This is a genomic window from Mycobacterium sp. NGS22, from assembly GCF_059813095.1.
This window is the reverse complement of the sequence record NZ_JCALDY010000024.1, coordinates 1-57,671: the sequence shown is the minus strand read 5'-3', so window position 1 is coordinate 57,671 and position 57,671 is coordinate 1. Positions and strand designations below refer to the sequence as shown.

General features: G+C 67.3%; 51 protein-coding genes (1 of these 51 running past the window's edge). 29 read left to right on the top strand and 22 right to left on the bottom strand.

The genetic code is table 11. From position 1 onward, the window contains the following. A protein-coding gene (locus AC5Y47_RS20170) for a LuxR C-terminal-related transcriptional regulator (protein ID WP_499946020.1) crosses the window boundary here: on the bottom strand, window positions 1–2,258 show its 5' portion. Its footprint begins 1,039 nt before the window's first position; the window shows 2,258 of its 3,297 coding nt (coding positions 1–2,258); it begins with the start codon at window positions 2,256–2,258; the stop codon falls past the left edge of the window. 113 nt (window positions 2,259–2,371) lie between these two features. Here AC5Y47_RS20170 and AC5Y47_RS20165 point away from each other — a divergent pair, with 113 nt between their 5' ends. The 3 genes from AC5Y47_RS20165 to pth all read left to right on the top strand — a co-directional run bounded on the left by AC5Y47_RS20165 (window position 2,372) and on the right by pth (window position 4,722). Continuing rightward, a complete protein-coding gene (locus AC5Y47_RS20165) occupies window positions 2,372–3,241 on the top strand; it encodes an oxidoreductase (protein WP_499946019.1) in 870 nt (289 codons plus the stop codon). 233 nt (window positions 3,242–3,474) lie between these two features. Then, window positions 3,475–4,137 carry a 50S ribosomal protein L25/general stress protein Ctc gene (locus tag AC5Y47_RS20160; protein WP_499946018.1) on the top strand — a complete coding sequence of 221 codons (663 nt, stop codon included), beginning with the start codon at window positions 3,475–3,477 and terminating at the stop codon, window positions 4,135–4,137. Between the two features lie 6 nt (window positions 4,138–4,143). After that, entirely contained in the window at window positions 4,144–4,722 is a 579-nt protein-coding gene (gene pth / locus AC5Y47_RS20155; RefSeq protein WP_499946017.1) for an aminoacyl-tRNA hydrolase, read from the top strand. A gap of 69 nt (window positions 4,723–4,791) precedes the next feature. On the opposite strand, the gene AC5Y47_RS20150 is transcribed toward pth, so the two are convergent. The 5 genes from AC5Y47_RS20150 to AC5Y47_RS20130 form a co-directional block, all read right to left on the bottom strand. Then, on the bottom strand, window positions 4,792–6,426 hold the full coding sequence (locus AC5Y47_RS20150; RefSeq protein ID WP_499946016.1) for a fatty acyl-AMP ligase: 1,635 nt from the start codon (window positions 6,424–6,426) through the stop codon (window positions 4,792–4,794). 233 nt (window positions 6,427–6,659) lie between these two features. Further along, entirely contained in the window at window positions 6,660–7,616 is a 957-nt protein-coding gene (locus AC5Y47_RS20145) for a 4-(cytidine 5'-diphospho)-2-C-methyl-D-erythritol kinase (RefSeq protein WP_499946015.1), read from the bottom strand. 9 nt (window positions 7,617–7,625) lie between these two features. Then, window positions 7,626–8,540, bottom strand: a complete 915-nt coding sequence (gene rsmA / locus AC5Y47_RS20140) for a 16S rRNA (adenine(1518)-N(6)/adenine(1519)-N(6))-dimethyltransferase RsmA (protein WP_499946037.1) — start codon at window positions 8,538–8,540, stop codon at window positions 7,626–7,628. Then, on the bottom strand, window positions 8,513–9,640 hold the full coding sequence (locus AC5Y47_RS20135; protein WP_499946014.1) for a resuscitation-promoting factor: 1,128 nt from the start codon (window positions 9,638–9,640) through the stop codon (window positions 8,513–8,515). The genes rsmA and AC5Y47_RS20135 overlap by 28 nt, the downstream gene beginning before the upstream one ends. Window positions 9,641–9,839: 199 nt before the next feature. Continuing rightward, window positions 9,840–10,691: a TatD family hydrolase gene (locus AC5Y47_RS20130; protein ID WP_499946013.1), complete on the bottom strand. Its 852-nt coding sequence runs from the start codon at window positions 10,689–10,691 to the stop codon at window positions 9,840–9,842. Between the two features lie 18 nt (window positions 10,692–10,709). Here AC5Y47_RS20130 and metG point away from each other — a divergent pair, with 18 nt between their 5' ends. The 3 genes from metG (at window position 10,710) to AC5Y47_RS20115 (ending at window position 13,453) form a co-directional block, all read left to right on the top strand. Beyond that, window positions 10,710–12,263 (top strand): methionine--tRNA ligase, encoded by a 1,554-nt coding sequence (gene metG, locus AC5Y47_RS20125; RefSeq protein ID WP_499946012.1) that lies wholly within the window; start codon window positions 10,710–10,712, stop codon window positions 12,261–12,263. 72 nt (window positions 12,264–12,335) lie between these two features. Beyond that, window positions 12,336–12,701 carry a PAS domain S-box protein gene (locus tag AC5Y47_RS20120; protein ID WP_499946011.1) on the top strand — a complete coding sequence of 122 codons (366 nt, stop codon included), beginning with the start codon at window positions 12,336–12,338 and terminating at the stop codon, window positions 12,699–12,701. A gap of 191 nt (window positions 12,702–12,892) precedes the next feature. After that, on the top strand, window positions 12,893–13,453 hold the full coding sequence (locus AC5Y47_RS20115; protein ID WP_499946010.1) for a serine acetyltransferase: 561 nt from the start codon (window positions 12,893–12,895) through the stop codon (window positions 13,451–13,453). On the opposite strand, the gene AC5Y47_RS20110 is transcribed toward AC5Y47_RS20115, so the two are convergent. Both AC5Y47_RS20110 and AC5Y47_RS20105 read right to left on the bottom strand, forming a co-directional pair. Next, the gene (locus AC5Y47_RS20110; RefSeq protein ID WP_499946009.1) at window positions 13,450–14,160 is read right to left on the bottom strand and encodes a TetR family transcriptional regulator; all 711 of its coding nucleotides are present in this window, start codon (window positions 14,158–14,160) and stop codon (window positions 13,450–13,452) included. The two genes, AC5Y47_RS20115 and AC5Y47_RS20110, sit on opposite strands and share 4 nt — an antisense overlap. A gap of 131 nt (window positions 14,161–14,291) precedes the next feature. After that, complete coding sequence (locus AC5Y47_RS20105; RefSeq protein ID WP_499946008.1) at window positions 14,292–14,969, bottom strand: TetR family transcriptional regulator; 678 nt, start codon at window positions 14,967–14,969, stop codon at window positions 14,292–14,294. A gap of 356 nt (window positions 14,970–15,325) precedes the next feature. Between AC5Y47_RS20105 and AC5Y47_RS20100 the strand changes: the two genes are divergently transcribed. The 12 genes from AC5Y47_RS20100 (at window position 15,326) to AC5Y47_RS20045 (ending at window position 28,543) form a co-directional block, all read left to right on the top strand. Next, on the top strand, window positions 15,326–15,625 hold the full coding sequence (locus AC5Y47_RS20100) for a PE family protein (protein WP_499946007.1): 300 nt from the start codon (window positions 15,326–15,328) through the stop codon (window positions 15,623–15,625). A 27-nt stretch (window positions 15,626–15,652) separates the two neighbouring features. After that, the gene (locus tag AC5Y47_RS20095; protein WP_499946006.1) at window positions 15,653–16,810 is read left to right on the top strand and encodes a PPE family protein; all 1,158 of its coding nucleotides are present in this window, start codon (window positions 15,653–15,655) and stop codon (window positions 16,808–16,810) included. A gap of 292 nt (window positions 16,811–17,102) precedes the next feature. Further along, window positions 17,103–17,876 (top strand): glycosyltransferase family protein, encoded by a 774-nt coding sequence (locus AC5Y47_RS20090; protein WP_499946005.1) that lies wholly within the window; start codon window positions 17,103–17,105, stop codon window positions 17,874–17,876. Continuing rightward, complete coding sequence (locus tag AC5Y47_RS20085; protein WP_499946004.1) at window positions 17,873–18,544, top strand: PIG-L deacetylase family protein; 672 nt, start codon at window positions 17,873–17,875, stop codon at window positions 18,542–18,544. The genes AC5Y47_RS20090 and AC5Y47_RS20085 overlap by 4 nt, the downstream gene beginning before the upstream one ends. Window positions 18,545–18,600: 56 nt before the next feature. Next, window positions 18,601–19,161 carry a dTDP-4-dehydrorhamnose 3,5-epimerase gene (gene rfbC / locus AC5Y47_RS20080; RefSeq protein WP_499946003.1) on the top strand — a complete coding sequence of 187 codons (561 nt, stop codon included), beginning with the start codon at window positions 18,601–18,603 and terminating at the stop codon, window positions 19,159–19,161. A 36-nt stretch (window positions 19,162–19,197) separates the two neighbouring features. Next, entirely contained in the window at window positions 19,198–20,049 is an 852-nt protein-coding gene (locus AC5Y47_RS20075) for a WecB/TagA/CpsF family glycosyltransferase (protein WP_499946002.1), read from the top strand. A gap of 17 nt (window positions 20,050–20,066) precedes the next feature. Next, complete coding sequence (locus AC5Y47_RS20070) at window positions 20,067–21,566, top strand: sugar transferase (protein WP_499946001.1); 1,500 nt, start codon at window positions 20,067–20,069, stop codon at window positions 21,564–21,566. A gap of 53 nt (window positions 21,567–21,619) precedes the next feature. Continuing rightward, entirely contained in the window at window positions 21,620–23,077 is a 1,458-nt protein-coding gene (locus tag AC5Y47_RS20065; protein WP_499946036.1) for a flippase, read from the top strand. Next, a complete protein-coding gene (locus tag AC5Y47_RS20060) occupies window positions 23,074–25,119 on the top strand; it encodes a glycosyltransferase (RefSeq protein ID WP_499946000.1) in 2,046 nt (681 codons plus the stop codon). The genes AC5Y47_RS20065 and AC5Y47_RS20060 overlap by 4 nt, the downstream gene beginning before the upstream one ends. Continuing rightward, on the top strand, window positions 25,120–26,373 hold the full coding sequence (locus AC5Y47_RS20055; RefSeq protein ID WP_499945999.1) for a methyltransferase domain-containing protein: 1,254 nt from the start codon (window positions 25,120–25,122) through the stop codon (window positions 26,371–26,373). Then, window positions 26,370–27,458, top strand: coding sequence for a class I SAM-dependent methyltransferase (locus AC5Y47_RS20050; RefSeq protein ID WP_499945998.1), 1,089 nt, complete (start codon window positions 26,370–26,372; stop codon window positions 27,456–27,458). The genes AC5Y47_RS20055 and AC5Y47_RS20050 overlap by 4 nt, the downstream gene beginning before the upstream one ends. A gap of 20 nt (window positions 27,459–27,478) precedes the next feature. Beyond that, on the top strand, window positions 27,479–28,543 hold the full coding sequence (locus AC5Y47_RS20045) for a glycosyltransferase family 4 protein (RefSeq protein ID WP_499946035.1): 1,065 nt from the start codon (window positions 27,479–27,481) through the stop codon (window positions 28,541–28,543). A 1-nt stretch (window position 28,544) separates the two neighbouring features. Here the strand turns inward: AC5Y47_RS20045 and AC5Y47_RS20040 are convergent, their stop codons facing one another. The 6 genes from AC5Y47_RS20040 to AC5Y47_RS20015 form a co-directional block, all read right to left on the bottom strand. Continuing rightward, window positions 28,545–29,927 carry an HNH endonuclease signature motif containing protein gene (locus AC5Y47_RS20040; RefSeq protein ID WP_499945997.1) on the bottom strand — a complete coding sequence of 461 codons (1,383 nt, stop codon included), beginning with the start codon at window positions 29,925–29,927 and terminating at the stop codon, window positions 28,545–28,547. A gap of 84 nt (window positions 29,928–30,011) precedes the next feature. After that, on the bottom strand, window positions 30,012–31,973 hold the full coding sequence (locus tag AC5Y47_RS20035; protein WP_499945996.1) for an FkbM family methyltransferase: 1,962 nt from the start codon (window positions 31,971–31,973) through the stop codon (window positions 30,012–30,014). Further along, window positions 31,970–33,397: an O-antigen ligase family protein gene (locus AC5Y47_RS20030; protein ID WP_499946034.1), complete on the bottom strand. Its 1,428-nt coding sequence runs from the start codon at window positions 33,395–33,397 to the stop codon at window positions 31,970–31,972. Before AC5Y47_RS20030 ends, AC5Y47_RS20035 begins: the two co-directional genes overlap by 4 nt. A 44-nt stretch (window positions 33,398–33,441) precedes the next feature. Next, a complete protein-coding gene (locus tag AC5Y47_RS20025; protein WP_499945995.1) occupies window positions 33,442–34,944 on the bottom strand; it encodes a tyrosine-protein kinase domain-containing protein in 1,503 nt (500 codons plus the stop codon). 98 nt (window positions 34,945–35,042) lie between these two features. After that, window positions 35,043–36,617 carry a copper resistance CopC family protein gene (locus AC5Y47_RS20020; RefSeq protein ID WP_499946033.1) on the bottom strand — a complete coding sequence of 525 codons (1,575 nt, stop codon included), beginning with the start codon at window positions 36,615–36,617 and terminating at the stop codon, window positions 35,043–35,045. A 133-nt stretch (window positions 36,618–36,750) separates the two neighbouring features. After that, window positions 36,751–38,616 carry a putative bifunctional diguanylate cyclase/phosphodiesterase gene (locus tag AC5Y47_RS20015; RefSeq protein ID WP_499945994.1) on the bottom strand — a complete coding sequence of 622 codons (1,866 nt, stop codon included), beginning with the start codon at window positions 38,614–38,616 and terminating at the stop codon, window positions 36,751–36,753. Window positions 38,617–38,876: 260 nt separating this feature from the next. On the opposite strand from AC5Y47_RS20015, the gene AC5Y47_RS20010 reads away from it, so the two are divergent. From AC5Y47_RS20010 to AC5Y47_RS19990, 5 genes are all read left to right on the top strand, one after another. After that, window positions 38,877–39,671, top strand: a complete 795-nt coding sequence (locus AC5Y47_RS20010) for an FkbM family methyltransferase (RefSeq protein WP_499945993.1) — start codon at window positions 38,877–38,879, stop codon at window positions 39,669–39,671. Window positions 39,672–39,795: 124 nt separating this feature from the next. Beyond that, on the top strand, window positions 39,796–40,983 hold the full coding sequence (locus AC5Y47_RS20005; RefSeq protein ID WP_499946032.1) for an NAD(P)/FAD-dependent oxidoreductase: 1,188 nt from the start codon (window positions 39,796–39,798) through the stop codon (window positions 40,981–40,983). Further along, window positions 40,980–41,891 carry an RNA polymerase sigma-70 factor gene (locus AC5Y47_RS20000; protein WP_499945992.1) on the top strand — a complete coding sequence of 304 codons (912 nt, stop codon included), beginning with the start codon at window positions 40,980–40,982 and terminating at the stop codon, window positions 41,889–41,891. Before AC5Y47_RS20005 ends, AC5Y47_RS20000 begins: the two co-directional genes overlap by 4 nt. 46 nt (window positions 41,892–41,937) lie before the next feature. After that, on the top strand, window positions 41,938–43,203 hold the full coding sequence (locus AC5Y47_RS19995) for an aminodeoxychorismate synthase component I (RefSeq protein WP_499945991.1): 1,266 nt from the start codon (window positions 41,938–41,940) through the stop codon (window positions 43,201–43,203). 138 nt (window positions 43,204–43,341) lie between these two features. Then, the gene (locus tag AC5Y47_RS19990; protein WP_499945990.1) at window positions 43,342–44,736 is read left to right on the top strand and encodes a hypothetical protein; all 1,395 of its coding nucleotides are present in this window, start codon (window positions 43,342–43,344) and stop codon (window positions 44,734–44,736) included. A gap of 10 nt (window positions 44,737–44,746) precedes the next feature. On the opposite strand, the gene rsmI is transcribed toward AC5Y47_RS19990, so the two are convergent. Further along, a complete protein-coding gene (rsmI, locus tag AC5Y47_RS19985; RefSeq protein ID WP_499945989.1) occupies window positions 44,747–45,613 on the bottom strand; it encodes a 16S rRNA (cytidine(1402)-2'-O)-methyltransferase in 867 nt (288 codons plus the stop codon). 24 nt (window positions 45,614–45,637) lie between these two features. On the opposite strand from rsmI, the gene AC5Y47_RS19980 reads away from it, so the two are divergent. Beyond that, entirely contained in the window at window positions 45,638–47,206 is a 1,569-nt protein-coding gene (locus AC5Y47_RS19980) for a dolichyl-phosphate-mannose--protein mannosyltransferase (RefSeq protein ID WP_499945988.1), read from the top strand. A 92-nt stretch (window positions 47,207–47,298) separates the two neighbouring features. Here the strand turns inward: AC5Y47_RS19980 and arcA are convergent, their stop codons facing one another. Continuing rightward, window positions 47,299–48,507 carry an arginine deiminase gene (gene arcA, locus AC5Y47_RS19975; protein ID WP_499945987.1) on the bottom strand — a complete coding sequence of 403 codons (1,209 nt, stop codon included), beginning with the start codon at window positions 48,505–48,507 and terminating at the stop codon, window positions 47,299–47,301. Window positions 48,508–48,576: 69 nt separating this feature from the next. On the opposite strand from arcA, the gene AC5Y47_RS19970 reads away from it, so the two are divergent. After that, window positions 48,577–49,173 (top strand): alpha-ketoglutarate-dependent dioxygenase AlkB family protein, encoded by a 597-nt coding sequence (locus AC5Y47_RS19970; protein WP_499945986.1) that lies wholly within the window; start codon window positions 48,577–48,579, stop codon window positions 49,171–49,173. Here AC5Y47_RS19970 and AC5Y47_RS19965 read toward each other — a convergent pair. Beyond that, window positions 49,170–49,829 (bottom strand): DUF5642 family protein, encoded by a 660-nt coding sequence (locus AC5Y47_RS19965; protein ID WP_499945985.1) that lies wholly within the window; start codon window positions 49,827–49,829, stop codon window positions 49,170–49,172. The two genes, AC5Y47_RS19970 and AC5Y47_RS19965, sit on opposite strands and share 4 nt — an antisense overlap. 28 nt (window positions 49,830–49,857) lie before the next feature. Next, entirely contained in the window at window positions 49,858–50,532 is a 675-nt protein-coding gene (locus AC5Y47_RS19960; RefSeq protein ID WP_499946031.1) for a DUF5642 family protein, read from the bottom strand. 38 nt (window positions 50,533–50,570) lie between these two features. On the opposite strand from AC5Y47_RS19960, the gene AC5Y47_RS19955 reads away from it, so the two are divergent. After that, on the top strand, window positions 50,571–51,542 hold the full coding sequence (locus AC5Y47_RS19955) for a linear amide C-N hydrolase (RefSeq protein WP_499945984.1): 972 nt from the start codon (window positions 50,571–50,573) through the stop codon (window positions 51,540–51,542). A gap of 1 nt (window position 51,543) precedes the next feature. On the opposite strand, the gene pat is transcribed toward AC5Y47_RS19955, so the two are convergent. Then, complete coding sequence (gene pat / locus AC5Y47_RS19950; protein WP_499945983.1) at window positions 51,544–52,530, bottom strand: acetyltransferase Pat; 987 nt, start codon at window positions 52,528–52,530, stop codon at window positions 51,544–51,546. 103 nt (window positions 52,531–52,633) lie between these two features. Here pat and AC5Y47_RS19945 point away from each other — a divergent pair, with 103 nt between their 5' ends. After that, a complete protein-coding gene (locus AC5Y47_RS19945) occupies window positions 52,634–53,380 on the top strand; it encodes a class I SAM-dependent methyltransferase (protein ID WP_499945982.1) in 747 nt (248 codons plus the stop codon). A 64-nt stretch (window positions 53,381–53,444) separates the two neighbouring features. Continuing rightward, window positions 53,445–53,975, top strand: coding sequence for a hypothetical protein (locus AC5Y47_RS19940; protein ID WP_499945981.1), 531 nt, complete (start codon window positions 53,445–53,447; stop codon window positions 53,973–53,975). A 1-nt stretch (window position 53,976) separates the two neighbouring features. On the opposite strand, the gene AC5Y47_RS19935 is transcribed toward AC5Y47_RS19940, so the two are convergent. Both AC5Y47_RS19935 and AC5Y47_RS19930 read right to left on the bottom strand, forming a co-directional pair. Continuing rightward, complete coding sequence (locus AC5Y47_RS19935; RefSeq protein WP_499945980.1) at window positions 53,977–54,927, bottom strand: helix-turn-helix transcriptional regulator; 951 nt, start codon at window positions 54,925–54,927, stop codon at window positions 53,977–53,979. A gap of 184 nt (window positions 54,928–55,111) precedes the next feature. Beyond that, entirely contained in the window at window positions 55,112–55,672 is a 561-nt protein-coding gene (locus tag AC5Y47_RS19930; RefSeq protein WP_499945979.1) for a TetR/AcrR family transcriptional regulator, read from the bottom strand. A gap of 102 nt (window positions 55,673–55,774) precedes the next feature. On the opposite strand from AC5Y47_RS19930, the gene AC5Y47_RS19925 reads away from it, so the two are divergent. Then, the gene (locus AC5Y47_RS19925; protein ID WP_499945978.1) at window positions 55,775–56,689 is read left to right on the top strand and encodes an alpha/beta hydrolase; all 915 of its coding nucleotides are present in this window, start codon (window positions 55,775–55,777) and stop codon (window positions 56,687–56,689) included. A gap of 47 nt (window positions 56,690–56,736) precedes the next feature. Here AC5Y47_RS19925 and AC5Y47_RS19920 read toward each other — a convergent pair whose 3' ends face one another. Beyond that, window positions 56,737–57,558 (bottom strand): helix-turn-helix transcriptional regulator, encoded by an 822-nt coding sequence (locus AC5Y47_RS19920; RefSeq protein ID WP_499945977.1) that lies wholly within the window; start codon window positions 57,556–57,558, stop codon window positions 56,737–56,739. Window positions 57,559–57,671 lie beyond the last annotated feature (113 nt).

Here is a 57,671-nt window from a genome sequence, read left to right as displayed (position 1 = left end):
CGGCAGTTGCACGAGATGAACCGGTCGCCCAGCTCATCGGCGATGGCTTGCCCTTCTTCCGCGGCCGCCCGCGCTGCGACCGGTTCGCCGGCGTACACGCCCGCGGTGGCCTGGTAGCTGAGGATCTGGCTCAGATTCCACCGATCACCGCCGGCGCGGGCCAGTTCGATTGCTTCGGCGAGATAGGGCTGACCACCGTCGGCGGTGTAGAGCGTGATCATTCCGCATGCGATCAGGGCATGGGTGATCAGCGCCGGATCCTCCAGCCGGCGGGCCTGGGCCAGCGCCTCCTGCGCCTGGTCCAGATCAGCGGGTACCGAAACCCACGCCGCGGCGGCAGCCCGGTCCGCCACCGCACGTACCCAGACCGCGGGCGCGACCTGCCCCCGGCCCTGTCCTGGCGCCACGTCGGGCAATACGGCGTCGAAATCAGCCAGACCCTCGCGCACATGCCCTTTTCGCAACCAGAACTGCCGCAGCGCCGAGAGTAAGCGCAGTGCGGACTCGTTGTCGTGATGCTCGCGGCTCCAGGCGAAAGCGGCCCGCAGATTGTCGATGTCGGTCTGCGCCCAGGTGAGCAGTCGCTCGTCACCGGGTCGGGCCGTCAAGTCCAAATGTATTGCGGTGGTTGTGTAGTAGTCGCGGTGGCGGGTGCGTACCTCGTCGGCTTCCCCGGACTCGCCGAGTTTCTCCTGCGCGTACTGGCGCACTGTCTCCAACAGCCGGTAGCGCATTCCGGTCGGGTTGTCGTCGGCCACCACCAGTGACTTGTCCACCAACAGGCTGAGTTGGTCCAACAGCTGGTATGCCTCCACTTCGCTACTGGCGCCGACGGTTTGGACGGCGTCGAGGTCGAAGCCGCCGACGAAAACCGCCAGTCGGCGAAACAGCACCCGCTCCGGCTCGGTCAACAACGCGTGCGACCAGTCCACCGACGCGCGCAGTGTCTGCTGGCGCCGCACCGCAGTGCGAGCCCCGCCGGTCAACAACCGGAACCGGTCCTGCAGACTGCTCACGATCTGCGACAACGACAGCGCCCGAACCCGCGCCGCGGCAAGCTCGATCGCCAACGGCATCCCGTCCAGACGAGTGCAGATGTCCTGCACCAACTTCGCACTGTCCCGGTCGACGACGAAATCCGGACGCGCCCGTCGGGCCCGGTCGGCGAACAACTCGACGGCTTCGTCGGCGATCGCCAAAGACGGTATGCGCCAGCTCAACTCACCGGGCACCCCCAGCGGCTCGCGGCTGGTGGCCAGGATCGTCAACTGCGGGCAGGCCGCCATCAGCTCGACCACCATGTCCCCGCATGCATCCAGCAGGTGTTCGCAATTGTCGAGCACCAGCAGCATCGACTTCGCGCCGAAGAAGCGCACCAACAGATCGGTGGTGGAACGGCCCGGCTGATCGGGCAGCGCCAAGGTACGGGCGACGGTCACCGGCACCATGGCGGCATCGGTGATCGGTGCCAGATCGATGTACCACAACCCGTCGGAGAACTCGGAATTCAGTTGGGTAGCGACTTCGATGGCCAACCGGGTCTTGCCCGCGCCACCGGCTCCGGTCATCGTCACCAGCCGGCTGTCCGCGACGAGACTCCGCAGCTCGGCCGACTGTGCTTGGCGCCCAACGAAACTCGTCAACTGCACCGGGAGATTGTGCGATGCGACGCCGGTCTGCACCCGTAACGGCGGGAACTGACTACCCAACTCGGGATGGCACAGCTGCACCACCCGCTCGGGGCGGGAGACACCTTTGAGCGTGTAGTTGCCCAAGTCCGTCAACCAAACTCCGTCGGGCAACCGGTCGATAACCAGCGACTCGGTCACTCCCGAAAGCACAGTCTGCCCACCGTGTGCCAGGTCGCGCAGCCGCGCGGCGCGGTTGATCGTCGGACCCGCGTAGTTGCTCTCGTCGCGCAGCTGGATCTCACCGGTGTGCAGGCCGATACGCAACTTGATCGGGGCCAGCGTCGCCCGCTGCAACGTCAATGCGCAGGCCACCGCGTCCGACGCCCGCGCGAAGGCCGAGACGAAACTGTCGCCCTCACCCTGCTCCACCGGACGCACCCCGTCGTAGGCCGCGATCGTCTCGTTCACCGCGACATTCAGCGCGGCCAGCGCCGCCGTCATCCGCTCGGGCTGCGTCTCCCACAACCGTGTCGACCCCTCGACATCGGCCAGTAGCAAGGTCACCGTCCCAGTCGGCAGCAACTCGCTCACACCCATTTCGGTCGGCATCTCCGCGTGTTGGCTCATGGTAGCCAGCCGGGCCGCCGCAACCCATGGGAAAGCCCCGGTCCATCAGCGCGGAATGGCGCGAACCGACCCCGTCGCGAACCCGTCGGGCTCGGCATCGGAAACTGAGCGGTATGACCCAATGGACGGCCGCAGATTTACCACCTTTCACCGGGCGCACCGTGATCATCACGGGAGCCAACAGCGGCCTGGGCGAGGTGACTGCCCGCGAACTGGCCGGGCGGGGCGCCCGCATCGTGATGGCGGTCCGCAACACCGACAAAGGTCAGGCCGCGGCCCAGCGGATCGACGGAGATGTCGAAGTACGCACGCTTGACCTGCAGGATCTGTCGTCGGTGCGTCGGTTCGCCGACGGAGTGGACGCGGCCGACATCCTGATCAACAACGCCGGCATCATGGCCGCGCCGTACGCCACCACCAGCGACGGTTTCGAGAGCCAGATCGGCACCAACCACCTGGGCCACTTCGCGCTGGCCAACCCGCTGTTGCCCAAACTGCGCGACCGGGTGGTGACGGTGTCGTCCATGGCGCACTGGCCGGGCCGGATCAACCTGGCCGACCTGAACTGGCAGCAACGGCGCTACTCGGCGTGGCTGGCCTACAGCCAGTCCAAGCTGGCCAACCTGCTGTTCACCAGCGAACTGCAGCGCCGACTCGACGCGGCCGGTTCGCCGCTGCGCGCGCTGGCCGCCCATCCCGGCTACTCGCACACCAATTTGCAGGGGGCGTCCGGACGCAGGCTCAGCGACGCGGTGGTGTCGGCGGCGACGCGCGTGGTCGCCACCAACGCCGACTTCGGCGCCCGCCAGACGCTGTACGCGGCGTCCCAGGACCTGCCGGGCGGCAGTTACGTCGGGCCGCGGTTCGGCTACCTGGGCAGAACCCAAACGGTCGGGCGGAGTCCGGCCGCCAAGGACGAGGCGATGGCCACCGCGCTCTGGGAGCTGTCCGAGCGCCTTACCGGCGTCGAGTTTGCGCTCTGAGCTGACCCGCCCGGGCGCTGGCTCTGCGCTGGTGGCGGCGTTTTCCGGCAGGATTGCAACCTGGACGACGACCCCGCCCGCGGCCCGCTCTGATTTCCGCCGCGCACCACGAATGCGCTAACCTGACCGGGCGTCACGGCGAGGGTGCACGAGCTAGACCAGCACCGTTATCGACGGAGACCGACATCCTGTCGCGATCCCTGGCCGTGCCCTCACACACAGGAGCGACACACATGGCCAAGTCCGCAGTCAACCAGCTCAGCGCCTCGGTGCGCACCGACACCGGCAAGGGCGCCTCCCGCCGCGCCCGGCGCGAAGGCAGGATTCCCGCCGTGCTCTACGGGCACGGCAGCGACCCGCAGCACTTGGAGCTGCCCGGCCACGACTTCGCGGCCGTGTTGCGCCACTCGGGTACCAACGCGGTGCTCACCCTGGACATCGCCGGCAAGGAACAGCTCGCGCTGACCAAGTCGATCGACATCCACCCGATCCGACGCACCATCCAGCACGCCGACCTGCTGGTAGTGCGCCGCGGCGAGAAGGTCACCGTCGAGGTGACCGTCATCGTCGAGGGCGAAGCCGGCCCCGACACGCTGGTCACGCAGGACGCCAACGCCATCGAGATCGAGGCCGAAGCGCTGTCGATTCCCGAGCAGTTGACGGTGTCCGTGGAGGGCGCCGAAGCGGGCACCCAGTTCACCGCCAGCCAGATCGAGCTGCCCAACGGCGTCACCCTGGTCTCCGACCCGGACCTGCTGGTGGTCAACGTGGTCCAGGCGCCGACCGCCGAGGACCTGGCCGAGGAAGGTGCGGGCGACACGGGCGAGGCCGAGGAATCGGGCGCAGCCGCAGACGAAGAGGGCGGCGAGACCGAGGCCGCCGACGCTTCCGAGTAGGCGACGATGGCCGAACCCCATCTCGTGGTCGGCCTGGGCAACCCGGGGGACAACTACGCCCGGACCCGCCACAATCTCGGCTTCGTGGTTGCCGATCTGCTCGCCGCCCGGATGGGCGCGAAATTCAAGGCGCACAAGCGTTCCGGCGCCGAAGTCAGCACCGGCCGGTTGGCTGGACGGCCGGTGGTGCTGGCCAAGCCACGCTGTTACATGAACGAGTCCGGTCGGCAGGTGGGGCCGCTGGCCAAGTTCTACTCGGTGCCGCCGGGCGACGTCATCGTCATCCACGACGAACTCGACCTCGAGTTCGGTCGTATCCGCCTCAAGTTGGGCGGCGGTGAGGGCGGCCACAACGGACTGCGTTCGGTGGCTTCGGCGTTGGGCAGCAAGGACTTTCAGCGCGTGCGGATCGGGATCGGCCGTCCGCCCGGGCGCAAGGATCCCGCCGCGTTCGTGCTGGAACCATTCAATTCCGCCGAACGACCGGAGATCCCGACCATCTGCGAGCAGGCCGCCGACGCCACCGAGTTGCTGATCGAATTGGGTCTCGAGCCCGCGCAGAACCGCGTGCACGCCTGGCCATAGGCGCGCGAGCAGACGCAAAAGCCCCTTATTTCGGCACGAAATGGGGGCTTTTGCGTCTGCTCGGCGAACTTAGGTGACCAGCGTGACCGAGTTGGCGCGGCGCAGCTTGCCCGACGGCGTCTTCGGAATCGTCCCGGGACCCAGCACGACGACATTGCGGGGCCGCACGTCGACCTCTTTGACGACCTCGTGAGCCACGTCATGCTCGATACGGCGCACTTGGACCGGGTCCTCGAACGCGTTCGACTCGACCGCGACCGCGAAGGACTCACGGGAGTGCCCGGCGTCCAGGCGCACCGCCACCGCACAACCGGGCCGGACCCCGTCGACCCGCCCGGCCGCCCGCTCGATGTCGGTCGGGTAGATGTTGCGCCCGGCCATGATGATGACGTCCTTGACGCGGCCGCACACCACGACGTGGCCGTCGTCGGTGAGGTAGCCCAGGTCGCCGGTGTCGTACCAGCCGTGCTCGTCCTGAGCCGGGATGAAGCCACCCATGGTGATGTAGCCGGGCGTGAGGCACTCCCCGCGCAGCTCGATGACACCGACTCCGCGCGACGGCATCACATTGCCGTCCTCGTCGACGATGCGGGCTTCCAGATCCTGCAGCAGCGGTCCCAGCGTGGCCAGCCGGCGGGTGTTGCCCTTGGTGGCGGGGACGGCGCGGCGCAGCGCGGCCAGCAGGTCGGCGTCGACCTCGTCGACGACCAGACCGGAGTTGCACTTGGAGAAGGACACCGCCAGCGTCGTCTCGGCCATCCCGTAGGCCGGCAGGATCGCCGACGGTCGCAACCCGAACGGCCGTCCCGCGTCCAGCAGGTCCTCCACGTCGGCGGGTTCGACGGGCTCGGCGCCGGACAGCGCGAAACGCAGGGTGGACAGGTCGAACTGGCCCGGCTTGGCCTGGCGGCGCAACCGCTTGGCCAACAGCGCGTAGGCGAAGTTCGGGGCCGCGGTCATGGTGCCCTTGTACTTGTCGATCAACTTCGCCCACAGCAGCGTGTCACGCAGGAAGTCCATCGGCGTGACCTTGACCAACTCCGCGCCGAAGAACATCGGAATGGTGAGGAATCCGACCATGCCCATGTCGTGGAAGCAGGGCAGCCAGCTGACCATCACGTCTTTGTCGACGTCGTACTCGGCGCCGACGAACATCGCTTCGGCGTTGGAGTAGATGTTGCGGTGGGTGATCTGGACCGCTTTGGGAGATCCCGTCGACCCGGACGTCAGCTGCATCAGCGCCAGGTCGTCCTCGCCGACCTCGATCGGGTCGATCGGGTCCGACGCGAGCAGGTCGGCGACGGTCAGGACCTTGATGCCTTTTTCTTCGAGCACCGGGATGGCCACGGTGAACGGCTCGGAGACGATGACGGCCTTGGCCTCGATCATGCCGATGACGGTCATGGTGTCGTCGGCCCACACCGCCAGGTCGGTGCGCGGGGTGGGCTGGTGCAGCATCGTCAGGCTGGCACCGCGCATCCACAACCCCTGCGCGGTCGGGGCGATCTCCACCGGGAAGCCGGCCAGCACCCCGACGGCGTCGCCGAGACCGATGCCCGCAGCGGCCAGCCCGCCGGCGATAGAGCGGGCACGTTCGTGCACCTCGCCCCAGGTGTGACGGACGGGTTCGTGCGGTTCACCGGTGACCATGCCCGTCGTGGAGGTGCGGGCACTGCGGAACATCTTCTCGGTAAACCTGCTCACCCAAACCTCCTCGGTTCCAACGCATCCCTCAAGGTCCGAACTTCCATGTTCCACCCGCCAGATCTCGCTTCGAGGCAGGCGCGCGCACATATTGGGGAGCGGTTAGGTCTCGATTTGGTGATGAAGCGCGGCCATGCGCCGTGCTACCGCGACTCGTCACCGCGGATTATCTTAAGCAACTCTTAAGTAACTGCAAAACCCTGACACGATATGAGTTCGATGTCACATCGGAGTCAAAGACCACCGTCGGTGGGCGCGGGCACCACGCGAGCCCCCGGCACCGGACCGGTGGCCACCCGGACGGTGCGGCAGACACCCGCCCCCGACAGCTGCGTGCCGACGTCCACCGCCGCGTCCGCCGAGGCGCACAGGAACGCGCACGTCGGTCCCGAGCCGGACACGATCCCGGCCAGCGCGCCCGCCTCCACACCCGCACGCAGCGCCCGGCGCAACGCCGGATCCAGACTCACCGCGGCCGCCTGCATCTCGTTGCCCAGCAGCGGGGCGAGTTGCTGCGGGTCACCGGCGGCCAGCGCGGCCAGTACCGGCCCGGCCTCGTCGAGCCGCGGCGGATCGCCGACCTCGCGCAGCCGGTCCAGTTCGCCGTAGACCTTCGGGGTCGACAACCCGCTGTCGGCGAACGCCAGCACCCAGTGAAATGTGTTGCGGGACAACACGGTGGCCAGCTCCTCGCCACGACCCGTCCCCAGCGCGGTGCCGCCGTGCAGCGCGAACGGCACGTCGCTGCCCAGCCGCGAGGCCAGCAGGCGCAGGTCACGGCGCGGCAAGTTGAGTTCCCACAGCGAGTTCATCGCCACCAGCACCGCGGCCGCGTCGGCGCTGCCGCCGGCCATGCCGCCGGCGACCGGGATGGACTTGTCGATCAGGACCGACACGTCGGGCGCCCGGCCGACGTGGTCGGCCAACAGCTCCGCGGCGCGCCAGGCCAGGTTGCGCTCGTCGGTGGGCAGCTTGTCGGCGCCCTCCCCCACCAGCTCGAGCGAGAGCACGTCGGCGTTGCGCACCGTCACCTCGTCGAACAGCGACACGGCGTGGAACACCGTCGTCAACTCGTGATAGCCGTCGTCGCGCCGGTCACCCACGGCCAGGTACAGATTGACTTTCCCCGGCACCCGAACGGTGACCGACCCGGTGGGCACCCACAACTCTGCGGTGTTGCCGTCAGTCACCGCAGCAGACTAACTCTGCACCGGGTCCGCCGTGTCAGTCGAGTCACCGGAGCGCTGCAGCAGCCGCACGAAATCCTCGATCGACAGCGTCTCACCGCGACGCGCGGGGTCGATGCTGGCCGCCAGCAGCCGGTTCGCAGATTCGTTGCCTGACCCCGCCCACCCCACGAACGCGTTGCGGGATGTCTTGCGCCGCTGGGCGAAAGCGATGTCGACCAATTGGAAGACGCGGGTACGGAACGCTTCGTCGGTGGGCCACGGCGACGTCTCGTAACGGTCGATGCGCACCAACCCGGAGTAGACCCGCGGAATGGGCCAGAACACCGTCGGCGACACCGTGCCGCAACGCCGTACCCGCCCGTAGAAGCCGACCTTGACGCTGGGGACGCCGTACTCCTTGCCGCCGGGCTCGGCGGCCAACCGGTCGGCGACCTCGGCCTGCACCATCACCGTCACCACCCGGATCGACGGAAACTCGGCCAGCAGGTGCAGTAGCGCCGGGACCGCGACGTTGTAGGGCAGATTCGCCACCACCGCGGTCGGTTGGGCTGCGAGCTCGTCGCGGCGCAGCGACAGCACGTCGCGGTTGATGACCGAGAAGCGCTGGATTTCACTGTCGGAGTGCTCGGCGATGGTCTGGGGCAGGCGCGCAGCCAACACCGGGTCGATCTCGACGGCGGTGACGGTCGCGCCGCGGTCGAGCAGCGCCAGCGTCAACGACCCCAACCCCGGCCCGACCTCGAGCACGACGTCCGACTTACCGATGCCGGAGGTCGTGACCACGCGTCGCACCGTGTTGGCGTCGTGGACGAAGTTCTGTCCCAGCGATTTCCGCGGGCGGAACTCAAGTTCTTTGGCTAGCCGCCGGATCTCGGTGCGCCCGAGCAACCGGATCGTCAGTGCGCACCGACCCGACCACTGCACACGGGCCACGCGCCCCAGCCTTGGCGCTGCCGGGTCACTTCGGCGATCGCGATCTGCTCTTCGCGGGTGGCCAGGTCAGCACGGGGCGCATACCGCAGCCCGCCGTTGGCGACCCAGGTGCCGAAGTCGAACTGCACCCCACCGTAGAAACCGTTACCGGTGTTGATGGACCAGTTCCCACCGGCCTCGCAACCGGCCAGCGAATCCCAGATGCTGCCGTCGCTCACCGGGGGCACCTCGGTGCCCGGCTTGGCGCCCACCCGCACCACGGCTTCGCGGGCCGGTGCGACCACGGTATTGGAGATCGGCAACCGTCCGGTCTCGACGCCGTTGACCTGGGCTACCGCGAACGTCACGTCCTGGGTGCCCGGCATGCCCGGGTCCTCGACGATCTCACGGCTCATGTTCAGCTCCGGGTCCTCGATGCGACGCGCGGGCGGCGGCAGCGGCATCCGCTCGGTGACCCGCTCGATGCGGTTCCGGGTGACCAGGATCTGCATGCCGTCGACGACCGGGCTGCCGGCTTCGGGCAGTACCTGGTCGCTGTCCTGCAGCGGGGCACCGGCGGCGGCGAGTAACCCGGCGACGTTGGGCGCCGGCAGGCGCACCGTGCGCACCATGCCGCCGTCGTTGATCTCGACCGTCTTGGCGCTCACCACCGGCAGCGACATGCCGGCCAGCGGAACCCGGCTGGCCCGGGAAGCGGCCGCCGGGGCGGTGTCGGTCATGGCCAGCTGGGCCAGCGCCTCGTCCACGGTGGACGCGGTGGTCCACACCTGCCGGGAGTTCTGGCCGTCCAGCGTGATCTGCAACGGCCGGCTGCGGCGCAGCACGATGGTGGCGGCGTCATCGACGCTGACGTCAGCGGCCGGGTAGAGGTCGTCCCGCTGGTCGACGGAGAACCCGTTCTCTTCGACGATGTCGATGACCCGCGACTTCATCGTGTTCACCCGCAGCGAGGTGCCGTCCACGGTCAGCGTCACGGTCTTGGATGCGGAGACGGCGAAGCCGCCGGCGAATGTCAATGCCAGTAATAAAGCGCCAACTACCAGGCGCAACACCGGTGATTCAGTTTGATGAAGTTTAGTAATTAAATTCAATGTCAATTCCGTGTCTGTCTCTTGACTTACCGACCCACCACAACCCTGTGCGAGCAACCACTCTGGAGCGAGCTTCCAGACCTTATTCAGCTGAAATGACAAAATGGGCCCAGCGGCCCACCCGTACGATCACAAGACGGTAACGAACCGTCCATTGCTGAGCAACTCCGGCTCGCGGATGTTAGGCGCCAGGCCCGGGTCAAACGGCCAGTCGATACGCCCGACGGGCGTTGCTCGTGGTGACTTCCGCCAATTCTTCGGCGGGCCGATCGACCAGTTCAGCCAGCGCGCGCACGGTGTAGGGCAGACAGTAAGGTTCGTTCGCTGCGCCCCGGTACGGGTGCGGCGTCAAAAACGGTGCGTCGGTCTCCACCAGAAGTTGCCCGATCGGTATCAGCGCGACGGCTTCGCGCAGGGCGCGCGCGTTGCGGAAGCTCACCGTCCCGGACAGGCTCAGCAACCATCCGCTCGCCACGCACTCGCGCGCCATCGCGCTGTCCGAGGAGAAGCAGTGGAAGATCACCGTGTCCGGGGGGCCCTCGGCGCGCAGTACGTCGAGCACCTCGCGGTCGGCGTCGCGGTTGTGGATCATCAGCGGCTTGCCGAGCCGCTTGGCCAGGTCGATGTGCCAGGCGAACGCCTCGCGCTGGACGTCCGGGCTCGCGCAACCGTCCAGCTTGCCGGGCCAGTACAGGTCCATGCCGGTCTCGCCGACGGCGACGACGCGCGGATGGGCGGCCAGCGCCTCGATCTCAGTGCGCGCGGTGTCGGTGAGTGCGTCGGTGCGGGTCGGGTGCAGCGCCACCGCCCCGTAGACCCGTGAGTCCCATTCGGTGGTCTGCGCGACCCAGCGGGCCGAATCCATGTCGTCGGCGATGGTGACCACGGCCTCGACGCCGACGGCGGCCGCCCGGTCCAGGACGGCCCGCACTCCCCCGGCGTCCGAGGCACCGCACGCGTCCAGGTGGGTGTGGGCGTCGATCAGCGGCGAAAGCGGCTCCGGGGCGGGCGGCGCTTCCCGTTCCCCAGATCGGTTGGAACTCACGCGCACACAATAGGGTGAATCTCGATGAAGCCCTACTACGTCACCAACGCGATCACCTATCCCAATGCCGCGCCGCATCTGGGACACGCTTATGAATTCATCTCCAGCGACGTCATCGCGAGGTTCAAGCGCCTGGACGGCTTCGACGTGCGTTACCTGACCGGCACCGACGAGCACGGACTCAAGATGGCTCAGGCCGCTGCCGCCGAGGGACTGCCCACCGCGGACCTGGCCCGCCGCAACTCCGATGTGTACCAGCGGCTGCAGCAGAAGCTGAACATCTCCTTCGACCGCTTCATCCGCACCACCGACGCCGACCACCACGAGGCGTCCAAGGAGATCTGGCGGCGCATCGAAGCCGCGGGCGACATCTATCTGGACGCATACTCCGGTTGGTATTCGGTACGCGACGAGCGATTCTTCGTCGAATCGGAAACCACTGTCGTAGAAGGGGTTCGGGTCGCCGTCGAAACCGGCACGCCGGTGACCTGGACCGAGGAACAGACCTTCTTCTTCCGCCTCTCGGCCTACGCCGACAAGCTGCTGGCCCACTACGAGGCCAACCCGGATTTCATCGGACCCGAGGTGCGCCGCAACGAAGTCGTCAGCTTCGTTTCCGGTGGACTACGGGATCTCTCCATCTCCCGGACGTCGTTCGACTGGGGGGTACAGGTACCCGGGCATCCCGGCCACGTCATGTACGTCTGGATCGACGCGCTCACCAATTACCTGACCGGAGTTGGCTTTCCGCGCACCGAGTCGGAATCGTTCCGCCGCTTCTGGCCGGCCGATCTGCACATCATCGGCAAAGACATCATCAGATTCCACGCCGTCTATTGGCCCGCGTTTCTGATGTCTGCCGGAATCGATTTGCCCCGAAGGGTTTTCGCGCACGGGTTCCTGCTCAACAGCGGCGAGAAGATGAGCAAGTCGGTGGGCAACATCGTTGACCCGGTCGCCCTGGTCGACACGTTCGGGGTGGATCAGATTCGCTATTTCCTGATGCGCGAGATCCCGTTCGGCCAGGACGGCAGCTACAGCGACGAGTCGATCATCACCCGGATCAACACCGACCTGGCCAACGAGTTGGGCAACCTGGCCCAGCGGTCGCTGTCCATGGTCGCCAAGAACCTGGGTGGCGCGGTGCCCGCACCCGGCGAGTTCAGCAGCGCCGACATCGAGTTGCTGGCCACCGCCGACGGCCTGCTGGAGCGGGTGCGCGCGCATTTCGACGTCCAAGCGATGCACCTTGCGCTGGAAGCGATTTGGCTGATGCTGGGTGATGCGAACAAGTATTTCTCGGCCCAGCAGCCGTGGGTGCTGCGCAAGAGCGAGTCCGAGTCCGACCAGGACCGGTTCCGCACGACGCTCTATGTCACCTGCGAGGTGGTCCGCATCGCTGCGCTCTTGGTCGCCCCGGTGATGCCCGAATCGTCGGCCAAGTTGCTGGATCTGCTCGGCCAGACCGATGACCAGCGGTCATTCACGGCCATCGAGACACGGCTGGCCCCCGGCACCGCGTTGCCGCCACCGACCGGAGTGTTCCCCCGGTATCAGCCGCCTAGCGAAGGCGAATGAAGTTAATTTTCGTCGTAGGCCATAATCTTGAGCGTGGAGCGAAGACGGAATCGGCAAATCAGCCAATCGCCGATGACCACCCTCAAGCAGCTACCTGCTCTCGTGGTGCTGGAACGGATCCCGGTTCCGGTCCTCGCAGTCGCCGACGACGGCAGCATCCTGTTCACCAACACCGCTTTCGCCCAGATGGTGGGCAGCGAACCCGAAGAAGTGCTGGCGCTGCGGTTCGACGAGATCTTCCATCAGGCGCCGGAATCGGAATCGTCCCTGCTGTCCTTCGTCCATGCCCTGGCCAACATGGTGGTGGAACTGGCACACAAGGACGGTTCGGTGGTGCGCGCCCTGATGAGTCGCTCGGCCGTGCGGCGTGCCGACGACAGGTTCGCGCTGGCGGCTTTCCAGGATCTGACCGAACAGCTGTGGGAAGAAGAGCGCTGACCCGGCAGTGACGTATGTCACATGACGTTTGAGTAGGGCGACAGCGGGAACCTTGATCTGGCCGTCAAGGCATAGGTCGTGCGCGCGCAAGTCTGAGATCTCGGAATCCCGCCCCGTAGCCGCGCCGGAATCGTTGAATACCCAAAGTCATGCTCTAGGCTTTTGTTGATACTTGCAGTATGGTTTTACGGGTGATCACCACTCGCAGGGATCTGGAGTCGTATCTAGCAGCGGATTTGCAGGCGCAAGGGTTGGAGCGCTGGCGGCTTCACTACCGGCTCCGGCACCGCGCGCCATACTTTCAGCGAGTGCTGCGCAAGACGGAATACTGGACGAACACCGCCCGGACACCCTTCGGCCACCTCGTCGCCTGTTACCTGCGGCTACGGCTGAAATTCCTGACCGAGAAGTTCGGAATCGGGATCTCCCCGAACTGTTTCGGACCGGGCCTGTCGGTCGCGCATATCGGCTGGGTTCACGTGCATCACCGGGCGAAAATCGGCGCGAACTGCCGGATCCACCAAGGTGTCACGATCGGCGAAGGACGTACGGGCGAGTACCCCACGATCGGCGACGACGTCTATATCTTCCCCGGCGCGATGGTGATCGGAGTCGACGTCGGTGACCGCGTCGGCATCTACGCCGGCGCCGTGGTGACCAAACCGGTGCCCGACGACGTCGACGTCGCCGGCGTTCCGGCCCGGATCATCAGGGACCGCCGCCCCAGTCAGGTTGCGAGCGCGGCGAGTTAGCTGGTTTCCGGCAGGGCGACGACGCGACCTTCCGGCGCGGCGGGCGGGGTGCTGCGCATCGCCTCCCGAGCCAGGAACTGCCGGAAATAGGGCAGCGAGGCTTCCGACGCGACACCGGGCAGCAGCAGCATCCAGATCTGGCTCAATCGAGCGTTGAGCTCTCCGATCAGGCCTTCGTTGCTGCGGCTGCGCGACATCGCGATGGACAGCAACCGCGTACCGACCATGGCCCCGACGATCGTTTCGCTGAGTGCGCCCGGGTCGACGTCTTCGCGTAGGTCACCTTCGCTGATCGCCCGAGCGGCCTGAGTCGCCATTTCTGCCACCCAGCTCGCAGAACATCGGGCCGCCGCGTCGTTGTACCCGCTCAGGGCCGCGACCAGCTGTTCGGCCGCCCGGGCCGTCTTGTCGGAGCTGAGCACGTGAGCGATCGCGAACGTGCCGTGGATCATGTTCTCCAGCGCGGGGGATGCCGATCCGCAGACATTGCGAAAAGCGCCGAGCAGCACCGCCGCACCCTCGTCGATGATGTCGGAGGCCAGCGCTTCCTTGGAGTCGAAGTGGTGGTAGAGGGCACCTTTGGTCATGCCCGTCCGCTCGATGATCGTGCCCCAACCGGCGGCCGCGTAGCCGACTTCGCTGAACACGTCGATCGCGGCGTCGAGGATCTTTCGCCGCGTCACCTCGGAACGAACCTGGCGCGCCATTGCGCTGCCCTCCCAATGATGTCGATCCGGTTTAGGCGCCGGACCTGCACGTTCTATTTTTCCTGGTCAGCCGGTAAATACTAACAGCCGCCGCCACGCCGTTCTTGATCGCGCGTCCCAGATGGGACCGATCAGTCCTTGGCAGCCGGGGCGGCGGTGGCCGAAATCGCGAGCGCGGTACGCCGTCTGACGAATTGAGTGAAATATTCGGTGCGGTCCGGTTCCAGGATTCCGGCCAGCACCAGCATGCAGTTGCATTCCAGATCGAGCAGGTACTGGCGCGGATCGTCGAGATCACTGGTCTGGCGCAGGCCCATGTACATCGACACGACGAGCCGCCCGACGTCGCGTGGCTGCCAGCGTGCCGAGACATCTCCCTCGGCGATGGCCCGCTCGGCGGCGTCGGCCAGCATGTCGATCCACCCGCTCAGCAGCTGCTTCTGCAGGCCCTCGGTCCGTCCGACCGACTCGATCAGGTGGGAAGCGGCCCTGGCCACGTCCTTGGTCATGTCTTTCACGGCAGCCAGATAGCAGAAGTCGATCAGGGTTTCCAGGCCGGAGAGCTGCCGTGCCAGCAGATCGTCGACCGAAGCCCGGCCCTCGAGCGTGTGCTGGTTGATGATGGCCACCGCCAGCGCGTGCTTGGAGCGGAAATGAAAGTACATCGCGCCTTTGGTCAGCTCGGCCTCGGCGAGGATGTCGTCCAGCCCGACATCGTGGTACGGACGGCGGGCGAACTGGTGTGCTGCGGCGCGCAGAATCTGTTGGCGGGTGGTGTCTGCTCGTCCGTCGGTCTGTTCAGTCGTCATCTGACCCCGGTTGACGACACGCGGAGACTACGCGGCCGGCGCCGCTGAGCGTCACTTGCACCATCACGATGCCTTCCTCGAGCAGGACGTCCGGTTCGTGAGCCGAACGTACCCGGCGGGCTTGTCTCCGGCGGCCTGGGGCGCCACTTGCGAGGTTAGCAGTCTGGGTCCCTCACAACGTGGCGTACGCCACAAAAGATTGCATATTCGCTCCATAAATACTGAAGGTCAGTTGCAGACCTTCACATCGTCCCAAAAGTATGTATAGTCAGGTTTCAACAAGCTATTGGTTTGGGAACATGTTCCTAGCCGCACCAGCCGGCCACCGGAATCAAGCTCTGCATGAGGAGAGTCGCATGTCGTTCGTGACCACACACCCAGACGCCTTGACGGCTTCGGCCTCCACCCTGCAGGGCATCGGCTCGGCCGTCAGCACGAGCAGCACCGCCGCGGCCGTGCCGACGACCGCCCTGGCGCCCGCTGCCGCGGACGAGGTCTCCGCGCTCACCGCGATCCAGTTCGCCGCGCACGGCCAGCTGTACCAGGCCGTAAGTGCGCAGGCCGCCGAGATACACCAGATGTTCGTGCAGACCTTGCAGGTCAGCGCGGGTTCTTACGCCGCCACCGAAGCTGCCAACGCGGCCGCGGCGGGTTGACGAATCGGGGATACGGGGGGTTACGGCATGGATTTCGGCGCACTGCCACCAGAGATCAACTCTGCCCGGATGTATGCCGGCGCAGGGGCGGGACCATTGCTGGCCGCGTCCGTTGCGTGGGACGAGTTGGCTGCTGAACTGCAATCGGCCGCGTCGGCATATTCGTCGGTGATCACGGGCATGACCAGCGGCCCGTGGCTGGGTCCCGCGGCAATCGGCGCAGCGTCGGCCGCCACGCCGTATGCGGTGTGGATGGAAGCCACGGCCGCCCAGGCCGAGGCCGCGGCCGGCCAGGCCCGCGCCGCAGTCGGGGCCTACGAGGCCGCCTACTCGATGACGGTCCCACCGATGGTGATCGCGGCCAATCGGGTATTGCTGGCCACGCTGGTCGCGACCAATTTCTTCGGTCAGAACTCGCCGGCGATCGCAGCCACCGAAGCCCACTACAGCGAGATGTGGGCCCAGGACGCGCTGGCGATGTACAGCTATGCGGCCGGTTCGGCTGCGGCTAGCACTCTGACACCGTTCGAGGCGCCGCCGCAGGTCACCGATGCCGCCGGAGTGGCCGCTCAGGCCACCGCGGTTTCGGAAGCCACCGGTGAGACCGCGGCCACCCAAACCACACTCGCCTCGCTGGTCAATGGGATGCCCACGACGTTGCAGAGCATGGCGGTTCCGGCGTCACTGAGCTCCGCCGCGCCGGGCGCCGCTTTGCCCATCGGCACCACCATGTCCAGCGGCGACATGTCCAACTACCTGAACATGGCCGTCATGCCCCTGTTCGCGCTGAGCAGCCTGCTGGGCATCGCCCAGAGCATGCAAGGCCTGTCGCAGGTCGGCGCGGTCGCGGCGGAAGCAGCCGAAGGCATGGCCGAAGCCGCCGCCGTCGGCGGCGCGGAGGCAGTTGGTGCAGGTGCATTGGGCGCCATGGGCCAGGCGGCGAGCCTGGGCTCGTTGTCGGTGCCGCCGGCCTGGACCAGCGTGATCCCCACCGCTCATCTGGCCGGCATCAGCTCGGCACTTCCGGGCGGGAACGGCGCCGCGCTGGGGGCGGTCCCGCCGAGCTTGCTGGGCGGGATGCCGCGCGGTGCCGCGGCGGCCGGCCCGGCTGCCGGTCCTCGATACGGACTGGTTCCCACGGTGATGGCCCAGCCGCCGTCGGCCGGATACGGCGCCGTCCTCTGACCCCGGATCTGACGACGATGTCGCATCACCGCGATCTCGGTTCAGTACGAGGTACCCGCCTCAGTAGGACCGCGACCTACCGATCTGCGCCATTGTAGACGATCAGAAACCTCACAACTGCATCGCCGTACTTTAAGTCATCGTTTCAGCTTTAAATCATCACATTAGTATGTAATAATCAGGATAGAAGGTGGTTGGGTATGTATGTTCTTCCGACCGCCCGGTGCGGAGCTGCACGGAGCTCAGTCCGGGCAAGTGAGAACTCTGCCCTCGGCCCGAAGGGGGCATGGAAATGAAGGTCGTACTCTTCTGCGGCGGCTACGGCATGCGGATGCGCAGCGCGGACGGCGATCTCGTCCCCAAGCCGTTGCAGATGGTGGGTCCCCGCCCACTCCTGTGGCACGTGATGCGCTACTACGCCCATTACGGCCACACCGAGTTCATCCTGTGCCTCGGCTACGGCCAGGCGATGGTCAAAGACTTCTTCGTCAACTACCGCGAGACCGAGTCCAACGACTTCGTGATGCGCGGCGGCAAGGTCGAGCTGCTCGACACCGACATGTCGGACTGGACCATCACCTTCGTCGACACCGGCCTGGAGTCGCCGATCGGCGAGCGCCTGCGCCGGGTCCGGCAGTACCTCGGTGACGACGAGTACTTCCTGGCCAACTACGCCGACGTGCTCACCGACGCTCCGCTGGACACGATGATCGACCGCTTCCACGAGACCGGTGCTGCGGCCTCGATGCTGGTCGTCCCCCCGCAGTCGTCGTTCCACTGCGTCGACGTCAGCACCGACGGCGACATCAAGGAGATCGCGCCGATCGCCAAGTTCCCGATCTGGGTGAACGGCGGATACTTCGTGCTGCGCCAGGACGTCATCGACCTGATCCCGGAAAACGGCGACCTGGTGGGCGATGCGTGCATGACGCTGGCGGGCACCGGCCGGCTGCTCGGTTACCAGCACGACGGCTTCTGGAAGCCGGCCGACACGTTCAAGGAGCGCGCCGAACTCGACGCCGACTACAACAAGGGCATCCGTCCCTGGGCGGTCTGGGAAGCATGACCCCACTGACGCTCGGGTCGGGGGACGGCGTCGGTTCGGTCGCCGTCGTCGGAGCGCACTGCGACGACATCGCCATCGGAGCCGGCGGCACGTTGATGCAGTTGGAGCGCGCCAATCCCGGTCTGGTCATCCACGCGCTGGTGCTGACCGGCGCGGGCACCGACCGCGAGATCGAGGAAAAGGGCGCTCTCGCGGCGTTCTTCCCGAACGCCGACGTGCGGCTGACCGTCGCGGACCTGCCCGACGGCCGGCTTCCTGAGCACTGGGGAACGGTCAAGCGGCACCTCGCCGAGTTCCGGCGCAGCTGCGAACCAGACCTCGTGCTGGGACCGCAGCGCAACGACTACCACCAGGATCACCGGTTGCTCGCCAAGCTGCTGCCCACCGAGTTCCGCGCGCACCTGGTGCTGGGCTACGAGATCCTCAAGTGGGAGTCTGATCTGCCCAATCCCGCACTCTACGTGCCGATTTCAGACGAGCTGGCACACCACAAGGCCCGACTGCTCGCCCAGTGCTACCCGTCGCAGACCGGCCGGGACTGGTTCGACGACGAGACATTCCTCGGGTTGATGCGGATCCGCGGCGTGCAATGCCGCGCCCGCTACGCCGAGGCGTTCGTCACCGAAAAGGCCGTACTGCACCTCCCGGCGGGGACGCCGCGCGCGTAGCAAGCGCCACACACGAATCCGACAATGCGAACCAGCAAAGGGGACAAGAGATCCGCATGAAGTACACACCCACCACTGTCGCGGGCGTGACGATCGTTGACATCGAACCGCACCGCGACCACCGCGGGTTCTTTTCGCGGGTCTTCTGTGCGGACGAGTTCTCCCAGCACGGTTTGATCGCGGATGTCTCCCAGACGAGTATCTGCTTCAACCAGACCCGCGGCACGGTGCGCGGTCTGCACCGCCAGCTGCCGCCACACGCCGAAGCGAAACTGGTGCGCTGCATCCGCGGCGCCATCGCCGACGTCGCGGTGGACGTGCGCCCCGAGTCGCCGACGTACGGCAAGCACGTGATGGTCGAGCTGAGCGCCGAGAATCACCGCGCATTGTTCCTGCCGCCGTATGTCGCGCACGGGTTTCAGACGCTGACCGACGACACCGAGATCATCTACCAGATCAGCGGACCGTACGTGCCGGTCAGCGAACAGAACTTCCGTTGGAACGAACCGGAATTCGGCATCGAATGGCCGCTGCCGGTGACGGTCATCTCCGAAAAGGATGCCAGCTGGCCCCTGTTGGCGACTCCGCTGTCACCGTCCCAGAGCGAGGCGTCATGATCTGCCGGCGCGCAAAGTCGTCGGGCTAGGTCGATCATGGCCCAGGACACACTCTCTCCGGCCGCTGTGCGGATGGTTGTCAGCGGCAGCATCGTCGAGCGCTGCGAAACCGACGAGGTGCTGTCGATCATTGCCACGCGCCTCGACTTGCAGTCCGGTCGCGGCCTGGCGGTGGGTTCGGTCAACCTGGACCACCTGCATCACTTCCGCAAACTGGGCGCCGCCCCAACCGGATTGGTGGAATGGCTGCTATTGGCCGACGGCATGCCGATCGCCTGGCGCGGCCAACTGCTGACCGCACAACCGTGGCCCCGGGTCACCGGCGCCGACCTGCTGCCGGCAGTGCTGGCGCTGGCCGAAGCCGGCGGACATCGGGTCGGCTTCTTCGGCGGCACCGACCAGACCCACCAGCGGCTGGCCGAGCACCTGAGGGCCAACTATCCCGCGCTGGTCGTCTCGGGCATGTGGGCGCCAGACGCCGAGGACATCGAATCACGTTCGGCGGCTGCGTGTTCGGCGATCCGCGCCGCGCGCACCGACATCCTGATCGTCAGCCTGGGCAAGCCGCGCCAGGAGCGCTGGGTCGACGAACACGGGCACGCAACGGGCGCAAAGGTTTTCCTGCCCTCCGGGGGCGCCATCGACTTCCTGGCCGGCACCACCAGCCGCGCACCGCAGTGGATGCAGCGGTCCGGGCTGGAGTGGCTGTACCGGTTGACCCGTGAACCGCGCCGCCTGGCCCGCCGCTACCTGGTGCAAGGCCCGGTCGCGCTGCTGCGCGCCGCACGTGCCCAGCTGATCTGCTACCCCGGCGTCCACTACGTCGCCGCACCCAGCCGTCAACATGTCGGAACCCCGGGCGCCGCAACCGAAGCGGTGCCCGCATGACCGAGGGAGCGGCCAGTATGACTGCCACACTGCACGCCCGCACCGGCCTGTCGCCCGTCATCTCGCTGCCCGCCCGGCAGGGCGTCAGCGCCATCCCGCGCTGGCAACAGCAATACTCGGCGCGGTTGCGCATCACCGACTCGGTCATCGTCTGCGCGTCGATCATGCTCGCGCAGTTCGTCCGCTTCGGTGACTCGCCGAACATGTCGGGTTACCCGGGTCCGGTGATGACGCTGTTCTCGTGCCTGTTCGCGGCGTTGTGGCTCTCCTCGATCGCGGTGTTCCACACCCGTTCGCCCCGCATCATCGGTGCCGGAATCGACGAGTACCGGCGCATCGCGAGCGCCTCGTTCTCGGTGTTCGGCATCATCGCGATGGTCACCCTGCTCGCCAAGATCGACCTGGCCCGTGGGTATCTGGCGGTCGCGCTGCCGGTCGGCACGCTCGGGCTGCTGGCCAGTCGTAACCTGTGGCGCAAGTATGTGTGGCGCAGGCGTGCCAAGGGCCAGTATCAGACGATGGTGCTGGCCATCGGCGACCGGTCCGGGGTGGCGCATCTGGCGCACGAACTGATCCGAAACCCGCGAGACGGTTATGTGGTTGTCGGCGTGTGCATTCCCGGATACGGCCCGCAGCGCGGCGAGATGCTCAAGGTAGGCGGCCGGGAGATTCCGATCCTCGGTGACGAGTCCGGCGCGGTGTCCGCCATCGGCGACTGCGGTGCTGACACCGTCGCAGTCACCCGCACCGAGCATTTCGGGGTGCACGGTATCCGCGATTTGATGTGGCGGCTGGAGACGATGGACGTCGACCTGGTGGTGTCGCCGGGCGTGATGGATGTCGCCGGAGCACGCCTGACCGTGCGACCCATCGCCGGATTCCCGCTGCTGCACGTGGACAAGCCGCAATACGAAGGGACGCAACGCCTCCAGAAGCGCGCGTTCGACTTCTGCTTCGCCCTGGCCGCGCTGCTGGCGACGGCACCGGTACTGCTGGTGGCCGCCGTTGCGATCAAGCTGACCGGCAAGGGACCCATCTTCTACCGCGCCGAACGCATCGGGCTGGACGGCCAACCGTTCACCATGCTGAAGTTCCGCACCATGGTCGACGGCGCCGACAAGCAGATCGAACACCTGCTGCCGTTGAACCAGGGCGCCGGCATGTTGTTCAAGATCCACCAGGATCCGCGTGTCACCTCCGTCGGGAAGATCCTGCGGCGCTACAGCATTGACGAACTGCCGCAGTTCATCAACGTACTCAAGCAGGACATGAGTGTCGTCGGCCCTCGGCCGCCGCTGCGCCGCGAGGTGGAGAACTACGACGGCCAGGTCAAGCGGCGACTGCTGGTGAAACCGGGTGTGACCGGTCTGTGGCAGGTCAGCGGCCGCTCCGACCTCTCCTGGGAGGACTCGGTCCGGCTCGACCTCTCCTATGTCGACAACTGGTCGATGGCCGGTGACCTGGTTATCATCGCCCGGACGCTACGGGCCGTGCTGGCCAGTGACGGAGCCTATTAATGAAGGGTGGCACCGTGATTGAGCCGACGGCTCATCAGGTTACCGAACAGCCGATGGAGCCGCAGGCGCTTTCGGCGACGCCCGACGTGCCGCAGTCGCGGATTGCGCATGCCATCTCGGTCCAGTTGATCTGCCGGGTGCTGGGGATGATGGCTTCGGTGGTGTCGGTCGCGATGACGGCCCGCTACCTGGGTCCGGGCCGGTACGGGCAGCTGATGGTCGCGGTCGCCTTCATCGGAATGTGGACCAGCATGACCGATCTCGGCATCAGCACCGTGATCGTGCGCCGTGTCACCTCCGGCCGCGGTGAGCTGGAGCGGCTGGTTCGCGTCAACAGCGGTCTGTCCCTGGTGTATTGCGTGCCGCTGGCGGTGCTGGCGGCGGTCACCGGATGGCTCATCTACCGTGACGCCGACGTGCGCGTGATGCTGGTGGTGTTGTCCGGCCAGCTGCTGATGCTGACGATGCGAACCCGGTTCGAACCGGTGTTCCTTTCCACCGTGCGCTTTTCGGCGGTCGCCGTCTCGGATGTCGCGGGGCGGCTCGGCACGCTGGCGATGGTGAGTTCGTTGGTGGCCACGCACTCCGACGTGGTCTGGTTCGCCGTGGCCCAGCTCATCCCGCCGGTGGTGCAACTGGTGATCCAGGGCGTGGCGGCCGCGCGGCACATCTCGGTGCGTCCGGTCTTCTCGGTCCGCGAGTCCGTCGACTTGTTGCGGGAAAGCCTGCCGCTGATGGGCGTTGCGGTGATCGGCATCCTGTACTGGCGCGCGGACGGGGTGATCCTGTCGTTGCTGAGCACGCACGCCGAGGTCGGGGTGTACGGGCTGGCCTACGTGATCGCGTTCAACACCGAGGCGTTGTCGATCTTCTTCCAGAAGTCGACGTTGTCGACGGCCACCGCGCTGTATTCCCGCGATGTCGATGGCTATGTCGCTTTCCTGCGCCGCAGCGTCGAGTTCATGAGCTTCATCGCGGTCCCGGTTGCGGTGGTCGGGACATTGCTGGCCGGGCCCATGATCGAGCTGTTCGGCGACCGGGACTTCGTCAGTCGCGGCGCACCGACGTTGGCGCTGCTGCTGATCGCCGCGGCGTTGCGGTTCGTCACCGGAACCCTCGGCCAGGGCCTGTTCGCCTGCCATGAACAGCAGTTCTTCTTCCGCCTTTTCGTGGCGACGCTGGTCGTCAACGTGGCGCTCAATCTCGGTCTGGACGGGCACTTCGGCGCCGTCGGCGCCGGCATCGCGCTGGTGTGCACCGAGCTGTTCGGACTGGTGCTGGCCAGCTGGCGGTTACGCCGACATTGCGGCTACCGCACCCCGGTGGGTTTCCTGATTCGGCTGCTGGTTCCGATGGGAGCCAGTGTCGTTGTGGTGCTGCTGCTTTCGGGTTACCACGTGGTGCTGGTGTTGGCCGCCGCCGCGGTGACATACCTGGCCGTCAACATGCTGAGCGGCCCCGTCAACTGGTCGATGTTGACCTCGTTGTTCCACAAGCAGGTGACCCCATGACGACCGAACTGGACCGCGCGTATCTCAAACGCCCGTCGGAAGCTGCCACTCCCCTGTCGTCCGATCGGCCGCTCTCGGCGCTGATCGTCACCTACAAAAGCCACGACCTGGTGGAGCAGTGCCTGGCCGGCCTCGCCGAGCATGCCCCGGAGCTGCCGGTCTACGTCTACGAGAACAGCGGCGACGAGTACCCGGGTCGTGAGGAGTTGGCCGCCCGCCATCCCGACGTGCACTGGGTACTGGGCAAGGTGAATCTCGGCTTCGGGGCGGCCTTCAACGCGCTGGTGGAGCACACCCCCCACGACACCGATCTGCTGCTGCTCAACGCCGACACCCGCCTGACGGGACCGCTGACGCGCACTCGGGAGCTGCTTCGCCAGCCCGGTGTCGCGGCGGTGTCGCCGCTGATCCAGGACTCGGGTGCGCCCGGTCCGCAACGCTGGGACATCGCGACGCGCCGCCGTACCCTGACCCGCGCTCTGGTGGCCGCGGCCGGCTACTCCGACAAGTTGCGGGGCACGCCCGTCTCGCACCTGTATCGCGAACAGCCCGCCGAATCAGAGAGCATCGACGGCTACGTGGCGGGCATCTGCCTGGCCATCAACCGCGCCGCCTGGAACCAGATCGGCGGGTTCGACGAGGAGTTCTTCCTCTACGGCGAGGAGACCGACTGGCAGGAACGCGCCAGCGCAGCCGGATGGGGCATCCTGCTCGCCGACGAACTCGACGTCGAACACGGCAATCCGGCCGCAACGCAAAGCCCCCGCGAATCCGTCTCCGCGCACGGTGCAGAGGTGTCGGCCGTGGAGCGCTTCCGCAATCGGGATTTGTTGCGCGCCAACATCGCATTGCTGCTCGAACGCGGCGACAGCGTTCATCACGCGGACTTCTATCTGGCCGCCACCTCGATGCTGGAGCGGGTGCAACGCTCCAAGCGTGAGGTGCGCAAGCGGGCTATCTCCGCGCGACGCACCGCCAAACCGTCCATCGTGATCACCACCAACCGCCTGGTCTACGGCGGCGCCGAACGGCAAAAGGCGCTACTGGCAGCCGAATTGGACCGGCGCGGCTATCCGGTCACCATCGTCTGTATGCAACGGTTCGGCCCGCTGATCAAGGAGATCCCGCACAGTGTGCGGGTGGTGCGGCAACCGTGGTGGGCGCCGATGGTCGACCTGCCCGCCGGTCCGGCGGTGCTGATCAGTGGCGACACCAACACCGAGACCGGATTCGCGTCGCTCTGGCGTGCCGGTTCCCGAGACCGGCGCTGGCTGGTCGCCCCGCACGTCCCGCCGGAGAACGACCGGCCCATCTACTCGCGCCCGCTGGCGGCGGCGATGAATCGCGCCGACGGCTTCATCGTGCTGGCACAACGGCATTGGGACATGCTGACCCCGCAGCACAAGCTGACCGGGCAGCCGTTCGTCGCCCCCAACGGCGTCGAGGTGACAGGTGAATTCGCTGGGCAGGTCCGCACCCCGGGAGAGCCGCCGCACCTGGTGATGTTGTCGCGCATCGTCGAACACAAGAACCCCCATCTGCTCATCGAGGCGCTCGGTGAACTGGCCGACCTGCCTTGGCGCCTTTCGATTTTCGGCGACGGACCCGATCGGGAGAAGCTTGAGCCGCAAACCCCGGAGGCGCTGCGCGACCGCGTGCAGTGGCGCGGGTGGTCGCGTGGGCCGGGTCCCGCGCTCGCCGACGCCGACCTGCTGTGCGTCCCCAGCCGCTCCGAGGCGTTCCCGCTGGTGATCCTGGAAGCCATGGCGCGCGGGGTGCCGGTCGCCGCTTCGGGCATCTGTGCGGTTCCGGAAATGCTGGACTTCGGCAAAGCCGGCTTCGTCGTCGAGCCGGTGACGGTGTCGGCATGGCGGGACCAGCTGGCCGAGATCCTCGCCGCCCCCGAAACCCTGCCAGAGGTCGGACAGCGCGGCTTGGACCGCCTGCGCAGCCACTACACGGTGAAAGCTATGACCGATGCCTACCTCGACGCGATCGACGCGGTCGTGCAACATGACAAAACCCAACGAAACGAGAGCTAGATGATTTGCCGCCTGTGCGATTCGGACCGGATGCTCAGCGTCTTGGACCTGGGCGCGACGCCGCCGTGCGAAAAGATCCTTGCCGCAGACGAACTCGACCTGCCCGAGCCGACGTATCCGCTACACCTGCGGTTGTGCGAGGACTGCCTATTGCTGCAGATCCCCGCACTGATCACGCCCGAGGAGACGTTCACCGAATACGCCTACTACTCCTCGTATTCGGACAGCTGGGTGCAGCACGCCGAGACCTTCGTCGAGGAGACCGCCCAGCGCCTCGGCTTGGGACCCGACTCCTTCATGGTCGAAGTCGCCAGCAACGACGGCTACCTGCTGCAGCACGCGGTCGCCAGGGGCATCCCGTGCCTGGGCATCGAACCGTCACTGAATGTCGGTGCGGCCGCGACCGAGCGCGGTGTGCCGACGGTGTCGGCGTTCCTGGATCAGGAGTTGGCGCGCCGGGTGCGCGACGAACACGGCCCGGCGAATCTGGTGGTCGCCAACAACGTCTACGCGCACATCCCCGACCTGCGCGGCTTCACCCAGTCGCTGCGCGGGCTGCTCGCTGACGACGGCTGGCTGAGCATCGAGGTGCACCATGCGCTGAACCTGGTGTCCCTCGGCCAGTTCGACACGATCTACCACGAGCACTTCCAGTACTACACCCTGTTCTCCGCGCAGAACGCGCTTGCCAGCGCGGGATTGGCGGTGGTCGACGTCGAACTGCTGCCCACCCACGGCGGTTCGATCCGCGTGTGGGCCCGGCCGATCCAGGTGGCCGGGGCGCCGACCGAGCGGGTCGACAAGATCCTGCGCATCGAGGAGGCAGCCGGATTGCACCGCCCCGAGGGGTACCTGCAGTTGCGGCAACGGACCGAGCAGATCCGCCACGACCTGTTGCGTTTCCTGCTGCAGTGCCGCGCCGAGGGCAAGCGGGTGGTGGGCTACGGCGCACCGGGCAAGGGCAACACGCTGCTCAACTACTGCGGCATCCGCACCGACCTGCTGGAGTACACCGTCGACCGAAACCCCTACAAACACGGCCATTTCACACCGGGCACCCGGATCCCGATTTACGAGCCGGAGCAGATCGCCAAGGACCGGCCCGATGTGGTGCTGGTGCTGCCATGGAACCTCGAAGCAGAACTCACCGAGCAGCTCAGCTACGTCTCGGAGTGGGGCGGCGAGATCGTCTACCCCCTCCCGACCCTGCACATGGCGACCGACGTGAGTTCGCGCAGTGCCGTACTCCAATGAGTGCCTGCCGAGGGTGCGGCGAGGCTGACCTGACCCGGGTACTGGACTTGGGGGATGTGCCTGCGGCCGATCACTTTCCGCGGCTCGACGAGCCGGTGAGTCCGCAGGAGACCGGGCATGCACTGGCGATGGATTTGTGCAACCGCTGCTTCCTGGTGCAACTCGCCGACGACGACACCGTCACCGAGGAACCGCGCGCCATCGAACCGCAGGCACTGCGTGACCAGGCCGCCGACGCGGTGCAGCGGGTGTCGGAATCAGGTTGGTTGCGCGGCAGCACCGTTCGCGAGTTCGGCAGTCCGCACGGCGGCACCTGGTTGCCGTTGCTGGCCGAGCGCGGCTATTCCGAAGCCGAGGTCGCCGATCTGGTGCTCGACTCCTTCGGCGTCATGCACGAGGCCGACCAGCGGGCAGGTTTCCAGTTGCGCGCGAAGGTGACCGCACCGGACGGGGTGTTGCTGGTGCAGTTCCCGTCGCTGATGGCGATGGTGACCCAGGGGCAATGGAATTCGTTGCGCCATGGTCACTTCGGGTACTACTCGCTGACCGCGATGATGAAGCTGCTGCAGTCCGTCGGGATGAGCGTGACCACCGCCTGGGAGTTCGACCTCTACGGTGGCACTTTCCTGGTGGCCGCGGTGCATGGTGATGCCGAGCACGACGAGCGCGTCACCGCGATCTTGGCCCGGGAGCAGGCTTTCGGCGTGACGAACCCGGTTGTGCTGCAGAGTCTGCAGCAGGCGGTGGACAGCCACGCCGCGCAGTTGCGCGACTGGCTGGTGGCGCAGGCGGATCAGGGACACACGGTCTACGGGTACGCCGCCGGTTCGCGGGTGCCGGCGTTGTTCAACATCGCCAAGATCGATCGGCAACTGGTGCGGGTCGTCGCCGACGGATCACCGGCCAAGCAGGGACGACGCCTGCCCGGCACGGACATCGAGATCATCTCCCCCGAACAGTTGCTGGCCGCCGATCCCGATCGAGTTCTGCTGACGTTGCCCGATCTGTACGACGAGTTGCAGCAGACGTACCCCCAATTCGACGGACGGTGGTGGGTGGATCGCGGCCCGCGGGTGGACCGGTAGGTGTCGTGAATTCGCCTCGGATACTGTGGCTTTCGCCGTGGCTGCGGCCATTGGCGCGCGTGCAGGCTGAGGCGCTGCGCCGCGGCGGCGCCGAGGTGCTCTTGGTGACCTCCGACCAGCACCCGGAGTCTGATGCCGCGCGCGACTACGAGCTGGTGCTCGATCCGCGGTTTCGCACCGCTTCGACCTGGCCGGGTAGCGCTGCCGCGTGGCGTCGTATCCGTTCGTACCGGCCGGACGTCGTAATCACCGAACTGGTGCGCGATCCCCGCTGGATCGCGTTGGCGGGCCGGGTTCCCCGGATACAGCTGGTGCACGACGACCGTCCCCACGACGCCGCCGAACAGCGGCCGTCCTACGAACTGGCGGTGTTCGACCGCTGGGGCGCCAGGTCTGCGGCCACCGTCGCTTACAGCGACTATGTCGCTGCGGGTATTGCCGACCGGCGCGACGTTGCCGGCACGCCGGTGCATGTGGTGCCACTCACCAGCGACCTCGACCCTGGTTCGGTTCCAGCGTTCGTCGGTGCCGGTGACCGCCGCGACTTCGTGATGATCGGCCGGCTGAACCCGTACAAGAACGCGGACGTGGTGCTGGCGGCGTGGCAGCGGCACGTCGACGGAAACGGTTGGCGCGGCGACAATCTGGTGCTGATCGGAGACGGGTCGATCGACGAGGCGAACCTGCCGCCGCACACCCGGTGGAGCTCGGGGCGTTACCGCTACGCCGACATGCTGGGCACGCTGGCCGCTGCCAAGGGCTCGGTCGCCCACTACCGGCGCGCCTCGCAAAGCGGGGTGCAGGTGCTCTCCATGCAACTGGGCGTGATGCCGATCGTGTCCACGGCGGGCGGCCTGCCCGAGTACCAGCCCGCCGAGTGTCCCCCAGTTGGTGTCGACGATATCGCCGCCCTTGCAGCCACTTTCGACTCGCTAGCGGATCCGGCTGTCGCGGCGCGGCAGGGGGCGGTCGCAGCCCGGCACTACGCGCAGCGCTTCAGCGCCGAGCATGCCGCCGACGGGCTGCTGCAGGTGATCGACGAGGTATGCGTCGGTCCCCGCGTCGGCATCTCGCCAACCCGCTGACTCAAGCGGGTTCGTCGTCGTCGGGTTTGAGTGGTTTTTCGGGGTGGTGCATGCAGTTGACGTAGGGGCGGCCGTGGTCGAGATGTTTGGGCGAGATCCATTCGGTGTGGCCGTGGGCGTTCTTGCAGGTGGTGTATTTGCGTAGTTCGACCATGCGATTATGCGGTCCGCAGGCCAGGGTCAGCTCATCGATGTGCGTGCGGCGCTTGGCGAACCAGCCCTCCAGATGATGGACCTGGGTCCAGTAGCCCTTGACCGTACAACCCGGGCAGGTGCAACCACGCTCCTTGGACAACAGCACCAGCCGCTGCTCGGGGGAAGCGATCCGCTTGCCGTGATAGAGGGCCTTGGTTTTGTCCTTGTCGAACACCGCCAAATATTGATAAGCGTGGCTGGCCTGGGCGAGCACATCGGCCATCGGCAACAAGGTGCCTCCGGCGGTCAGCCCGTGCCCGGCGCCGGCTTCGAGTTCAGCCAGGGTGGTGGTGATCACGATGCAGGTCGGCAACCCGTGATGGCGACCCAGCTTTTTCGACATCAACAACGCGCGCAGCGCGGCCAGCAGCCCGTCGTGGTTGCGTTGCTCGGCACTGCGCGCATCACGCTGCACCGCCTCCTGCGGAGCGCGCCCGTCGACGGTCGGGTGCTCATCGGCGGGGTTGCACTTGCCCGGGGCGGCTAGTTTGGCCAGCACCGGTTCCAGGGTGGCCCGAAACTGCGGGGAGATCAGCCCGCTGAGCTTGGACATGCCGTCAGCCTGCTGGCGGCCGATGGTGATGCCGCGTCTGCTGCGGGCCCGCTCGGCCTTGTCGGCTTCGTCGGGCACGAAGTCGCCGTCGGGTTTGAGGCAGTCCTTGAGGACCCGGGCGTATTCGGCCAGCTCGTCGGGGCGAAACCCGGTGCCCACCAACACCAGCTTGGCTTCGGCATCAGCACGGGTGGCCACATCAACCGCCTCGGGCAGCTTCTTGAAGAACTTCTGGACGATCCCCACCTGCTCGCCGCCGAGCAGCCCCTCGCGCTCGGCAGCGGCCACCGCCGGCAACACCGGCTCCAGCGGCTCACCCGTGAGCGCGCGGCGCGGACCCAGATCCGCGGCGTGGGCGATGCGCTGACCGGCCTCGGCCTTGGTGATGCGCAACCGATTCGCCAACGCCTCACGCAACGAACCCCCCAGCTCCCCGGCGGTGGCTTCGGCACCGAGTTGATTGATCAACGCGTGCTGAGGCACCCGCGCCCGACGGATCCCCCGCTCGATGCGGTCCATGATCTCCAGCCGCCGCGAATTGTCCTGCGCATCAAAACTCAACTCGCACAACCGATCCAAAACATCACCATACGCGACGAGGACCTCCTCGATCTCCGCGTACGTGCTGGCCGGCATACCATGATTCTACGAACGGGCACCGACAAGTCTTGGGCTGAAGTGCAAGCAGCACATCCGGATTCAAGCCAATAGCCATGTTCCTCAGCGCAGGAACCCCGACACCAAATCCCGCGACGAGACCGCCACGAAGTCGTGCACATATCCCTTCGGCATCGCGAAGGGATGGAACTCTCCCGAGTTCACCATCGACATCTGGTCGCGTTCCACGTCGAAGTCGGCGATCGGTCGCAGCGCGGTGTCGCTGACGTAGAAAAGCTGATAGCCCAGGTCCTCGATCAGCCCGAACACGTCGGCGATGGGCTGCGACAGATGACGTTGTTCGATTTCGATCAAAATGGCCGGCCGGCACCGACGCAGCATCGCCGAACCGCCACGCAGAACAGACATTTCGTGGCCCTCGACGTCGATCTTGACGAAGTCCACGTCGACGACGGAGCCCAGCACATCGTCCAAGCGCACCAACGGCACGTCGATCTTCCGCACGTCCACGCCTTGCCCGTCGAACCCGTGCGCCAGGCTGCCCTGCGCTGTCACCTGTCGGTTGTGCCGCTCGGGCACCAGCAGTTGCGCTGTCCCGGGTTCGTCGGACGCCGCGACCTGGCTGAAATGGACGTACGGCATCGCCTGGTCGAGTTTGCGCAACATCGGCGCGTTGTCGGGGTGCGGTTCGAAACTGTAGACGCGGCCCGACTTTCCGACCCGCCGTGCCAAGTGATAGGTGAACAGACCCCAGCTGGCGCCCACGTCGACAACCGTTGCACCGTTGGGCGCGAAGTGATCTGCCACGGACATGGCCAGATCCTGGGCCGACCGGCGACGCCACAGCGCTTCGGTCGCCGCGGCCATGGCTCTGCGGCCGAACACCCGTCCGACGTTGCGCACCGTGGCGTATTTCGCCGCCCAGTTGGCGGCGTCGCTGTGCAGCAGGCGGTCTTTGGCTGACAATGTCTCACCTTCCTGTGCGACGGTGCGCACCTCCGCCCAGACCTGATCCAATCGTTGGTACCAACGGTCCAACCCGAAGTCCGCGGCGCGGCGACGGGCCGCCGCGCCCAACTCTGCCCGCAGCGCATCGTCTTTGACCAGTTCGGACAGCGCAGGGGCAATCTGGTCGGGCCGACCGGGTTCGACCGCCAGACCGGTCACCCGGTCGGTGATCGCCTCACCGATGCTGCCTACCAACGTGGTAACCGGCGCCAGACCGTAGGCCATCGCCTCCAGCAGCGCCATCGGCAGGCCCTCGTCGTAGCTCGGCAGCACCAAAATGTGTGCGGCGCTCAGCAAGTCGTCGCGGGCAGCCGGATCCAGCCATCCCGCAACATGAATCGTGTCCGTGAGTCCGGCCGCCGCCACGGCCGCGCGCACCTCGTCCACCTCGCCGTCACCGGCCAGCGTCAGTCGTAGCCGACCGCGAATGTCGGAGTCCAACGCCGCCACCGCGTCGATCAAGTCATAGCTGCCCTTACGCGCACCCAGCCGACCGAGCGAAATAGCTTGCACCACAACGCTATCGGAATGTACGACCGGCCGCTGCGGGATCGGGACGGCGTTGTTGAGCACCCGGATCCGGTCGTCGGCCAGCCCCAACCGCTCGGCATATTCCGAGACGTGCCGCGTGCCCAGCACCAACCACTGATCGGCAACCAGCACCCGCCGCACCACTTGCTGCACCGCCGACGGCAACCCGTCGAACCACCCGCCGAAGTCGTAGCTGTGCGCGTGCACCACGGCAGGCACTTTCGCCAAGCGTGCCGCCGTCAACGGCAACGCTTTGCGCACCACGCTGCCACCGTGTGCCAGATGGACGTGCAGGATGTCGACGCGGTGACGCAGCACAACCCAAGTGGCGCGCAGCATTCCCGACACCCCGACCCAGCGCCGATACCAGAACGAGCCCTCGATGTACGTCGGGACCATGGTGATCTCGACCCGCGAGTCGGGATGAGCTGCCATCAACGTGATCACCGTGGCCATGCCGCCCCGGCTGGCCGCCTGCGCCGGCGCCGGGCCGACCACCAGGACCCGAAGCGGATCGGCCGTCACTGAGCCGCCTTCGCCGCCGGCACCAGGTCGCCCGCGGAATGATCCGGCGAATCCACTTCGCGGCGACCGACTTTCGCGAATGCCAACGCCGCTCCCAACGCGATACCGAGCGTCATCGCGTTGGCCGGGTCCTCCGGCAACGGGTCAATGACGCACATGACCAGTAGCCCGGTGCTGGTTGACGCGGCGATCTTCGCCGGCACCGACGCGCTGCTCAGCGCCCGCACCAACGGTGTCAACGCGAACACCGCAAACGCCGTCATACCAACCGCACCCGACTTGGCCAGCCACCACAGGTAGAAGTTGTGCGCATACGTGGTGCCCAGCGTCTGGGTGAATTCGTTCGGGTCGTCGCCACCGAACGGCAACTGATAGGCATAGCCCAGGCCGTGCCCGAACACCGGCGCGGCCGCAATCGCCTCGTTGAGGTGCCGGTCCTCGGCGAATCGGGCCAGCGTCGAGGGGTCGGTGGTCAGCGCGGTCCCGGTGGACCGGCCCAGCACCCGGTGACTGAACCCGGTGATCTGATTGGCCAACCACACCCCGGCCGACGAATCGCCCAGCAGGAACAGCGCTCCGGGGATCGTCACCGCCAAAATCCCGGCACCGGTCAGCGTCAGTCGCGCGGCCCGGCGCACCGCGGACCAGCCCAAGCTGGCGAAGAACGCGACGATGGCGGCGACCCCCACCGACAGAATCGTGTTGCGGGAGAACGCCAGAACGGCGATCACCAACGCGGGCAGACCCAGCGTCAGGTAGTAGACCGGCTTCACCCGCCCGGCGATCTGCGCCGCGACCAACGTGGTCAACACCGCGATCGCCGGGATCAAGGTAGAGGTGATCACCCGGTTGGCGGCGTCGCCGGTGTCCATCTGCAGGCTCTCGGTCCGGCCGGCCAGCCGGACGCCCCCGGACGATCCCAGGACAGCCATACCCGCCGAAAACCACAGTGTCACGGCCATCGCATGGATCGACAGCACCACGTATTCGCCGTACACGATCACCAGCGCCAGCACGAAGCCGGCGACCATCTCCAACAAAAACGTGGCCTCGCGCACCACCACCGCGGCATTGTGACCCGTCGAAAACCCAACCGCGGCAAAGTAAATCACCGTCAGCGCGAACATCCCCGGCAACAGGTACTCGGACATGCGCAACCGCACAACCGGCAGCACGAAACAGATCGCCAGGATCAGCACCACGTGCGAGGCGTAAATGGACACCGGCCCAATGACTTTGCCGACGTGCAGACCCTGCGGCAGGGCCGCGCAGCCCAGGAACAACGCCAACCCGATCATCAGTTCCGGCTTGGCCCAATAGACGATCAGGAAGAACGTCAGGCCGACCAGCAGGATGCCTTGAGTGGTGTTACGTACCGACAGCGCGCCGTAGACGAAACAGCCGAAAGCGAACAGCGTCAACATAACTGCGGTCACCGCCAGGCGATGACGACTCCGCAGGTACAGGATCACGTCGGTCCACTGACCTTGGCACGGTAGGTCCGGGTGGAAGCCCTGGTATGACGGGCGATCCGCGCGTCGGTCAGCACGGTGCCCACCACGTTGGCTCCGGCGGCGCGCAACGCGCTCAGCGCGTCGGACAGCTCGTCCTCAGTGGTTCGCCCGGCCCGAGCTACCAACACGGTGGCGTCCACCGCGCCGCCGAGCAGACCGGAGTCGGCCGTCGCCAGCACCGGCGGTCCGTCCACGACCGTCCGCTCGAACGTCTTGGCCACGTCCTTGAGCACCTTGTCCAGCACCTCGGGCAGGTAGGCGCTGGTGGGCAGGGTCTCGCGGCGCACCGAACGTGCCGCCAACACGAACAGCTTCGGGATAGACGTCGGCTTGGTCGCCTCCGTCGCGATCTCGGGGTTGGACAACGCATTCGACAGACCCTCGCCCGACTCGACTTTGAGCAGCCCGGCGATCACCGGGCGCCGGGTGTCACCCTCGATGAGCAGCACGTCCTCGCCGAGTTCGGCGAAGGAGCGCGACAGGTTGATCGCCGTCGTCGTGGTCCCCTCGCCACCGAACGGCGCGGTCAGCAACACCCGATTGGCGCCCGGACCCATCGCCCGCAGCAGCCGGGCGCGCAAGCCGCGCACCGCATCGTCGAACGAGATGTCGGTGCCGAATCGCGGCGCATTGCCACGATGCCCCGGCAGCTCGGCCAACGTCGGCAGCCCGGTCAGGTTTTCCAGCTTCGCGCGGTCGCGCACCGTGCGGTCGGCGGCCTCGCGCGTCAGCGCCACCCCGGTCCCCAACAACAATCCGGCGACCAGACCCATCGCCATGTTGCGCACCGGCACCGGCTTCACCGGTTTGTCGGGCACGCCGGGCTGCTCGATGACGGTCGCGCGGGCTTGCGGCAACGGCTGCCCGGTCGGCGATGTCTGCGTCGGCGTCGTCCCGGCTGGAGTCGTGGTCTCGGTCGCCTGGGTGCCGGGCTGCTCCCCGTCCGGCGCCGGAGCCGAAACCGTCTGGGGCGGCGGCGCCGCGGTGGTGGTCGTCACCGGTGCGCCCGGCGCCTTCGGGTCGACCCCGAGCGTGCCGACCATCAGGGTGAACTCGTCGGCGACCGCCTTGGCCAGCTTCGCCGCCCGCTCCGGGTCGGTATCGGTGACGGTGATGGTGAACAACGTGGACTTCGGCGTGAACGCCACCTTGGTCTGGTTGGCCAGGGCGTCGGCGCTGATGGGTAGATGGAATTTGTTGACCGCGCGTTCGGCCACCGCGTGCCCTCCGGCGATCGCCGCGTACGACGACAGCCGTTCCTGGGCGGCCTGCGTGCCCTGGTACACCTGCATCAGGTCGGTCTCACCGGAGAACGACACCAAAACGGTGGCAGTGGACTCGTAGCTTTTCGTCTGAAACGCCGTAATGGCCGCGGCCCCAGCCAAACACGCCAGCACCGCCCCTAGGAACAGCTTCCAGTGCAGCAGGAGAGTCCGAACAAAGGTACGGAAATCCATCCCCCACTAAACCTCCTGAGCGGACGCCAGCCGTATAGCGTCGGTTCTGTCTGCATACCGGCCACAGGCCCGCCGCCGCAAGTGGCTATCTGGTTCGGTCACGAGGCACCGGGCGTGGCGAGGGTCTCGCGGGACACGTCCAGCGTGGCAATCGGGTAGAAACCGAAGTCGTCGCGGCCGTCGCGCGCCAGCCGCATGGGCGGGTAGGTCACCACGTGCGAACCGTTGGGTTTGTGCTGTTGCCACTCCACGGCGGCGCGCAGCGTGTAGTGGCCCGGCGGCAACCCTTTGAGGTCGACCTTCACCGTCTCGGTCGCCGAAGCCGGCGGCGGATGGTCGATGCTGCGGTCCCCGGACACGTCCGAAACCAGCGCCTTGAGGTCGACGGTGCCCGGTATCGCGCGCACGGTCTGGCCGCTGAAGTCGACCACGCGGTAACCCGCAACCCACTTCTCGGTGGTAGCGGCCGCGCCGAAATTGGTCCAGTTGACCGCGATCGACGCCACCTGGTCCTGCAGCGACTGCGATCCCGGCCGGGCTTCCACCGAGTACCGGTAACCGGCGGTGGCATTGGCCTGCGCCCACAACACGTACAGCTTGGGGTCCATCGGCGAGGTCGCGTCCTGATCCGGGAAGTTGATGCTCGACGTCATCGAGACGTGGTAGCGGATGACGTCGTGCAGGCCCTTGTCGTAGTAGGCCTGCGGTGAGGTCCCGTTGGGCAACTGACACCACTCGGTGATCACCGGCGCCTTGGCGAGCCGTTCCTTGAGCTTGCCGACCAACGGATCCTGGGTTTGCACGTAGTGCGACGTGCTGGACTCGGCCCAGGTCGGCAGCGGTGCATAGACGCCGAGGCAGTCCGACCGGACACCGACCGGCGCGGCCAGTTTCCTGGTGACATCGTCGGCGAGCAGCTGCCGCACGATCTCGGGATTGTTCGGCGTGACCACCAGCTGGGTGTGCGGGAAGGCACTGACGTTGGCCGCGACCAGCTGCTCGACGGACGCCTTGGTGATGGTCTGGTCCCGGAATTGGCTGTAGTAACCGAGCGCGCCGACGCTCTCGTCGGGCCCGGGACCGGGGGCGTTCAGCGCGTCACGCTGGAACGCCACGTGGTTTTCGCTGAAGTCGCCGTAGCCGGAGAACTCGAAGACGGACAGGCGTTCATCGGTGTCGTAGCGGCGCCCCAACGCGGCCAGCAACTGACCGAAGTCCTGCAGGTAGGTGGGGTCGTTGAAGTTGGGCACCACCTGCGTCACACCGTTCGGCGCGTTCGGGTAGCTGGTGTTGGTGGACGGCTTGGCGCGCTCCCAGTCAGGGATCTCGATGTTGGTGTTGTCCGGGTAGGTCGCGTTGCAGCAGGAGTTGTAGGCCTGGATCCGCAGGGTCAGCCGCATATGCCGCTCGGCCAGCTTGTTCAGCGCGTCGTCGATGACGCTGAAGTCGAACTTGAGATCGTCCGGGGCGCCGGGCGGCAACGTGGCCGGGTCGACGGGCTGCAATTGCCGCCACGTCACCCGCAGGCTGGCGTCATACGATGCCGGCCAGGCGGGATAGCGCTGCTGAGCCGGGCGGCCCTGGGGGAAGAGCGGCTCGAGCAGGTCTTCGTACTGCCCGCGCAGCGGGTTGGGTATCTCCTGGCTGGCCGCCGGGATGGCCGGGCTGACCATCGCCGCCAACGGACCGGGGTCGTTGTGGGTGCGGCTGCAGCCGCCGATGAGCAGCGAAGCGGCCGCGATCAGGACAGACACGCACGCGGCAGCGATTAACGCGAATTTCTTAATCGTTCAAACCAATCTCGAGCTAAATCGCGCCGAGCGTCAGCGCCTCGCGGTCGGCGAGGAACGGCATCGGCATCCAGCGCGCGGACAGCAACGCCTCCATGGCGTTGCCCGGGACGGGGCGCGACAACAGGAATCCCTGCGCCCGGTGGCAGCCGTGCTGCATCAACGTCAGTGCGGCGGCCGGGGTCTCGACGCCTTCGGCGACCAGTTGCAGTCCGAACGCCTCCGCCAGGCCGATGATGGCGCGCACGATGGCCAGGTCGCCGGCGTTGGTGCCCAGGTCGCGGACGAACCCGGTGTCGATCTTGAGCATGTCGACGGGCAACGACTTCAGATGCGACAGCACAGCGTAGCCGGTGCCGAAGTCGTCGATGGCGATCTGCACCCCGACCTCTTTGAGCTCGTGCAGGGTCTTGCGGGTGGCTTCGATGTCGTGCACCACGGCACGCTCGGTGATCTCCAGGCAGACCGACCCGCCGTCGATGCCGAACTCCTCGATGGTGTCGGCGACCGTGCGCACGAACCCGCGGGTGATCAGCTGCACCGGCGAGACGTTGATCCGCAGGATCGCGCTCTGCCCCACACCGTTGGAGCGCCAGCGGCTGAACTCCGAGCAGGCACTGCGCATCACCCAACGGCCGAGCTCACCGGCCAGGTTGGTCGACTCGGCGACGCCGATGAACGAGTCCGGCAGCAGCAGACCCCAGATCGGGTGCCGCCAGCGCACCAGCGCTTCGGCGGCCACGATGGCTCCGGTCCACAGGTCGACCTCGGGCAGGTAGTGCAGCAGCAGCGCTTCGCTGTCGATGTCGCCCTGCAGGTGCAACTCGATGTCGTTGCGGAAGGCGCTCTTCAGCGACATGTCGTCGGTGGACAGCGCGACCTGGTTGCCGCCCGCGCGCTTGGCCGTCAGTACCGCCTCGTCGGCACGGCGCAGCAGGTCGGTGCTGTTGTCACGGCCCGGCATGCCCACGGCCAGACCGATGCTGACCGTGCGGGTGATCTGGTGGCCGCCGATCGCCAGCCGCTCGCGCAGCATCGTGCCCAGCCGGCGGGCGAACGATTCGGCCGCGCCGCTGGACATGGTCTGGTCCGGGATGACGACGAACTCGTCGCCGCCCAGGCGGGCGATCATGCTCTGGCTGCCCGCACACACCCGCAGCCGCTGGGCGAAGACCCGGATGAACCAGTCGCCCGCGGTGTGCCCGAGGTAGTCGTTGATCGACTTGAGCCGGTCCAGGTCCATGTAGAGCACCGCGACCGGTCCGGGGTTGCCGGCCGCGAGCCGGTCGGACAGGTGCGCGACCAGCGCCCGGCGGTTGTACAGGCCGGTCAGGTCGTCGTGCTCGGCCAGGTAGCGCAGCTTCTCCTCGGCGGCGATCCGGGCCTGCAGCTGCGCGAACAGCGCCGCCACGGCCTCGAGGGTGTTGATCTCCTCCTGCTTCCACTTGCGGGCGCCGAACTTGACGAAACCCAGCACCCCGGTGGTCTTGTCCCCGGACACCAGCGGCGCGGCAGCGACCGACGGCGACGCCGCCTGCTTGGCACCGCCGACCCAACGCGGCAACGTCCGGTTGTTCTGGTCGGGGCGGATCACCACCGGCTTGCGGCCGTGCTCACACTGCGCGAGCACCGGGTCGGCACTGGTGAAGTGCACCACCGCCTGCGGATCCGGGTCGGGGACGTCCGGTCGCGGTGGCCATTCCGCGACCAACACCGAAGCGCGGATGTCGTGATCGTGGTGGCGCAGGAAACTGGCGTCCACGTCGAACTGTTCGACCAGCTGGGCGAGGACCTTTTCGCTGACCTGCGTGGCGGTTGACGCGGTCGCCTCCATCAGCTGGGTGGCCACGGAGGTGACCACGAGGTCCAAGCTGCGCGGCACCGGTCCTCCGATTTGTGCACGTGGCGAGATGACTGCACCGAGTACGGGCGGCTAACCCAGTCAGCGGCTGTATCAGCGGCCCGCTGTGTCGTGGCCGGAGTCGGCCTGATAGCCCTGGGAAGTACCCGGACCGGCGCAGGTCACGGATGGTTTGTCAGTCAAGTGAGACTATCATGCGGCGCCGATCCGGCCCTCCGGATTGTTTGGCGCGCTGGGCTGTCCGGCGGGCCCGACGGCGATGGTGCACTAGGGTCGTGACGGTGTCTGTCGCGCGCACGGCCAAGCGTTGGCTCGCGCCTGCGGCAAGAGCCCTCGCCCCGCGGTTGTTCTGGCGGCGCAAGTACCGAATCCTGCAGAACCTCGGCGAATCCCGCGCGGACGTGACGCTGGTGCGGTCACTGTGCGATCCGGGCCGCGTCTCCCTGGACATCGGCGCCGATGTCGGTGAGTTCGCCATCGCGATGGCGTCGTCGTCGCGGTCGGTGATCGCCTTCGAACCCCGCCCGGCACAGGCCCGCGACCTGGCGGCGATGTTCGCCGCCGTCGGTGCCCCGGTTCGCGTCGAAGCGGTGGCGCTCTCCGATGAGCCCGGGGTGGTCGCGATGCGGGTGGTGGAGTCCGATCCGGGCCGCAGCACCATCGACAGCGACAACGTCCTGGACACCGCGGTCGGCGGACCGGTCGCGACCATCGACGTCACCGTCAAGCGCCTGGACGACCTGGGGCTGGACGACGTCGGCCTGGTCAAGATCGACGTCGAGGGCCACGAGTTGGCGGTGTTGCGCGGCGCGGTGGACACACTGCAGCGCAACCGTCCGGCGATCGTGGTGGAGGCCGAGGACCGCCACCACGCCAACGCCGTCGCCGAGATCACCCGGCTGCTGGGCGCACTGGGTTACCAGGGCCACTTCACGTTGGACGGGCAGCGCCGGCCGGTCGAGGAATTCGACGCCGCCGAACACCAGAATCCGGCGAACATCGGTGGCGCCGAGGACGACTGGGCCCCGCGTGGGGTGTACGTCAACAATTTCGTGTTCCTGCCGATGGATGCGTGAGACAGCTCACATTTCGGTCTTCCCTGTCACGGATGGTCCGGCTCCGGTGTCTTGAGGGTGTAACCCACTTCGTCAAGAGGAGACAACGATGTCCGAGCAACCCACGATGTCCGAGCAACCAACGATGTCCGAGCAACTGCAGTCCAAGACCCGCGTCGTCGTCATCGGCGGCGGCTACGCCGGCACGATGGCCGCCAACCACTTGCGGTTGCGCGCCGACGTCGACATCACGCTGGTCAACCCGCGGCCCCAGTTCGTCGAGCGGATCCGCCTGCACCAACTGGCCGCCGGCACCGGAACCGCCACCGTCGACTACGGCACGTTGCTCGGGCACAGCATCCGCTTGGTCGTCGACAACGCCGAGCGCATCGACGCTGCGGCCCGGCGGGTCTGGCTGTCCTCGGGTGCCGCGCTGGACTACGACTACCTGATCTACGCCGTCGGCAGCACCGGCGCGACACCCGTCGCGGTGCCCGGCGCGGCCGAGTACGCCTATGGACTGGCCGAATTGGAAGGCGCGCAGCGACTGCACTACGCCCTGGCCGATCTAGCCGCCGACGCGCCCATCACCGTGGTCGGTGGTGGCCTCACCGGCATCGAAGCCGCCGGCGAACTGGGCGAGCAGGGTCGCGCGGTGACCCTGGTCTGCGGTGGGGTCCTGGGGCCGTCGCTGAGCGGTCCGGGCCGGCGTTCGGTCGCCAAGCAGCTGCGCAAGCTCGGCGTGACCGTGCTGGAGTCCGCCACCGTCGACGAGGTCCGCTGGAACTCCGTCGTACTGGCCGACGGCACCGTCTTGCCCAGCGCGGTGACGGTCTGGACCGCGGGATTCGCGGTGCCGGACCTCGCCACCCGCAGCGGACTGCGCACCGACGGGCTGGGCCGGCTGCTCACCGACGAGACGCTGACCAGCGTCACCGACCAGCACATCGTGGCCGCCGGTGACGCCGCGGCGCCGTCGAACCAGCCGCTGCGGATGAGCTGCCAGGCCGCCATCCCGCTGGCCGCGCAGGCCGCAAACACCGTGCTGGCCCGCCTCGCCGGGACCGTCCCGGCAGCGCTGAATCAGGCGTTCACCGGGCAGTGCGTCAGCGTGGGCCGCAGCTACGGCACCATCCAACTGGCCCGCCGGGACGACACCCCGGTCAACCTGTACATCGGTGGCCGCGCGGCGGCGTCGATCAAAGAGGTGGTGTGCAAGGGCACGGTCTGGGGCCTGCGCAAGGAAGCGGCAAAGCCGGGTTGGTACCGCTGGCTCAAGGGCGGCCAGCGACCGGTGCAACCCGCCTCCGACGAGCCGGTCGCGGCGCGGTGACATCGGAGTCCGGTGACAGCAGCGGGCACGCGGAGCGCTTCACCCTGCTGCGCCCGCTGCTGTTCACCATCTCCTACGAGATCCTGGGTTCGGCGACAGAAGCCGACGACGTGCTGCAGGACAGCTACCTGCGCTGGGCGGAGGTCGATCTGTCCGGTGTGCGCGACACCAAGTCCTTCCTGGCCCGGCTGGTCACCCGGCAGGCGCTGAACGCGTTGCGGGCCCAGACCCGGCGCCGGGAGGAGTACGTGGGGCCGTGGCTGCCCGAGCCGCTGCTGCACGACGAGCAGGACGCTTCGGCCGACGTCGTGCTGGCGGAATCGGTGTCGATGGCCATGCTGGTGCTGCTGGAAACGCTCAGCCCGGACGAGCGGGCGGTGTTCGTGTTGCGCGAGGTGTTCGGGTTCGACTACGACGAGATCGCCGACGCGGTGGGCAAATCCGCGCCGGCCGTGCGTCAGGTCGCGCACCGGGCGCGCGAACACGTACACGCGCGCCGCAGGCGGTTCGACGTGGCCACCGATCCGCAGAGCCACGCCGAGATCACCGCGCAGTTCCTGGCCACGGCGGCCTCCGGCGACGTGGAGGCGCTGATGGCGATGCTCGCGCCGGACGCCACCTGGATGGCCGACAGCGGCGGCAAGGTGAGCGCGGCTCGCCGGCCCATCGTCGGGGCGGACCGGGTGGCCAGGGCGATCGTGGGCATCCTGGGCCGGGCAGCGGGGCAGGTGCGGGTGGACATGGTGACCTGCAACAGCGCCCCAGCGGTGCTGCTCTACCTGGACGAGCGCCTGGAAGGCGTGATCTCGGTGGAGGTCGCCGGCGACAAGATCGCCAACTTCTACGTCATGCGCAACCCGGACAAGCTGACCGCCCTGGCGACCGCACGCGCGATCAGCCGCGTCTGATGGGCCTCTGGCGTGCGGAAATCCGCCGTTCTGTCAAGCTAGGGCGGTGCGAATCGAGCGGCTCGGCGATCTAGGCGGCGCACCGCAGGTGCTGCGCGCCGTCGGCCAGGCCACCGCTCGCCTCGGCCTGCCCCCGCCGGCCGCGCTGACCGGTGAGTGGTTCGGCGCGCTCGCCGTGATCGCCCCGAGCGTGCCGGTGCGGCCCGTCGCCGCCGGCGACGCGTTCTCCCGCCCGGTCGACGCCCGCCGGACAGTAACGTCGCAGGTCGGCGCTGTGGGCGGCGGCTGGATCGGATACCTGTCCTATCCCGACACCGGCGCCGACGGCCGACCGCACCGGATCCCCGAGGCCGCCGGCGGCTGGACCGATTGCGTGCTACGCCGGGACCGGGACGGACTGTGGTGGTACGAGAGCCTCTCCGGCGCCCTGATGCCGGCCTGGCTGTCCGACTCGCTGGCGGGGCCGGCGCCCAGAACGGCACCCATGTGCCAGATCGAGTGGGACTCCGCAGACCGTTCAGCACACTACGACGGTGTGCTGGCGTGCCTGGAAGCAATACGGGCAGGCGAGGTCTACCAAGCCTGTGTCTGCACCCAATTCACCGGCACGGTGACCGGTTCCTCGCTGGATTTCTTCATAGACGGCATCGCCCGCACCGCTCCGGCGCGGGCGGCCTATGTCGCCGGACGGTGGGGCGCGGTCGCCTCGTTGTCCCCCGAACTCTTCCTACGCCGGCGCGGCGACGTCGTGACATCCAGCCCGATCAAAGGCACCCTCCCGCTGGAGGCTTGGCCGTCGGCGCTGCGTGCGTCGCCCAAAGAGGTGGCCGAGAACATCATGATCGTGGATCTGGTTCGCAATGACCTTGGCCGAGTGGCGATTACCGGCAGCGTGACGGTACCCGAGCTGTTGGTGGTCCGGCGCGCGCCCGGCGTGTGGCACCTGGTGTCGACGGTGTCGGCGCGGGTGCCACCGGAGTTGCCGACGTCGGCACTGCTGGACGCCGCGTTCCCGCCGGCATCGGTGACCGGCACTCCCAAAATCCGTGCCCGGCAACTTATTTCGCAATGGGAGCGGCCTCGCCGTGGCATCTATTGTGGGACAGTCGGTTTGGCGTCGCCGGTGGCCGGATGCGAACTGAACGTGGCAATCCGCACTGTCGAATTCGACACCGCCGGCCATGCGGTGCTGGGGGTCGGCGGCGGGATCACCGCCGATTCGGACCCGGAGGCCGAATGGGCCGAATGCCTGCACAAGGCGGCGCCGATCGTGGGCCTGCCGGCCCCGGCGACCTCTACCCGTGTGAGTTAGCTCAGCAAATTTTCGGCCGCGGGCGTACCACCGGGTGATTTCGCAGAAAGCCCACACGTGTCGCCGGGTGAGCATAAGCTGCAGCCAGCGATGTGTCGTTGTGCGCATCAGAACGCGAGCGGGTGCGAAAGGTCTGTCATGAGAGTTGCCATCGTTGGCGCTGCGGCTGCCGCCGTGTTGGGTGGCGCGCTGGCGGTTGCGCCATTGACCGTCTCGAACCAGAGCAAGGTGCTCTCGGGCGGAACATGCACCGCCGGCAAGCAGTGCGACAAGCTCGCCTCGGTCCTGATGCCCGAGACCGGCAACCCGTCCGGCGCGGTGGCGCCGAGGGTGTCGCCGTCGGTGATTGACCCGCCGCAGAACCCGGCACCGGCAGCTGCGGCGCGCCCCGCCGGCCCGGAACCTGCCGCCTACAGCAACCCGAACGGCGGCAGCGGCGGCCCCAGCCTGCTGCCCGACGCATCCAGCGCCGCCAATTCACCCCTGCCTCCGGCTGCCGCGTTGCCGCCGGGCTACGACGACGGCCTGCCCGGCATCGGCCCCATCCCGGGTGTCGGCGTCCCCGGCATCCCCGACCTGTACGGATACGCCGGCGGCATGGCCGGTCTGGCCGGCGTCCCCTACGGGGTGAACGCCGCGTCCGCCGTCGTCAACGGCGTACTGGGCGTCGGAAACACGGTGGCCAGCGTCGTCACCACCGGTGCGCTGGCGGTCACCTATGTCGTACTCGCCTACAACACCCTGCAATCCTCGGGCCTGCTTCCGGTGGCGCAGAACGCGGTCAACTCGGTCACCAACATGCTGTTGCCGTCGGCCGCGGCCGCTCTGCCCGCCGCGGCGCTGCCGGCCCTGGGTCTTCCGGGCCTGCCCAACCTGAGCCTGCCCGGGCTGCCGGGCATTTCCCCGGCGGGCTTGATCGGGCTGGCCGGAGCGGGCGGTCTGCCCAACCTGAGCCTGCCCGAAATACCCGGCGTGTCGCCGGCGAGCCTGATGTCACTCGCGGCCAACGCCCTGCCCGGGCTGCCGGCCGTGTCGCCGACCGACCTGCTCGCGCTGGCCTCCGCCGGCGGAATCCCGGGCCTGCCGGCTCTTTCCGGCGTGAACCCGGGCGTCCTCGCCGCCGCGCTGCCCGCGCTGACGGCAGGCATCCCCGGCCTGCCCGCGATCCCCGGCGTCGACCCGGCGATGCTGGCAGCCGCGCTGCCCGCGCTGGCCTCGGCCCTGCCCGCGCTGAACCCGGCGATGCTGGCCCAGGTGCTGCCCGCCCTGGCCGGCGGCGCCCTACCCGGTGTGGACCCGGCGATGCTGGCCGCCGCCCTGCCGGCCCTCGCCGCGGGCGTGCCTGGACTGCCCAACGTGGATCCCGCCGTGCTGGCTGCGGCGCTGCCGGCGATGGCGGCCGCGGCTGGTATACCGACCGGCCTGCCGCCCCTGCCCGCGCTGCCACCGCTACCCGCGTTGCCGCCGCTGCCGGCCCTGCCCGGTCCGCCGCCGCACCCGCCGTTGTGCGTGCCGTTCGGGCCCTGCATCTGACCGGGCCGGACTACACCTCGTCGTCGGCCTCGTCGCGGCGGGACTGCAGTACCGCCTCGTAGAGTTGGCGCGGCCGCACCTCCGGATAGCCGGCGGCCACGTGGCTGCACGCGTCCTTGATCCGGATGCCGCCCTCGACCAGGTTCTCCACCTCGACTACCAGCTCGGTCACCAGGGCGGACAGGTCGGCGCGCGGGGTCGCCCCGGCCAGCACGACGGTGATCTCGCCCAGCACGCCGCCTGACGTCCAGGCCGCCAACTCCTCCAGCGATCCGCGCACCACCTCCTCGTGCACCTTGGTCAGCTCGCGGCAGACCGCGGCCTGACGGGCCCCGCCGAGTTGCTCTACCGCGTCGCGCAGGCAGGCAGCCAACCGGCGCGGCGACTCGAAGAACACACAGGTGCGCCGCTCGTCGGCCAGCGAGGCCAACCAGCTGCGGCGCGCCGAACCCTTGCGCGGCGCGAAACCTTCGAAGCAGAACTTCTCGGCCGGCAGCCCGGAGACGACCAGCGCGGTGGTCACCGCCGACGGCCCCGGTAGGCACTGCACGGGCAGTCCGGCTTCGATGCAGGCCGCGGTCAGGCGGTAGCCGGGGTCGCTGATGATCGGCATGCCGGCGTCGCTGACCACCAGCACGGTGGCTCCGGAGCTGACGGCTTCGACCAGGGTGCCCACCCGGGTGGCCTCTACCCGGTCGAACAGACTCAGCACCCGGCCGCCGATCTGGACGTCGAGCGCCTTGGCGAGATTGCGCACGCGGCGGGTGTCCTCGGCGGCCACCACGTCGGCGTCGGCCAAGGCTTCGATCAGGCGTGGCGAGGCATCCGAGGGCTGGCCCAACGGGGTGGCGCCAAGCAACAGTCGCCCAGAGGTCATGCCCGACAGCCTACGATCGACGTAATGACCGCCCCGCCCCGAGAAACCTCCGCCCTGCAGGAGGACCCCGTCGAGGACCGTGCGGCACCCCTCACCAGCCCGGCGCCACCGATTCCGGTCGCCGACTTCGGCCCGCTGGATCGGTCTCGCGGCTGGCTCACCACCGGGGTGATCGCCGTCCTCGCCGCGTTCACCCGCTTTCTCAACCTGGGCTCGCCGACCGATGCCGGCACCCCCATCTTCGACGAGAAGCACTACGCCCCGCAGGCCTGGCAGGTGCTCAACAACCATGGCGTGGAAGACAATCCAGGGTTCGGCCTCGTGGTGCACCCGCCCGTCGGCAAGCAGCTGATCGCGATCGGCGAGGCCCTGTTCGGCTACAGCGGGATCGGCTGGCGGTTCACCGGCGCGTTGCTGGGAGTGATCCTGGTGGTGCTGGTGACCCGGATCGTGCGCCGGATCAGCCGCTCGACGCTGGTGGGCGCGATCGCCGGGATCCTGCTGATCTGCGACGGCGTCAGCTTTGTCACGGCGCGGACCGCCCTGCTGGACGGCATCCTGACGTTCTTCGTGGTGGCGGCGTTCGGTGCGCTGATCGTCGACCGCGATCAGGTTCGGCAACGGATGCACGTCGCGTTCGTCGAAGGACGTTGCGCCCAGACGGTGTGGGGTCCGCGGCTCGGGGTGCGTTGGTGGCGGTTCGGCGCCGGGGTATTGCTCGGGTTGGCTTGCGGCACAAAGTGGTCCGGCCTGTACTTCGTCGCGTTCTTCGGTGTCATGTCGTTGGCCTTCGACGTGGCCGCCCGGCGTCAGTACCAGGTGCCGCGACCGTGGCTGGGGACCGTGCGCCGCGACGTCGTCCCCACCACATACGCGCTGTTGGCCATCCCGTTCGCCGTGTATCTGGCCAGCTACGCGGCGTGGTTCGCGTCCGAGACGGGAATCGACCGCCACCAGGTCGGCCAGACGATAGGTCCGCACAGCGTCGTGCCGCTGCCCGACGCCATCCGCTCTTTGTGGTGGTACACGACCAAGGCGTTCCACTTCCATTCCACGCTGACGAACTCGGCGGGCAACTACCACCCGTGGGAGTCCAAACCGTGGAGTTGGCCGATGTCGTTGCGGCCGGTCCTCTATGCCATCGACCAGAACAACGTGCCCGGCTGCGGTACCCAGTCCTGCGTCAAGGCGGTGATGTTGGTCGGCACCCCGGCGCTGTGGTGGCTGGCGGTGCCGGTCCTGGTGTATGCCTCGTGGCGGATGTTCGCACGCCGCGACTGGCGCTACGCCGTGGTGTGGGTGGGCTACTGCGCCGGGTGGCTGCCATGGTTCGCCGAGATCGACCGGCAGATGTATTTCTTCTACGCGGCGACGATGGGTCCTTTCCTGGTGATGGGCATCGCGCTGATCCTCGGCGACATCCTGCACCAACCCGGCCAGCACAAGGAGCGCCGCACGCTGGGTCTGATCCTGGTGTCCTGCTACGTGGCGTTGGTGGTGACCAACTTCGCCTGGCTGTTCCCGATCCTGACCGGTCTGCCGATTTCCCAGCAGACCTGGGACATGCAGATCTGGTTGCCCAGCTGGCGCTAGCGTTCCTGCGCTTTGGCGCCGAGCGTCACGCCAGCGTGGCATTCGACGCCGAGCGTCACGCTAGAGTGACGGGCCCCGTGTGCCGAGCCCGGTCAGAGCGGGTCCCGGGCGGCCGGACACGACATGCATCGAGGTCCGCCGCGGCCCGTCCCCAGCTCCGAGCCGGCGATGGTGAGCACCTCGACGCCGGCGTCCTGCAGGCCGGCGTTGGTGACCACGTTGCGTTCGTAGGCCACCACGACGCCGGGCGCCAACGCCAAGGTGTTGTTGCCGTCGTCCCACTGCTCGCGTTCGGCGACGTCAGGATCGCCTCCGGTGTCGACGACGCGCAACTTGTCGATCCCCATCGCCTCGGCCGCCGCCTGGACGAACGGCGCCGCGTCGCCGATCGTCACACCGTTGGGCCGGCGCGTGATGGTGAAGGCCGAAAGCGTGTCGACGACGTTGGCGTACATCACCGCCGTGTCGACGTCGACCATCGTGCACACCGTATCCAGGTGCATCTGCGCGCGCTTCTGGACGATCGGCACCGCCAGCACAGTGTGCGCGAGGTCGTCGTCGAATAGGCTGCGCGCCAACGCTTCCGCACCGGCAGGGGTGGTCCGCTCCCCCACCCCCACCGCTATCACGCCCGGAGCGAGCAGCAACACGTCGCCGCCCTCGACCGGGGCGGTGCGCGATTCGTAGGCGCGCCGTACCCCGGTGAACCTCGGGTGGTGGGCATAGATGATGTCGGTCAGCGACGCCTCGCGGACCCGCGCCCGCAGCGCCAGCGACGGGATCACCACCTTCGGCCCGATCCAGATCGACGAGTCTCGGGTGAACACCAGGTTGGGCAGCGGGTCGATCACGAAATCGGTGCCGTGGTGCATGCGCAGCACCAACGAGACCTCGGGACGGGTGTCGGGCGGCAGCTCGTCGAAGGTCATGCCGGCGATCAGCACCTGAGCCAGCGCCGCGGGCGCCAGGCTGCGCAGGTGCGCCGAAAGTGACTGTGCCAGCGGACTTCCGAGCCGGCGCGTATCGACGGCCGCGGCGACGCCCTGCATCCGGGCAGCGCCGCTGTGCTGCAGCGCCTCGGTCAGCAGTTCGGACAACAGCAGCACCTGCACGCCGCGCGACCGCAGCAACTCGGCGAACTGATCGTGTTCGTCCTGCGCCCGCGACACCCACGGCAGTCCGTCGAAGAGCAACTGGTCGTTGTTGCGCGGGTTGAGTCGACGCAGTTCGTCGCCAGGGCGGTGCAGGATCGCGACCCGCAGCGTACCGACCTCCGAGTCGGTCCCCCATGTGACGCCCACGCCTCAAACGGTAGCCGCGCCCCGCCCGCCCGGCGCGTCATCGAACTGATGTGCGATAAACTCGTCAGCGTGGCGATCGCGGTTCAAGGCTCGCTATTCGAGTACAACGAGCGCAGAGACCTCGGCGACGGCGCTTTCGTCGACGTCCGGGCGAACTGGCTGCGCGGCAGCGACGAGCTGCTCGGGGAACTGCTGACCTGCGTGCCGTGGCGGGCCGAGCGCCGCCAGATGTACGACCGGGTGGTCGACGTGCCTCGGCTGGTCAGCTTCCACGACCTGACCGTCGAAGACCCGCCGCACCCCGAGCTGGCGCGACTACGGCGGCGCCTCAACGACATCTACGGCGGCGAACTGGGCGAGCCGTTCACCAGCGTCGGGTTGTGCTGTTACCGCGACGGCAACGACAGCGTGGCCTGGCACGGCGACACCATCGGTCGCAGCAGCTCCGAGGACACCATGGTGGCGATCGTCAGCCTGGGCGCGACCCGTACGTTCGCGATGCGGCGGCGCGGCGGCGGGCCGTCGCTGCGATTGCCGCTGGCGCACGGCGATCTGCTGGTGATGGGCGGATCGTGCCAACGCACCTGGGAGCATGCGGTTCCCAAGACGTCGGCGTCGGCAGGTCCTCGGGTGAGCATCCAGTTCCGCCCGCGCAACGTGCGTTAACCGCGAACGGCGGCAACCGCTTTCACCAGCAGGTCACGGGCGCGCTCGGTGTCGACCTTGGCCAGCGGCTGCCCGGGTACCACCAGCGGATTGGCGATCACGATCACCTGGTAATCGCCGAACTGGGCGGCGTAGTCGTAGAGTTCGCCGGTTCGGGCGCCGCCGTCGACCAGCTGTTGCAGCACCCGGTGCACGGCCTGGGTGTGCACCCCGTCGATGTGCGGGGCGTCGATCACCTCGATGGCGCCCCGCAGTTGCGCACCGGCAAAACCGACTTTCGCGCAGTCCTTGCCCGGATCGTTGACCGGCAGTTCCTTGGAGGTCTCGACTGCCATCGCCACGAACCGGTTCCCGTTGCCTTCGGCCGAAATCGCCGCCATGTTGCCCTGCAACCCTGGCGGCATGTCCGGCCCGACGGCAGCTTTGGCGCAGCTCGGCGGGTCGAAAGTCAGCCCCTCGGGCAGCTTGCGGCCGGCGAAGAACTGGGGGTCGATGGCGCGGGGGGCCACCTCGGTGACCTTGAATTCGGGCCCGAAGCTGGACTTGACCCCGGTGATCTTGGCGATGTCGCCCGTGGCCGGCTGCGAGGAATCCGCGCCCGAGGAGCAGCCCATGAGCACGCACACCGGACCGAGGGCGAGCACGACCTTGAACACCGTGGCCAATCTACCCAACCCGGTTCGCTCAACCGCGCAACGCCGACACGGTTTTGACCAACAGATCGGCCGCGTACTGAGCCGGCAGCGGCGCCAGCATCGAACCCGGGTCGTTGGTCAGCGTGGTGAATACATAGAATTCACCCAGGTACGCACCGAATGTGTATGCCCGCGAATCGATTTCGCTGCCGGATTCGACCGCCGCGCGGATGTCTGCGACCATGCCGACGGTTTGCGCCCCGTCGATGTGCGGCGCGTCGAGGAGTCCGACACTGACAATCGTGCGGCCCGCGCTCAGGTCCCAGTGCGCGCAACTCGTTACGACGTTGCGGTCCAACGACACTCGGTCCGCCGGCAACGCCACGACGACCGCGTCCACGATGCCGCCCGAACCCGACCCGGACACGCCCTGGGCGGCCGGGTCGGATCCGGCCGCGGGATCGGCCAGCGTCCTGCACTCCGCTGGATTGGCCGTGGTGTCGCCGCCGAGGCCCCAGATCGCCGCGGGCGACGGTGCGCGCGGAACCTGGGACACCTCGTAGCCGGCTGGCAGCTCGCGGGCCACCCGCCTGATGTTGGCCGGGTTGACCGCAGCGGTGCGCACTGTCGACGACGACGAGGACGACGGCGGCGCCGGCGGCTGGGATCGACCGCAGGCAGCGGTCAGCATGACCAGCGCGAGGCCAATCCACAACGGCCGCATGAACGTTGATATCACGGCGGTCGGGTAGGTTGGCGATCGTGTGCACGCGAGTCCTGTGGAATACCGACGGCCACCCAGTGCTGGCCGGTCGCAGCATGGACTGGCCGGAGTCCACCGAGCCGTTGATCGTCGCGTTTCCGCGCGGAATCCGACGCGACGGCGGCTCGCTGGCCGGTCAGACTGTCGTCGCCGAGAACGCGAAACGCTGGACGAGCCGGTACGGCAGCCTGGTGACGACCGTCTACGGTATCGGCACCGTGGCCGGCGTCAACGAGCGTGGCCTGGCCGCACATGCGCTGTACTTGAAATCCACCGATGTCGGCCCGCGCGACCCGGCGAAGCCGGGGTTGCACACCGGTCTGTGGACGCAATATCTGCTTGACGAGGCGGCCACCGTCGCCGAGGCGCTGGACTTGATGGATGAGATCCAGTTGGTGATGGTCGGCGCCCGCGGGCGCGAGGCGACGCTGCACCTGGCCCTCGAGGACGCCTCGGGGGATTCAGCGATCATCGAGTTCGACCACGGCCGCATGGTCGTGCACCACGGCCGCCAATACACCCTGATGACCAACGATCCGGCCTACGACGAACAACTCAAACTGCTGTCGCACCAAGACTTCTCCCACCCCAGCCGGGACATGCCGTTACCCGGCAACGTCAATCCCGTCGACCGCTTCCAGCGGGCCGCCTACTACCTGGCGCTGCTGCCCGAGCCCGAAACCACCCGCCAGGGGGTCGCCGGCGTGATGGCGATCATGCGCAACGTCTCGGTGCCGTTCGGAGCGCCCTACGGCGAATTCGGGATCTACAACACCGAATACCGCACCGTCACCGATCTCACCCACCGGTATTACTTCTTCGAACTCACCACCAGTCCGAATGTGATCTGGATCGAGCTCGACGATCTCGACTTCAGCGAAGGCGCGCCGACGTGCGCGGTCGACCCTTACGACCAGTCGCTGATCGGCAACGTCACTGCCAGGTTCACCCCGCGGCGAATGGCGTTCTGACTCAGCTGACCACATCGATGACCTGGCGGGCGACCTGCTTGATCCGCTCCGTCATCTTGCGGTCCAGGCTGAGTTTGTGGGGCACGTCGATCATCGTGGTGATGACTCCGACATCCTCGCGCTGCCAGATCGCGCCGGTGCGGTCCATGATGCGGCGCATCGGCACATTGTCGGAAAGCATTCGCGCAGAAAACCTTTCGACGCCGTCCACGCGGGCGGCCACGGACAGCGCGTCGAGCAGAAAGGTTCCGATCCCGCGTCCCTGATACGCGTCGGCAACGGTGAACGCGATCTCGGCGACCGTCGGATCCTGCTCGTCGCGCACGAAACGGGCGTCGGCCACCGGGTCGCTGCCGTCGACCATGACCCACACGAAGTGGTCGACGTAATCGACCTCGGCCAGGTACTGCATCATCGCCAGGCTCGGCACCCGCGCCGACATGAACCGCCGATAGATGGTCTCGCTGGAGAAATGGACGTGCCCGTGCACGGTGCGTTCGCTGTCGCCGGGCAGGACCGGTCGCAGCATCAGCTCAGAGCCGTCTCGGAGCCGAACCGGAATCGGGGTGATGAACGCGGCGAGGCGCTGACGCACGGTGCGGACCAGCCGGTCGGTGATCCCGGGGATCTGCACCATCTCGGTCAGCGCGTCCTTGCCGCCGATCCACCCGGTCAGCGGTTCCAGCGTCGTGATCGTGGCCGTGCGCGGAATGTCGCGCAGCAAAGCGATTTCGCCGACCAGCATGCCGGGAACCGCCAACTCGGCGATCACCGCGTCGTCGTCGCCGACGTGCATGACCTCGGCGCTGCCGGACGCGATCAGCAGGAACGACACCGCATGCTCCCCCTGGCGCATCAGCACCTGACCGGCCGGAGCGCGCAGCGGGGCGAGGTGGGACGCCAACGGCAGCAAATCCTCGATGGGGCATCCCCGGAAGATGTCCATTCCCGCGAGTTCGTGCGCCCCCACGCCGGTCAAATCGGCCATCCCTCCGCGGTCTGCTGCGACCAGGCTACGGCTCACGTTAGGTGCCAGGCTGCTATCGCGGCAAGGACGGGCACTAGCCTGGTCGAGGGAGGCGTGACCGACGATGATCGAAAACCAGGATCGGCTCGAGCTGACGCGGAGCCTGCTCAACAAGCCCGCCGCGCTGCGTCAGGGCTACCTCGACGTGTTGGGCGAGTCGACGTCGGCGCCGGTACCGACGTTCGCGCAACTGGCCATGAACAGCCCGCTGGTCGCCACCGTCTACGAACGGCTGTGGCGACCGACGTCCTTCTATCTCGCCAGCGGCGTCACCACCGGCGCCGAGCAGCGTCGCGCGGCGACCTCTCTGCATTTGCGCGGAGCGAAGCGATTGCTCGATGTCGCTTGCGGCCCAGGCAACTTCACCGCGCCGCTGGCGGCTCAAATGACCACCGGCAGCCTCGCGGTCGGCTTCGACATCTCCGAGCCGATGCTGAGTCGCGCTGTGCAGGACAACAGCGGCCCCCGCACCTGCTTCGTCCGCGGCGACGCCCGTGAGCTTCCGTTCGACGACGAAACCTTCGACGCCGTCTGCTGTTTCGGTGCGCTGTATCTGATCCCCGACCCCTTCCGGGTGGCCCGCGAGATGGTGCGGGTGCTGCAGCCGGGCGGGCGGATCGCCATCCTGACCAGCTACGGCGGCCAGCCGCAGCCGATCAGCTTCGCCTTGCACACCACAGCACGCGTGATCGGGCTGACGATGTTCGACGGGCAGGCGTTCGTCGACCTGTTCGCGTCGGCAGGCCTGGTGGATGTCGAGCAGCAGACGCAACGGGTGCTGCAGTTCGTCACCGCCGCCAAGCCCGAGTGAGCCTGGGACCGCCGCGGCCGAGGACCAGTAGCGTGGTCCTCATGGCCAAAGCTGGGGGCGTCCAATGAGTGTCGCGGGTTTCGTGCTCGGGCTGATCGGCACCGTGCTCGCGGTGGCATCGCTGGGTTGGCAGCTGGTCGCTGTCCGGCGGCAAGGACCGCGTCCGAAACTCACGCCGGTCATCGGCAGGCTGACGCCCGACGGGCTGGTCACCAACGACGCCAGCAGCGACGTCCGGGAATTCCTGCGCAACGCCGCCGAGCTGGTCGAGGACGTTCCGCTCATCATCGGGGTCAAAGTGGTCAACGCCGGACGGGCCCCGTTGCACGTGAGCGGTTGGGCGATCCGCTCCGAACCCGACGGCACGTCACTGGTGCCGATCGAGAAACCGATCGCCGGGGACGACGTTCCCCACGACATCCCGCCGGACGGCAGCGCCGTCTTCCTCACCGAACTGCAGCATGCGCACCACTTCGCCGCCGCCGGCGACAGCCACAACGGGGCCGAAAATCACCGGATCGTGCTGGCCGTGTCCTCGGGTACCCGCACGTATGTCACCAAACCGATTGTGCCGGAGCTGTTCTCGATCAGTTGAATCATTCGCGCAACGTGACGTGCGGGCTCTTGCCGTAGTTCTGCCGGTAATAGACGGAGAACCGTCCGAGGTGTCCGAATCCCCAACGCCGCGCGACGTGCGCCACCGTGCAACCGGGACGGTACCCAGCCACCAGCTCGAGATGAGCGTGATGCAGACGGACCCGGCGTAAGTACTCCATCGGAGTGCACTGCTGGTGCTTGCGGAACATGTACTGCAACGCCCGCGGCGTCACGTACACCGCTTCGGCGATATCGGTCAGGGACAGGTCGGTGTGCGCGTTGTCGTCGATGTAGGCGATCGCGCGACGAAGCAACAACGGGGTGCTGTCGTTGCGGTCTTCGGTGGTCGGTTCCAGCCGCGCGGTGTGCGGCAGCGTCGCCAGCAGCGTCCTTGCGACTAGTCGCTCCAGTCCGGAGATTATGAAAGGGCTTTCGTAGGCGTAGCGACTGGCCGCGACCCGGCCGACGTAACCGATGGTCTCGAACAAGTGCCTGTTGGCCTGCGGTGATATCGGCATCGTTCCCGTCAGGCGTACGGGACCGGCGCTGCCGGGGTCGCCCACGAACTTAGTCAGCAGGCCCGGTTCGATGACGAGCTGCTCATAGTGACCGCGTTCGAACCGTCCGGCGTAGCAAAACCCCTCGATCGCACCCACCGCCGCGACCTCACCGCGGTTGACCGAAGACCCCGGACGATCGGGCGACAGGTGTTCCATCCCGCCCGAGACCACCCGGCAAAGCAGGATCTTGCCGGGCGGGTCCATGTGATACCGGATGGCGCAGCCATAGTCGACGGCCTCGACACCGATCGACCCGACGTGAGCCCGCCGGATGCGCACCGATGGCTCATCGCCGTTGGTGATCTTGTCGATTCGTGTCTTCGAGTAATTGGCGCTCAGCACGGCCTCGGCCTCGCCGAGGTCAGTGGTGTCGAGCAGAAGTTTGAACATAGCGCCGGCTTTCGGGCAGGAGACGTTTGCCACGGCATCTTGCTGAGCCGACTGAATCATTACCCACCATACGAAGCCATGCCATCCAGCGCCAGGGTGGATGACGCATGCCGCCCCGGTCACGGTCCGCCGGAACCGAAGCTTGTTGGTGTACTTGATCGGCGACGAGCTCAACTTCCCCTGCTCAGGAAGGGTGCGGCTGGGTCATAGTCCAGCGTGAAGCCAGGGTGTCGCAAATGGTGCGCTGCTCGGTCTCATCCAGGTCGTGCATCAGGAGTCCTTCGACGGTGAAGATGCCGATCATCACCTCGGCTTCCACAGTCGACGTCGAGACTCCCGCAGTTTCCAATTCGTGACGGAACATGCTCCCGGTGATCAGATGGAAGTTGTGATGCCACTCCGCGATGGAGGCCGAATGTTCGACGCGAGCGTGCACCGTCGTCACCAGGCGGCTCATCTGTCGTAACTGGCGAACCACCCACAGCACTCGAGCGGGGATCGGTTCGGTCGCCACCTGTTGGTACTGCGGCCAGATGTCGGCCATGACGGAGTCGAGCACAGCGATCAGCACGTCGTCCTTATCCCCGAAGTACCAGTAGATGGTGTTGGGTGCCACCCCGGCTTCCTTGGCCAGGCGACTCATCGGGGTGGCGTCGTAACCAGCGTCGATGAACAGCCGTCGTGCTGCCGCGACAATTTCTGCTCGCTTCTCGTCGGCGGCCTGCGGGCGTTTGTTGCGTGCCATCGTTCCCTCTACATCGACTGGATCACACTATGTTGAACGCCATTCAAGAACTTGTTAGTTTTTGTTGAACGGCATTCAAGATACCCGACGGAGGCCAGGACCATGGACCAACCACTTAGCTACGTCCGGCACGACGTGACCTTTATGTCCGAAGGCACGCCTTGCGCGGCGTGGCTGTACCGACCCGAAGGCGTGGAGAATCCGCCCATCGTCGTACTGGCCCACGGGTTTGCCGCCTTCCGCGAATTGCGTCTGGACGCCTACGCCGCGCGATTCGCCCAGGCGGGTTATGCCGCCCTGGTGTTCGACTACCGGCACTGGGGTGCCAGCGAAGGACAACCCCGCCGCATCCTGGACATCGCGAAGCAGCACGCCGACTGGCGGGCCGCGATCGCCTACGCCCGAAACCTCGACAACGTCGACACCGCCCGGGTGGTGGGATGGGGTTCCTCCTTCGGCGGTGGCCACGTTCTCAACTTGGCTGCGCACGACCACGATCTCGCGGCCGCCATCGTCCAAGTCCCCCACGTCAGCGGCCCAGCCTCGACCTTTTCCCAATCCCCGAAACTGGTAGCGCGGTTGATCCTCGCGGGCCTGCGCGATCAAGTCGGCGCATGGCTCGGGCGACCGCCCTACCGAACAGCAGCGATTGGCTACCCAGGGGACGTCGCGATGATGACCTCCGCGGGGGCCGCCGAGCTCGTCGAACGGATGGCCGGGGACAAACGCGAGGAACTACTCGCCGAGAACGACGTCGCCGCCCGCATCGTGTTGCGGATCCCGTTCTACTCACCGGGACGCAAGGTCGCAAACATCACCGCGCCGACCCTGGTGCAGCTAGCCAGACGTGACGACGTCACTCCCTACGCCAAAGCCAAGAAGATCGTGGCCCGCATCCCCCGCGGTGAAGTGCGCTCCTATGACTGCGCGCACTTCGAGCCGTACCTGGACCCGCACTTCGACGGGATCGTCACCGACCAGATCGACTTCCTCAAACGACACGTCGCACTGGTGTGACCCAACGCCGGGTCCGCGTCACCGCGCTCTGCCCTGGCGCCGAACCTTCAGCCGCGCAGAGTTTGGTGGGGGCTCTGGCCGTATTGCTCGCGGTAGTACACCGAGAACCGGCCGACATGATGGAAGCCCCAGCGGGTGGCGATCTGGGTGACCGTGTTCTTCAAGTGGTTGCCGACTACGAGGTCTTGGTGGGCGTAGTGCAGCCTCACCCTCCGCAGGTATTCCGTTGGCGTGCAGTCGCGATGCTTGCGGAACATCACCTGCAACGCACGTGGGGTCACATAGATGTGGCGTGCAATGTCGTTGAGGGAAATATCGAGGTGGGCGTTGTCGTCGATAAAGGCGATGGCGCGCCGCAGCAGGATGGGCGTGGTGTCACGGCGGTCTTCGATCGTGGGTTCCAGCAGGGCGGTGCTGGGGAAGGTTGCCAGCAAGGTCGCGGCGAGAAGGTGCGTCACTGCGCCAACTAGCAGCGGGCTTCGCGCGGCGTCGGGATTATTCACCACATCCCCGACGATGTAGCCGATCGTGTCGGTCATCTGTTTGTTGGCCATCGGCGATACCGGCATGCAGCCGGTGAGTCGGACCGTCGCAGGGCTACCCGCTCGCGGTCCTGCCATAGCCACGGTATCCAGGAGGGTCCTGTCGAGGATGACCGTGTCGAAGTGGCCGTTTTGAATCTCGCCCCTCAACGGAGTGCTTTCCCGCCACGCGATGGCCGTCGCCGTCCCAGCGCAGCACACATCCACGTCGCCGCCAGGCGGCCGGTGAACGAAGGTGCCTGACCGAACGCGGGTCAAGACGAAGCCATCCATCGGTTCGCCTTCGTAGCTGAAGCTGTAGTTGTAGCGAAGCTCGTCGAAAGCCATCGAACCGAACGGCGAGCGTTTCAGCCAGGTGCGGGTATGCGCTCTGGCTCAGCTCCGAAGTGCAGTCTCGTGTAGTTCGCACTGAGAATCTCCTCAGCTTCGCCGAGGTCGGT

Coding starts and splice junctions, on each gene's coding strand:
- AC5Y47_RS20085 (WP_499946004.1), top strand. CDS start 17,873: ATGACCCCACTGACGCTCGGGTCGGGGGACGGCGTCGGTTCGGTCGCC.
- AC5Y47_RS19960 (WP_499946031.1), bottom strand. CDS start 50,532: ATGCGGCCGTTGTGGATTGGCCTCGCGCTGGTCATGCTGACCGCTGCC.
- AC5Y47_RS20110 (WP_499946009.1), bottom strand. CDS start 14,160: ATGGCGCGCCAGGTTCGTTCCGAGGTGACGCGGCGAAAGATCCTCGAC.
- AC5Y47_RS20160 (WP_499946018.1), top strand. CDS start 3,475: ATGGCCAAGTCCGCAGTCAACCAGCTCAGCGCCTCGGTGCGCACCGAC.
- pat (WP_499945983.1), bottom strand. CDS start 52,530: ATGGCCGATTTGACCGGCGTGGGGGCGCACGAACTCGCGGGAATGGAC.
- AC5Y47_RS20075 (WP_499946002.1), top strand. CDS start 19,198: ATGGCCCAGGACACACTCTCTCCGGCCGCTGTGCGGATGGTTGTCAGC.
- AC5Y47_RS20025 (WP_499945995.1), bottom strand. CDS start 34,944: ATGGATTTCCGTACCTTTGTTCGGACTCTCCTGCTGCACTGGAAGCTG.
- AC5Y47_RS20055 (WP_499945999.1), top strand. CDS start 25,120: ATGATTTGCCGCCTGTGCGATTCGGACCGGATGCTCAGCGTCTTGGAC.
- AC5Y47_RS20030 (WP_499946034.1), bottom strand. CDS start 33,397: ATGTTGACGCTGTTCGCTTTCGGCTGTTTCGTCTACGGCGCGCTGTCG.
- AC5Y47_RS20100 (WP_499946007.1), top strand. CDS start 15,326: ATGTCGTTCGTGACCACACACCCAGACGCCTTGACGGCTTCGGCCTCC.
- AC5Y47_RS20065 (WP_499946036.1), top strand. CDS start 21,620: ATGGAGCCGCAGGCGCTTTCGGCGACGCCCGACGTGCCGCAGTCGCGG.
- rsmI (WP_499945989.1), bottom strand. CDS start 45,613: ATGACCTCTGGGCGACTGTTGCTTGGCGCCACCCCGTTGGGCCAGCCC.
- AC5Y47_RS20050 (WP_499945998.1), top strand. CDS start 26,370: ATGAGTGCCTGCCGAGGGTGCGGCGAGGCTGACCTGACCCGGGTACTG.
- AC5Y47_RS20005 (WP_499946032.1), top strand. CDS start 39,796: ATGTCCGAGCAACTGCAGTCCAAGACCCGCGTCGTCGTCATCGGCGGC.
- AC5Y47_RS20040 (WP_499945997.1), bottom strand. CDS start 29,927: ATGCCGGCCAGCACGTACGCGGAGATCGAGGAGGTCCTCGTCGCGTAT.
- AC5Y47_RS20120 (WP_499946011.1), top strand. CDS start 12,336: ATGACCACCCTCAAGCAGCTACCTGCTCTCGTGGTGCTGGAACGGATC.
- metG (WP_499946012.1), top strand. CDS start 10,710: ATGAAGCCCTACTACGTCACCAACGCGATCACCTATCCCAATGCCGCG.
- AC5Y47_RS20095 (WP_499946006.1), top strand. CDS start 15,653: ATGGATTTCGGCGCACTGCCACCAGAGATCAACTCTGCCCGGATGTAT.
- AC5Y47_RS19920 (WP_499945977.1), bottom strand. CDS start 57,558: ATGGCTTTCGACGAGCTTCGCTACAACTACAGCTTCAGCTACGAAGGC.
- AC5Y47_RS20060 (WP_499946000.1), top strand. CDS start 23,074: ATGACGACCGAACTGGACCGCGCGTATCTCAAACGCCCGTCGGAAGCT.
- AC5Y47_RS20020 (WP_499946033.1), bottom strand. CDS start 36,617: ATGGTCAGCCCGGCCATCCCGGCGGCCAGCCAGGAGATACCCAACCCG.
- AC5Y47_RS19980 (WP_499945988.1), top strand. CDS start 45,638: ATGACCGCCCCGCCCCGAGAAACCTCCGCCCTGCAGGAGGACCCCGTC.
- AC5Y47_RS19945 (WP_499945982.1), top strand. CDS start 52,634: ATGATCGAAAACCAGGATCGGCTCGAGCTGACGCGGAGCCTGCTCAAC.
- rfbC (WP_499946003.1), top strand. CDS start 18,601: ATGAAGTACACACCCACCACTGTCGCGGGCGTGACGATCGTTGACATC.
- AC5Y47_RS19930 (WP_499945979.1), bottom strand. CDS start 55,672: ATGGCACGCAACAAACGCCCGCAGGCCGCCGACGAGAAGCGAGCAGAA.
- AC5Y47_RS19925 (WP_499945978.1), top strand. CDS start 55,775: ATGGACCAACCACTTAGCTACGTCCGGCACGACGTGACCTTTATGTCC.
- AC5Y47_RS20105 (WP_499946008.1), bottom strand. CDS start 14,969: ATGACGACTGAACAGACCGACGGACGAGCAGACACCACCCGCCAACAG.
- AC5Y47_RS20090 (WP_499946005.1), top strand. CDS start 17,103: ATGAAGGTCGTACTCTTCTGCGGCGGCTACGGCATGCGGATGCGCAGC.
- AC5Y47_RS19935 (WP_499945980.1), bottom strand. CDS start 54,927: ATGTTCAAACTTCTGCTCGACACCACTGACCTCGGCGAGGCCGAGGCC.
- AC5Y47_RS20070 (WP_499946001.1), top strand. CDS start 20,067: ATGACTGCCACACTGCACGCCCGCACCGGCCTGTCGCCCGTCATCTCG.
- AC5Y47_RS19940 (WP_499945981.1), top strand. CDS start 53,445: ATGAGTGTCGCGGGTTTCGTGCTCGGGCTGATCGGCACCGTGCTCGCG.
- AC5Y47_RS20165 (WP_499946019.1), top strand. CDS start 2,372: ATGACCCAATGGACGGCCGCAGATTTACCACCTTTCACCGGGCGCACC.
- AC5Y47_RS19990 (WP_499945990.1), top strand. CDS start 43,342: ATGAGAGTTGCCATCGTTGGCGCTGCGGCTGCCGCCGTGTTGGGTGGC.
- pth (WP_499946017.1), top strand. CDS start 4,144: ATGGCCGAACCCCATCTCGTGGTCGGCCTGGGCAACCCGGGGGACAAC.